This is a genomic window from Cupriavidus sp. GW821-FHT07C08 (genome assembly GCF_059419025.1).
Genome location: NZ_JBWKQZ010000020.1, coordinates 111,823 through 153,768 on the forward strand (window position 1 = coordinate 111,823; position 41,946 = coordinate 153,768).

Sequence of the window (41,946 nt, forward strand, 5' to 3'; positions counted from 1 at the left end):
CGAGTGCAGCGCCATCGGCACCCAGCCGTGGAAGGCTTCCTCCAGCTCGGCCATGGCGTGGTGGTTCTCGCCGACGAAGATCACGTCCTTGAAGGCGATGCCGTGCTTGAAGAATTCGCCGAACAGCATCGGCTCGATCGCGATCGCACCGATGATCACCGACGGGATCGCCAGCAGCACCAGCGGCAGGGTCACCACCCACGGCGACTCGTGCGGCTTCTCGCCGGCGGCCAGGCCATGGTGGTGGTCAGGCGTGACTTCCTCGTCCTCGTGGTCGCCCTCATGGTGCTGGTGGGCATGGTTCTGGCCCCAGCGCTCCTTGCCGTGGAAGACCATGAAGTACATGCGGAACGAGTAGAACGCGGTCACGAACACGCCGGCCAGCACGGCGTAGTAGGCAAAGCTCGAACCGGCGATATGCGATTCGGCCACGGCCTCGATGATCGAGTCCTTGGAGTAGAAGCCCGCGAAGAACGGCGTACCGATCAGCGCCAGCGAACCCACCAGCGAGGTGATCCAGGTGATCGGCATGTACTTGCGCAGGCCGCCCATGTTGCGAATGTCCTGGTCGTGGTGCATGCCGATGATGACCGAGCCCGCGCCCAGGAACAGCAGTGCCTTGAAGAATGCGTGCGTCATCAGGTGGAACACGGCCACCGAGTAGGCCGAAGCGCCCAGCGCCACGGTCATGTAGCCCAGCTGCGACAGGGTCGAATACGCGACCACGCGCTTGATGTCGTTCTGGATGATGCCCAGGAAGCCCATGAACAGCGCCGTGATGGCACCGATCACCAGCACGAAGGACAGTGCGGTATCCGACAGCTCGAACAGCGGCGACATGCGCGCGACCATGAAGATGCCTGCGGTCACCATGGTTGCCGCGTGGATCAGTGCCGAGATCGGGGTCGGGCCTTCCATCGAGTCAGGCAGCCAGACGTGCAACGGGAACTGCGCCGACTTGCCCATCGCGCCGATGAACAGGCAGATGCAGGCCACGGTGATCATCAGCCAGTCGGTGCCCGGGAAGATCACGGTCGCCAGCTGGTCGCGCGCGGCGAACACTTCGGTGTAGTTCATGCTGCCGGCGTAGGCCAGCAGCAGGCCGATGCCCAGGATAAAGCCGAAGTCGCCAACGCGGTTGACCAGGAACGCCTTCAGGTTGGCGAAGATGGCCGTCGGGCGGGTGTACCAGAAGCCGATCAGCAGGTACGACACCAGGCCCACCGCTTCCCAGCCGAAGAACAGCTGCAGGAAGTTGTTGCTCATCACCAGCATCAGCATCGAGAAGGTGAACAGCGAGATGTAGGCGAAGAAGCGGTTGTAGCCGGGGTCCCCGTCCATGTAGCCGACGGTGTAGATGTGCACCATCAGCGAGACGAAGGTCACCACGACCATCATCATCGCGGTCAGAGAGTCGACCAGGAAGCCGACTTCCATCTTCAGGCTGCCGATGGCCATCCACTCGTAGACGGTGCCGTTGTAGCCGGCGCCGTTCATCACGTCGAGCAGCACCATCACCGACAGCACGAAGGAAATGGCAACGCCCAGGATCGTGGCGGTATGCGCCACGATCCGGCCGCCGCGCGACTCCGAGGAAAACAGGTCGAAGAACTTGGTACCGAACAGGCCGGCGATCGCGGAGCCGACTAGCGGCGCCAGCGCAATCGCAAGCAGCAGGTTGGGGTTGAGCGTGGTTGCCATAGGACGCTTAGTGGTGTGCGGTCGGTGAGTCTTGGGTATCTGCGTAGTGCGCCACGGATCAGCCCTTGAGGGTATCCATGTCGTCCACGTTGATCGTATCCAGATTGCGGAACAGCACAACCAGGATAGCGAGACCGATTGCCGACTCGGCGGCGGCCACCGTGAGGATGAAGAAAACGAAAACCTGACCAGCCAGGTCGCCCAGGTAATGCGAGAAGGCGACGAAGTTGATGTTCACCGCAAGCAGCATCAGTTCGATCGCCATCAGCAGCACGATCACGTTCTTGCGGTTCAGGAAGATGCCGACGATGCTGATCGCGAACAGGATCGCAGCGAGGACGAGGTAGTGAGCGAGAGAGAGCACAGCGTTTCTCCGGGCTTTAGTTCTTATTGGCGGCAGCCGCGGCTTCCGTCTGCTGGGTCTGGCCTTCGGACTGCATCGGCACCAGGCGCACGCGGTCGTCGCGGCGGGTGCGCAGCTGCGCCGATACGTCCTGGGCCTTGACGTCCTTGCGGCGGCGCAGGGTCAGCGCCACGGCGGCGATGATCGCCACCAGCAGGATGATGCCGGCCACTTCGAAGGCGTAGATATAGTCGGTGTAGATCAGCTTGCCGAGCGCGGCGGAGTTCGAGTAGCCCGGGTCCTGCGAACCGCTGGCGACCACCGGCGTGGTGGTGCCGATGAAATTGCGCACCAGCACGATCGCCATCTCGGCGATGATCAGCGCGCCCACCACCGAGGCCATCGGCACGTAGGTCCAGAAGTCCCGCCGCAGGTGCTCGATGTCGATATCGATCATCATCACCACGAACAGGAACAGCACCATCACCGCGCCGACATAGACCAGCACCAGCAGGATGGCGAGGAATTCCGCCTTGAGCAGCATCCAGATCGCCGCGGCCGTGAAAAACGACAGCACGAGGAACAGTGCGGAATGCACCGGGTTCTTCGCAGTGATGACTTTCAGTGCGGAGAGCACCAGCACCAGCGCAAAGACGTAGAAGATGGTGGTCGTGAGTTCCATGGTCCCTATCGGATCCTCTCTGGGCCGTCCGGCACAAGCCATCCCCTCGGGTGGCCCGCTCCTGCGGCATCCTTGCATTGGCCCCTTGCATTGCAGGGACCGCATTCAAATTCGGTGGCGGCGGCTGCCAGGTCTGCTGCTTGCGGCAGCCGCCAACCGGCGGTACTTCTGGCCGAGACTTCCGGCCGGTGATTCAGCTTAGCGGTACTTCGCGTCGGCGGCCTTGGCTGCGGCGATCTGCGGCTCGTAGCGGTCGCCCACTGCCAGCAGCATGTCCTTGGTGAAGTACAGGTCGCCGCGCTTCTCGCCGTGGTACTCCAGGATCTGCGTTTCCACGATGGCGTCGACCGGGCAGGCCTCTTCGCAGAAACCGCAGAAGATGCACTTGGTCAGGTCGATGTCATAGCGGGTCGTGCGGCGCGTGCCGTCGGCGCGCGCGTCGGACTCGATCGTGATGGCCAGCGCCGGGCACACCGCCTCGCACAGCTTGCAGGCGATGCAGCGCTCTTCCCCGTTCGGGTAGCGGCGCAGCGCGTGCAGGCCACGGAAGCGCGGCGAGATCGGCGTTTTCTCTTCCGGGAACTGGACGGTGATCTTGCGCGCGAAGAGATAGCGGCCGGTCAGGGCCATGCCCTTGAAGAGTTCCTTCAGGAGCAGGCTGTTGAAGAAGTCCTTGATGGCGAGCAGCATGATGCTTCCTAGTATTTCCACACGGTGCGCGCCACGGCGCGCACCGTCGTTTGGCCGTTCAGTGCCAGATGTTCCAGGGCGACTTGATCCAGATCGCCACGATGATCAGCCACGCCACCGTCAGGGGGATGAACACCTTCCAGCCCAGGCGCATGATCTGGTCATAGCGGTAGCGCGGGAACGAGGCACGGATCCAGATGAAGACTGACAGCAGCAGGAATACCTTGATCACCAGCCAGAAGAAGCCCGGGATCGCATTGGTCAGCACGCTATCGACCGGGGGCGCCCAGCCGCCCAGGAACATCAGCGCGGTCATCGTCGAGATGATGATCATGTTGATGTACTCGGCCAGGAAGAACAGCGCGAAGCCCATGCCCGAATACTCGATCATGTGGCCGGCCACGATTTCCGACTCGCCTTCCACCACGTCGAACGGGTGGCGGTTGGTTTCGGCCACGCCCGAGATGAAATAGACGGCAAACATCGGCAGCAGCGGCAGCCAGTTCCACGACAGGATGTTGATGCCCATGTCGGCAAAGTAGCCGGTGTTCTGGCCGTTGACGATGGCCGACAGGTTCAGGCTGCCGGCAACCATCAGCACCGTCACCAGCGCAAAGCCCATGGCGATTTCATACGACACCATCTGGGCCGCGGCACGCATGGCGCCGATGAAGGCGTACTTGGAGTTCGAGGCCCAGCCGGCCAGGATCACGCCGTACACGCCCACCGAACTGATCGCCATCACGTACAGCAGGCCGGCATTCACATCCGCCAGCACCACTTCGGCCTGGAACGGAATCACGGCCCAGACCGCCACGGCGGGCATCAGCACCATCAGCGGGGCAATCAGGTACATGCCCCGGCTGACCTGCGTGGGCATCATGACTTCCTTGAGCAGCAGCTTCAGCACGTCGGCGATCGGCTGCAGCAGGCCCAGCGGGCCCACGCGGTTCGGGCCGATACGGACGTGCATCCAGCCGATCAGCTTGCGCTCCCACAGGATCAGGTAAGCCACGCACAGCAGCAGCGGCACCACGATGATCACGGCGCGAATCAGGATCCACAGCGGTGTCCAGTAGGCACCCAGCAGGCCCTGTCCTTGCGAGGTAATCCAGTCAATCATGTCTTGTTCTCGCTGTTGTTCTTACGCCGTGGCCACGGTGCCGGTGGCCGGCGCCAGGTCAATGGCCTTCTCTACGGTGACCGTGCCGAACATCGCGCCCAGGCTCATGGCCGCCGGCGTTGCCGCCGGCACGCGCACGGTGTTGGCCGGCAGCGTGGCTTCGAGCACGGCCGGCAGCACCACGCTGCCCTGCCCTTGCGTGACCCGCACCGGATCGCCGGACTGGATGCCAAGGCTGGCGAACAGGTCTGCCGGCAGCGCGATCTGCATGGCGCGGCGCGCGGCAGCGCTCAGCTGCAGCGACTCGGCGCGGCGCACGATCGGATCGGCGTGGTAGATCGGCACATCGGCAATGCGTTCGATGCCGTTGGCGGCAGCGGCGGCCACGCGGATCGGCGCATCGGTGGCGTTGTCCAGCTGCGCGTCGACCGGGGCCGACAGCACTTCGGCACGCACCGACTCGGCGGTCTCGTAGTCGAAGCCGGCCACCTCCAGCAGGTTGCCCAGCACGCGCAGCACCTTCCAGCCCGGACGCGATTCGCCCAGCGCGCGCACCACGCCATTGAAGCTCTGCGGCTTGCCTTCGCAGTTGACAAAGGTGCCGGAGGTTTCCGTGAACGGCGTCACCGGCAGGATCACGTCGGCGTACTGCATGGCCGCTTCCGAACGGAACGGCGACAGCACCACCACCGTGCCGGCCTGGGCCAGCGCGGCCAGCGCCTTGCGCGGGTCGGCAGCGTCGAACTCGGGTTCGGTGTTCAGCAGGATGTAGGCCTTGCGCGGCGTGTCCAGCATCGCCTGCGCATTGGCGCCGCCCTGCTTGGGCAGCGCGCCGGCGACATAGCCGCCGACGGTGTTGGCGGCTTCGGTCAGGAAGCCCAGCGTCGCACCGGTTTCGGTGGCGATCCACTGTGCCAGCGCGTGCAGCGCCGAGAACTGCGGATGGCGCACCGCCTCGTTGCCGAGGAACACCGCACGGCGCTCGCCCGACAGCAGCGCTTCGGCCACCTTGCCGGCGGCTTCGCCGCCGTCGAATCCTTCAGTGCCGGCCGGGGCAGCAACGCCCTTGGCGGCAGCCACGGCACGGGCCACGCCGGCGAGCGCCGCGGTCCAGCCGGACGGCGCCACGTCGATGCGGGCGGCCAGCGGCATCAGCAGGTCTTCACCGCCGGCGCCCAGCACGGCCACGCGGGCACCCTTCTTGGTGGCCTGGCGCAGGCGCGAGGCCAGCAGCGGATGATCCTTGCGCAGCGACGAGCCGATCACCAGCACGCGTTGCAGGGTGGTCACGTCGGCCACCGGCATGCCCAGCCACGGCGCGCCCTTCAGTGCGGCCGAGAAATCGGTCTGGCGCAGGCGGAAGTCGACGTTGTCGCTGCCCAGGCCGCGCATCAGCTTGCCCAGCAGGAACAGTTCTTCCAGCGTGCTGTGCGGGCTGGCCAGCGCGGCGATCTGGTCGGCGCCATGATCGCGCTTGATGCTGGCGAGGCCGTTGGCCACGTATTCCAGCGCCGTCTGCCAGTCGGTTTCCATCCATTCGCCGCCCTGCTTCAGCAGCGGGCGGGTCAGGCGGTCGGCGCTGTTCAGGCCTTCATACGAGAAGCGGTCCTTGTCGGAGATCCAGCACTCGTTGATGTCTTCGTTTTCCAGCGGCAGCACGCGCATCACGCGCTGGTTCTTGGTCTGTACCACCAGGTTCGCGCCCAGGCCGTCGTGCGGCGACACCGACTTGCGGCGTGCCAGCTCCCAGGTACGGGCCGAGTAACGGAACGGCTTGCTGGTCAGCGCGCCGACCGGGCACAGGTCGATCATGTTGCCCGACAGTTCCGAATCGACGGTCTTGCCGACGAAGGTGGTGATTTCCGAATGCTCGCCGCGGCCCAGCATGCCCAGCTCCATCACGCCGGCCACTTCCTGGCCGAAGCGCACGCAGCGGGTGCAGTGGATGCAGCGGGTCATCTCCTCCATGGAGATCAGCGGGCCCACGTTCTTGTGGAACACCACGCGCTTCTCTTCCTTGTAGCGCGACTCCGAGGCACCGTAGCCCACGGCCAGATCCTGCAGCTGGCATTCGCCGCCCTGATCGCAGATCGGGCAGTCGAGCGGGTGGTTGATCAGCAGGAATTCCATCACGGACTTCTGCGCCTTGACCGCCTTCTCCGAATTGGTGAAGACCTTCATGCCAGGGGTCACGGGCGTGGCGCAGGCGGGCAGCGCCTTGGGCGCCTTCTCGACCTCGACCAGGCACATGCGGCAGTTGGCCGCGATGGACAGTTTGCGGTGGTAGCAGAAGTGCGGGATGTAGGTGCCCAGCTTGCGGGCTGCTTCCATCACCAGGCTGCCTTCAGCAACCTCAACCTTCTTGCCGTCGATCTCTAGTTCAACCATGTTCTGCCACGCTTAGATGTAGGCCGGAACCATGCACTGCTTGTGTTCGACGTGATACTCGAACTCTTTCCAGTAGTGCTTGAGCATGCCGCGGACCGGCATCGCCGCGGCATCGCCGAGCGCGCAGATGGTGCGGCCCATGATGTTTTCCGCGACGTTGTTGAGCAGGTCCAGGTCTTCCTGGCGCCCCTCTCCGTGTTCGATGCGATTGACCATGCGATAGAGCCAGCCGGTGCCTTCGCGGCACGGCGTGCACTGGCCGCACGATTCCTCAAAATAGAAGTACGACAGGCGCAGCAGCGAGCGGACCATGCAGCGCGTCTCGTCCATCACGATCACCGCGCCCGAGCCCAGCATCGAGCCGGCCTTGGCGATCGAGTCGTAGTCCATGTCGGACGCCATCATCAGGTCGCCCGGCACCACCGGCGCGGACGAGCCGCCCGGGATCACCGCCTTGATGCGCTTGCCGCCGCGCATGCCGCCGGCGAGTTCCAGCAGCTTGGCGAACGGCGTGCCCAGCGGGATCTCGTAGTTGCCGGGACGCTCGACGTCGCCCGAGATCGAGAAGATCTTGGTGCCGCCGTTGTTCGGCTTGCCCAGCTTCAGGTAGTTCTCGGGGCCGACGGCCAGCAGGAACGGCACCGCGGCGAAGGTCTCGGTGTTGTTGATGGTGGTCGGCTTGCCGTACAGGCCAAAGCTGGCCGGGAACGGCGGCTTGAAGCGTGGCTGGCCTTTCTTGCCTTCCAGCGATTCGAGCAGCGCGGTTTCCTCGCCGCAGATATAGGCGCCGTAGCCGTGGTGGGCGTGCAGCTGGAAATCAAAGCCCGAACCCAGGATGTTGTCACCCAGAAAGCCGGCCGCGCGCGCCTCTTCGAGGGCTTCCTCGAAGATCTTGTATTCGTTCCAGATCTCGCCGTGGATGTAGTTGTAGCCCACGGTGATGCCCATCGCATACGCGCCGATGGCCATGCCCTCGATCAGCGAATGCGGGTTGTAGCGGATGATGTCGCGGTCCTTGAACGTGCCGGGCTCGCCTTCATCGGTGTTGCAGACCAGGTACTTCTGCCCCGGGAAGGTGCGCGGCATGAAGCTCCACTTCAGGCCGGTCGGGAAGCCCGCACCGCCACGGCCGCGCAGGCCGGAGGCCTTGACGTCGGCGATCACCTGCTCGGGCGGGATCTTCTCGGTCAGGATGCGCTTGAGTTGCTGGTAGCCGCCACGCTTGACGTAGTCTTCCAGGTGCCAGTTCTTGCCGTCCAGGCCGGCCAGGATCAGCGGCTGGATATGGCGGTCGTGCAGACAGGTCATGTTACTTGCCCCCCTTGGCAGCCTCGGCCTTGAGCTCGTCGACCAGTGCGTCGAGCTTGTCGTCGCTCATCCAGCTGCACATGCGGGTATTGTTGACGATCATCACCGGCGCATCGCCGCAAGCGCCCATGCACTCGCCCTCTTTCAGGGTGAAGCAGCCGTCAGCGGTGGTCTCGTTGTAGTCGATCCCGAGCTTGCGCTTCAGGTACTCGCCGGCCCGCTCGCCGCCCGACAGGGCGCACGGCAGGTTGGTGCAGACGGCGAGCTTGAATTTGCCCACCGGCTTGGTGTCATACATGTTGTAGAAGGTCGCCACCTCTTCCACCCACACGGGCGGCATCTCGAGGTAGTTGGCGACGAACTGCATGACTTCGGGTGAAACCCAGCCCACCTCGCCCTGCGCCACGGCAAGCGCCGCCATCACGGCCGACTGCTTCTGGTCGGCCGGATACTTCGCGATCGCGCGATCGATTTCCTTGAGAGCTTCTGCTGATAGCATGGTCATTGCAGTAAAACGGCGTCAGGCAGCGCCACTGGGCGTTCCCTTCCGCAGGTTTGCAGCCGTCGCTGCCCGTTCCGCCGGCAGGCCTGAGGCCCTGCCGGTCCGCCGCGGGTTTTCCGCCCGCTCCCCTGGGGAGCTCCGCGGAAAGCGCCCGGATCGTCGTCCGGGCCGGCGGTCCGTGATTAACGGTCGATCTCGCCGAAGACGATGTCTTGCGTGCCGATGATCGTTACCGCGTCAGCAATCATGTGTCCCTTGGCCATTTCGTCGAGCGCGGCCAGGTGGGGGAAGCCAGGTGCACGGATCTTCAGGCGGTACGGCTTGTTCGCGCCGTCCGAGATCGCGTAGATGCCGAACTCGCCCTTCGGGTGTTCCACCGCTGCATACGCTTCGCCTTCGGGCACGTGCATGCCTTCGGTGAAGAGCTTGAAGTGGTGGATCAGTTCTTCCATGTTGGACTTCATGTCCACGCGCGAGGGCGGTGCCACCTTGTGGTTCTCGGTGATCACCGGGCCCGGGTTGCGGCGCAGCCATTCCACGCACTGTTTGATGATGCGGTTGGACTGGCGCATCTCTTCCACGCGCACCAGGTAGCGTGCGTAGCAGTCGCCGCCCACGCCCACCGGGATGTCGAAGTCCAGCTTGTCGTACACCTCGTACGGCTGCTTCTTGCGCAGGTCCCACTCGATGCCGGAGCCGCGCAGCATGGGGCCGGTAAAGCCCATCTGCAGTGCACGTTCCGGGCTGACCACGCCGATGTCAACCAGGCGCTGCTTCCAGATCCGGTTGTCGGTCAGCAGCGTCTCGTATTCGTCGACGTACTTCGGGAACCGGTTGGTGAAGTCCTCGATGAAGTCCAGCAGCGAGCCCGAACGCGCCTCGTTCATCGCCTTGATGGCGCGCTCGTTGTGTACCTTGGACGCACGATATTGCGGCATCGTGTCAGGCAGGTCACGATACACGCCGCCCGGACGATAGTAGGCCGCGTGCATGCGCGCGCCCGACACCGCCTCGTACATGTCGAACATGTCCTCGCGCTCGCGGAAGGCATACAGGAACACCGCCATCGCGCCCACGTCCAGCGCGTGCGAGCCGATCCACATCAGGTGGTTCAGCAGGCGGGTGATCTCGTCGAACATCACGCGGATGTACTGCGCGCGCACCGGCACCTCGAGGCCCAGCAGGCGCTCGATTGCCATCACGTAGGCGTGCTCGTTGACCATCATCGACACATAGTCGAGGCGGTCCATGTAGGGCACGTTCTGGATCCAGGTCTTCTGCTCGGCCAGCTTTTCAGTGGCACGGTGCAGCAGGCCGATATGGGGGTCGGCGCGCTGGATGACTTCGCCGTCCAGCTCCAGCACCAGGCGCAGCACGCCGTGCGCTGCCGGGTGTTGCGGGCCGAAGTTCAGGGTGTAGTTCTTGATGTCTGCCATGGCGCGTTATCAGTGCAAGCCGCCGTAGTTGTCCTCGCGGATCACGCGCGGGGTGATTTCGCGCGGCTCGATCGTGACCGGCTGGTAGATGACCCGCTTCTGCTCCGGGTCGTAGCGCATCTCGACGAAGCCCGAAACCGGGAAATCCTTGCGGAACGGATGGCCGACGAAACCGTAGTCGGTCAGGATGCGGCGCAGGTCCGGATGGCCGTCGAAGACGATGCCATAGAAATCGAAAGCTTCACGCTCGAACCAGTTGACGCCGTTCCACACGTCGATCACCGACGGCAGCACCGGGAAATCATCGTCCGGGGCGAACACGCGCACACGCAGGCGCCAGTTGTGGGTAATCGACAGCAGCTGCGAGACCGCGGCAAAGCGCAGGCCGTCCCAGGCACCGTCGCCGTACTCGGAATAGTCCACGCCGCACAAGTCGATCAGCTGCTCGAAGCGCAGCGACGGATCGTCGCGCAGGATGCGGGCAACTTCGAGGTAGTCGTCGGCCTTGACGATCAGCGTCAGTTCGCCGGTCGCCTCGATCAGATTCTGCACGCGCTTGCCGAGAGCTTTCTCGAGCGCGGCCTTGAGGATGTCGAGCTTCGCCATTTCAGCCCTTGCGCGCGATGGTGTTGGTACGCTTGATCTTGTTCTGCAGCTGGATCACGCCGTAGATCAGCGCTTCGGCCGTCGGCGGGCAGCCCGGCACGTAGATATCCACCGGCACGATGCGGTCGCAGCCACGCACCACCGAATACGAGTAGTGGTAGTAGCCGCCGCCATTGGCGCACGATCCCATCGAGATCACCCAGCGCGGTTCCGCCATCTGGTCGTAGACCTTGCGCAGCGCGGGGGCCATCTTGTTGCACAGCGTGCCGGCCACGATCATCACGTCCGACTGGCGCGGCGACGGGCGGAAGATCACGCCGAAGCGGTCCATGTCGTAGCGCGCGGCGCCGGCATGCATCATTTCCACGGCACAGCAGGCCAGGCCGAAAGTCATCGGCCACAGCGACCCGGTGCGGGTCCAGTTGATCAGCTTGTCAGCGGTAGTCGTGACGAAGCCTTCATTGAGAACGCCTTCGATTGCCATTTCACATCACTCCCAATCGAGCGCGCCCTTTTTCCAGATGTAGACGAAGCCCACGATGAATTCCAGCAGAAACACGCCCATGGCGATGAACCCCGGCCAGCCGATATCGCGCAGGGCGACACCCCACGGAAACAGGAAGGCGGTTTCGAGATCGAACAGGATAAACAGGATGGCGATGAGGTAGTAGCGCACATCGAACTTCATGCGCGCGTCCTCGAACGCTTCGAAGCCGCACTCGTACGGCGACAGCTTCGCGGGATCGGGCTTGTTCGGACCGAGGATCCGACCGATCGACATCAGTGCCACGCCAAGCACGACACCGAAGATGATGAAGATGAGAACGGGGAAGTAGGCTTCGAGATTCAAGGTACGGCCAGCCTTATCTGGAATGTTGTCAACAGCACCAGCTGAAGCGGCGTCCTGTTGCCCACCCCAGGCGCTAAGCCATAAGCCTCATGGCGCGCCGCCTTGCGGACTGCCGGAGCCCCACGCTCGGGTGCATTGCCCGGCCAGGGACTCCGATCAAGTTGTTTGGTGCCGACGGCGAGACTCGAACTCGCACAGCTTTCGCCACTACCCCCTCAAGATAGCGTGTCTACCAATTTCACCACGTCGGCTGGGGGAGAAACAATATTGCCTGGCGCCGGGTTTTCAGGCCCTTCAGGTCCGTTGCAGAGGCTTTCGTCTTTGCTCGGAACCCATCGCTGGGGAATCGTTTCAAGCCTTGCATTCTAACCTAGATTTCTTGCTTTGTTCAACGCACAACTGCAAAAAAACTCAGGAATCCGCCGCAAGGCTTACGGATTATTTCGGAACAGCGGGGGCTGCCGGCGCCGACGCGTCAGCGGCCGCGGCTGCAGCGGGAGCCGATGCACCTGCCACTGCGGGCGCCGAAGCCGGCGCCGCGCCCATCACGCCCAGCGACGCAGCCGGCTTGTAGTTGCCCAGCAGCGTCAGTGCCAGCGTGCAGACGAAGAACAGCGTGGCCAGCACGGCGGTGGTGCGCGACAGGAAGTTTGCGGAGCCAGTGGCACCGAACAGGCTGCCCGAGGCGCCCGAACCGAATGCCGCGCCGACATCGGCGCCCTTGCCATGCTGGATCAGCACCAGGCCAATCACGCCCAGCGCCGACAACACCTGCAGCACCACCAACAAAGTCTTGAAGATTGCCATTTGATTTAAATAAGCCTTACTGGCTGGTTACTTGCCTGATCGGTCGATCGGAACGGCCGGCATTCAGGCGTTGCCGATCGCGAGAAAATCTTCCGACTTCAGCGAGGCGCCGCCAATCAGGCCCCCGTCGATATCGGTCATGGAAAACAGTTCGGCCGCATTGTCCGGCTTGACGCTGCCGCCGTACAGGATGGCCATGCGCTCGGCCACGCCCGCATCGCGCGCAACAACCTGGCCGCGCAGGAACGCGTGCACCGCCTGCGCCTGCTCGCTGGTGGCGGTCTTGCCGGTGCCGATCGCCCAGACCGGCTCATAGGCCAGCACCACGCGGCTCAGCTGCTCCACCGTCAGCGCGTCCAGCACGGCCTGCAGTTGCCTGCCGACCACCGCCTCGGTTTCGCCCGCCTCGCGCTGGGCCAGCGTTTCACCCACGCAGACCACCGGGACGATACCGAATTCCAGCGCGCGCAGCGCCTTGGCCGCGACGGTCTGGTCGGTTTCGCCATGATAGGTGCGGCGCTCCGAGTGGCCGACCAGCACGTAAGTGCAGCCAAACTCGCCCACCATCGATGCCGCGACTTCACCGGTGAAGGCGCCGCGCGCCTCCGCCGACACATCTTGTGCGCCCCAGGCCACCTGCGAGCCATTCAGCAACGCCTGGCATTGTGCAAGATAGGGGAACGGCGCGCAGACCGCCAGCGTCGCCTTGGCGGTGCCAGCCTTGATGCCCTCCAGCAGCGCCGCGTTTGCAGCCAGGCTGCCGTGCATCTTCCAATTGCCGATGACGAGCTTTTGTCTCACGAAGTGCCCCTCCCAAATCAAACCCGCTATTGTAGCTTGTGGCGGGGGCACGGCGCTACCGCCGCCCGATGGCGGGGGGCGGCAGCATTGCCACATGCAACGGTCGATGTGACTTACCAGGTCAGCACGATCTTGCCGATATGCTCGCTCGACTCCATCAGGCGATGCGCATCGGCCGCCTGCGCGGCCGGGAACACCTCGTGGATCACCGGCTTGATCTTGCCGGCGGCCAGCAGCGGCCACACCTGCTCATGCAGTGCCGCGGCGATCTTGCCCTTGAACGATGCCGGGCGCGGACGCAGCGTGGAGCCGGTCACGGTGATGCGCCGGCGCAGGATATCGCCCAGCGGGATCTCGGCCTTGGCGCCGCCCAGCAGCGCAATGATGACGATGCGGCCATCGTCGGCAATGCACTTCAGCTCGCGCGCCAGGTACGGGCCGGCAACCATGTCGAGAATCACGTCGACACCCTTGCCGCCGGTCAGCGCGGCCACCTCGGCGACGAAGTCCTGCGTCTTGTAGTTGATCGCGCGATCGGCGCCCAGGTCTTCGCAGGCCTTGCATTTCTCATCGGTGCCGGCAGTGACGAACACCTTGTAGCCCAGCGCCTTGGCGATCTGGATCGCGGTCGTGCCGATGCCGCTGGAGCCGCCCTGGATCAGCAGGGTCTCATCCTTGCCGCGCGGGCCCTGGCCCAGGTAGCCGCGGTCGAACACATTGCTCCAGACGGTGAAGAAGGTCTCCGGCAGCGCGGCGGCCTCGATATCGCTCAAGCCTTGCGGCGCGGGCAGGACCTGCGCCAGCGGCGCCGTGCACAGCTGTGCGTATCCGCCGCCCTGCACCAGCGCGCAGACGCGGTCGCCCACCTTCAACCCGAAGCGGTTGTCGGCGTGCGACAGGTCGCCGCCCACCACCACGCCCGCCACTTCCAGGCCGGGCAGGTCCGAAGCGCCCGGCGGCACCGGGTAGTTGCCGGTGCGCTGGAAGACGTCCGGACGGTTGACGCCGGCCGCAGCCACGCGGATCAGGACCTCGCCCGCACCCGCGACCGGGTCGGGACGCTCGGCCAGCTGGAGGACTTCGGGGGCACCGTATTCGCGGATCTCGATGGCTTGCATGCTGCTCTGCTCCTTGTACTTGTCTTGGCGCGGCTCGACGGTGCGTCGCGCCAGGGTCGGTGTGAGCCGTGGCTCGATAGGGTTGCCGGCAGTGTAAACAAAAAAACGGCTGGACATCGTCCAGCCGTTCTTTCGGCGGCGCCACCTTGCGGCGGCACCTGCGGGCAATCCTGCCCCGCTGACTTTACTGCTGTTCCGAGCCTTCGGCCGGAGCGGCCGGCGCGGCGGCTTCGCCAGCGTTGATCGGGCTGATGCTGCCGCCCTCTTCGGCCAGCGCGGCCTTCAGCGACAGGCGCAGGCGGCCCTTCTCGTCAGCCTGGATCAGCTTGACGCGGACATGCTGGCCTTCCTTCAGCCAGTCCTTGATGTCCTTCACACGCTCGTTGACGATTTCCGAGATGTGCAGCAGGCCATCCTTGCCCGGCAGGATGTTGACGATGGCACCGAAGTCCAGCAGCTTCAGCACGGTACCGGCGTAGATCTTGCCCACTTCGGCTTCCGCGGTGATGCCCTCGATGCGGCGCTTGGCTTCGGCCATGCCGTCGGTCGAGGTCGACGCGATCGTGATCGTGCCGTCTTCCTGGATGTCGATGGTGGTGCCGGTTTCCTTGGTCAGCGCCTGGATGGTCGAGCCGCCCTTGCCGATCACTTCGCGGATCTTGTCCGGATGGATCTTCATGGTGATCATGCGCGGTGCGTGTGCCGACAGTTCGGTGCGGGCGTGGCCCATCGCTTCCTGCATCTTGTGCAGGATGTGCAGGCGGCCTTCACGGGCCTGCGCCAGCGCGACCTGCATGATCTCCTTGGTGATGCCCTGGACCTTGATGTCCATCTGCAGCGCGGTGATGCCGTTGTCGGTACCCGCCACCTTGAAGTCCATGTCGCCCAGGTGATCTTCATCGCCCAGGATGTCGGTCAGCACGGCGAACTTGTTGCCTTCCAGGATCAGGCCCATGGCCACGCCGGCCACGTGCGCCTTGACCGGAACGCCGGCGTCCATCAGTGCCAGGCAGCCGCCGCAGACCGAGGCCATCGACGACGAGCCGTTGGATTCGGTGATTTCCGAAACCAGGCGGATGGTGTAGGCGAATTCATCGTCCTTCGGCAGCACCGGGATCAGTGCGCGCTTGGCCAGGCGGCCGTGGCCGATTTCGCGGCGCTTCGGGCTGCCCACGCGGCCGGTTTCACCGGTGGCGAACGGGGGCATGTTGTAGTGGAGCATGAAGCGGTCGCGGTATTCGCCGGCCAGCGCGTCGATGATCTGCTCGTCGCTCTTGGTGCCGAGCGTAGCCACCACCAGCGCCTGCGTTTCACCACGGGTGAACAGCGCCGAGCCGTGCGCGCGCGGCAGCACCGACGAACGGATCTCGATCGGGCGCACCGTGCGGGTGTCGCGGCCGTCGATACGCGGCTCGCCAGCCAGCACCTGACCGCGCACGATCTTGGCTTCCAGGTCGAACATGATGTTGCCGACTTCCACCTTGTCGGCTTCCACGCCGGCGGCTGCCAGTGCGGCCGCCACGTTGGCGTTCACTTCCTTCAGCTTCTGGCTGCGGGCCGACTTCTGGCGCAGCTGATAGGCTTCCTGCAGCAGCGGCAGTGCCACTTCGGTGACCTTGGCGATCAGCGGCTCGTTCTTGGCGGCCGGGGCCCAGTCCCACTCGGGCTTGCCGCCTTCGCGCACCAGCTCATGGATGGCGTTGATCGCGATCTGCATTTGCTCGTGGCCATAGACCACGGCGCCCAGCATCACTTCTTCCGACAGCTGGTTGGCTTCCGATTCCACCATCAGCACGGCGCGCTCGGTGCCGGCGACCACCAGGTCCAGGTCCGAGGTGGCGAGCTGCGAGCGGGTCGGGTTCAGCAGGTACTGGCCGTCCTTGTAGCCCACGCGCGCGGCGCCAACCGGGCCGTTGAACGGGATGCCCGACACGGCCAGCGCGGCCGACGCGCCGATCAGCGCGGGAATGTCAGCGGGCACTTCCGGGTTCAGCGACACCACGTGGATCACCACCTGGACGTCGTTGTAGAAGCCTTCCGGGAACAGCGGGCGCAGCGGACGGTCGATCAGGCGCGAGGTCAGGGTCTCGTTTTCCGACGGACGGCCTTCACGCTTGAAGAAACCGCCGGGGATCTTGCCGGCCGCGTAGGTCTTCTCGATGTAGTCGACGGTCAGCGGGAAGAAATCCTGGCCGGGCTTCGGGCTCTTGGCGGCGACCACGGTCGCCAGCACCACGGTGTCTTCCACATCGACCAGCACGGCACCGCCGGCCTGGCGGGCGATTTCGCCGGTTTCCATGCGGACCGTGTGCTGGCCCCACTGGAATTCCTTGACGATCTTGTTGAACATGGACATGTGCATTCCTTGGCTTGCGTGCAGGCCGCGCCATCACGCAATAACACGCGCACGGCCTGCGACGCCTGCGTTCTCAGCCGCAGGCAAACTGCCGGGTTGCCGGTCGCAGTCGCAGGGAAGTGCTATGCCATTCCAGCGCGGCACTGGCGTTGCCGATGCCGCGCTGGAATGACACAAAGCCCTGTTTCCTTGGCCGGTCCGGGGTATTGAAAACAGAAAAAAGAACAACTTACTCCGTTGCGCAGCTTGCTGCAACGGGCGCCCGGGGAATCAGAATGTCCGCCGGGCGGCGTGAAGCGAAAATCACTCCATCAACTGCCTGCATCCCTGGGCAAAGCGGATTCACCCCGTCAGAAATGCAAAATGCCTGCCCCAGCATTGCTGAAGCAGGCATCGAGGCCTCACGCGAAACCGTGCAAACCCTGGAATCGCGCTGCCATCGGGCGCAACCTTACTTGCGCAGGCCCAGCTTTTCGATCAGGGCGCGGTAACGGTCGGCGTCGTTGGACTTGAGGTAGTCCAGCAGGCGGCGACGGCGGCTCACCATGCGCAGCAGACCGCGGCGGCTGTGGTGATCCTTCATGTTGGCCTTGAAGTGCGGGGTCAGTTCGTTGATGCGGGTGGTCAGCAGGGCCACTTGCACTTCGGGGCTGCCAGTGTCGTTGGCGCCACGTGCGAACTGCTTGATGACTTCGGACTTGTTGATATCGGCAACTGCCATGATGATTTCCTTTCACTTGCGAACGCTACAGCGCGGGATGCGCCGCATGCGTCGTGCCATGTTTTGACTGGCTACTGTCCCACCCGGCCAACGGCCAGGCAACGACAGCCGCGGATTATAGCCGAAAAGCTGCAGCAGGAGTACCGCGGCGCCTGTGCGAGCGCGCTGGCGCTCAGGGGCGCTCCATCCGGCACGTGGTCGGCAGCGTGGTCTGCGCGGCCTTGAGCTTGCGCACGGTACGGAAGCCATAACCCGAGCCCTCGTTGTCGAAGCGCACTGCCCCGCCCTGGCGCTCCATCACCGACACGTACAGCGGCTGCAGCACCTGGTGGTCGTCGGCACGCACGGTGGCCTCATGGAACGGGCTGACGTAGCGCATGTTCTCCAGCGCGCGCGCCACCTTGACCGCATCGGTGGAGCCGGCCTGCTCGATCGCGCGCGCCAGCATTTCCACCATCATCTGCATGCGCAGGTGCACATAGTCGTCCTTCGGCTCCGGATAGCGCGCGCGGAACTGCTGGTAGAAGGCGTCCGATGCCGCCCCGCCCACGTTCGGGTGCCACTCGGCCACCGCCAGCACGCGGCCCACGCCGGCATCGCCCATCGCCGCAGGCGCGCCCAGGCCATTGCCGTAGAAGGTGTAGAACTTGGCCTGCAAGCCGCCTTCGCGCGCGGCCTTGACCATCAGCGTCAGGTCGTTGCCCCAGTTGCCGGTAATGACCGCGTCCGCCCCGCTCGCCTTGATCTTGGCGATATAGGGCGCAAAGTCCTTGATCTTGCCGATCGGGTGGAACTCGTCGCCCACGATCTGGATATCCGGCCGGCGTGCCGCCAGCATCTCGCGCGCCGAGCGCGACACCTGGTGGCCGAAGCTGTAGTCCTGGTCGATCAGGTAGACACGGCGCACCGCCTGGTCCTGGCGGATCACCTCGGTCAGCGCCTGCATGCGCATGTCGGCGCTGGCGTCGAAGCGGAAATGCCAGAAGCTGCAGTTCTCGTTGGTCAGGCTGGGATCGACCGCCGAGTAGTTCAGGAACAGCACGCGCGCGTCGGGCTGGCGCGCGTTGTGGCGGTTGATGGCCGACACCAGCGCGCCGGCCACGGCCGAACTGTTGCCCTGCAGGACAAAGGGAATGTGCTTGTCGGTCAGGGCCCGCAACTGGATCAGGCTCTCGTCGACATTGCCTTTGCTGTCGAAGGTGACCAACTCCATGGGCCGTGCACCCTCTGCGGTCTTCACGCCGCCGCGCGCGTTGATGCGCTCGATCGCCAGGCGCAGGTTGCGCGTCACGGCTTCGCCCGCGTTGGCAAACGGGCCGGACAGCCCGTCGATCATGCCCAGCCGGATCGGCTCTTGCGCCGACGCGCCCGCCGCAGCCGCCAGCAACAACCCGCCCAGCCATCCACGCCACCGTGCCGCAACCTTCATGTTCTCTCCCGGAAAGCGCTGGATAGTACGGCAGCGACCGGTTGCGGGCAAATGCCACCGGGGCACGATCATTGGCCGCCGGTTCCGCGAGGAAACCGCCAGGTTGCGGGAAGATCCGTCAATAAGCAGCGCCCGGCGCACACAAGGCCGGAGGCCGCACTACACTTGCGGTATCCACTATCCACGCATCGACCCGAGGTTTGCCATGAATCCTGTCATCGCCAACGGCGCGCGCCGGCTCATGCTGGCGCTCGGCGTCGCCATGCTGTCTGCCTGCACCACGCTGATGCCAGTACAGGAAGGCACCAAGCTGGTGGGCCAGCCGCAGGCCGCGGTACAGGCCGCGTTCGGGCCGCCCACCGATGTGTTCCAGCTGCGCGACGGCACCTCGCGCTGGATCTACACCAAGCAGCCGCTGGGCCAGTATGCCTATGGCGCCGACTTCGACCGCAACGGCAACCTGACCCGCTTCAGCAATGTGCTGTCTACGCCGGAACTGTACAAGGCACAGGTCGGCACCTGGACCAGGCAGGATGTGGCCGAGCATTTCGGCAGGACGCGCCTGCCGGTCGAGTACTACCCGCTGATGCGACGCGAGGTCTGGTCCTACCGCTTCCGCCATGAAGACGTGTGGCCGTCGCTGTACAACTTCTATTTCGACGACGCCGGCATCCTGCGCCAGACCCAGATCACGCCCGACCCGATATACGATCCGGACGATCGCCGCCACTGAGCCATGAAAAAGCCCGCCATCCCCGGGTCGGGAATGGCGGGCTTGGTCCGTACGCTCAGGCCGGGTAAGCCTTCCGCCGTCTACGCAGAGGCCTGGGTCAGATCTGCGGATTGATCTTTTGCACAGCCTTGTCGTGCAGCTTGTTCAGCGCGGCCAGGTAGGCCTTGGCCGAGGCGGCGACGATATCCGGGTCGGTGCCCACGCCGTTGACGATGCGGCCGGCCTTGGACAGGCGCACGGTGACTTCGCCCTGGGCCTCGGTGCCGCCGGTGATGGCGTTCACCGAATAGAGCACCATCTCGGCGCCGCTGGACACGCGTGATTCAATCGCATGCAGGGTGGCGTCGACCGGGCCGTTGCCCTCGCCCTCGCCGCTCTGCTCCTGGCCGTCCATGCTGAACACCACGCGCGCGTGCGGGCGCTCGCCGGTCTCGGAGCGCTGCGACAGCGAGATAAAGCGGAAGTGCTCGTTGGCATCGTGCTGGGCTTCGTTCGAGACGATGGCGACGATGTCCTCATCGAAGATCTCGGCCTTCTGGTCGGCCAGTTCCTTGAAGCGGGTGAAGGCGGCATTGACTTCGGTCTCGCTCTCGAGCTCGATGCCCAGTTCCTGCAGGCGCTGCTTGAAGGCATTGCGGCCCGACAGCTTGCCCAGCACGATCTTGTTGGCGCTCCAGCCCACATCTTCCGCACGCATGATCTCGTAGGTGTCGCGCGCCTTGAGCACGCCATCCTGGTGGATGCCCGAGGCATGTGCGAAGGCGTTGGCGCCCACCACGGCCTTGTTCGGCTGCACCACGAAACCGGTGATCTGCGACACCAGCTTCGAAGCCGGCACGATCTGCGTGGTATCCACGCCGACATCCAGGTCGAAATAGTCGCGACGGGTCTTCACCGCCATCACCACTTCTTCCAGGCTGGTGTTGCCGGCGCGCTCGCCCAGGCCATTGATGGTGCATTCGATCTGGCGCGCGCCGGCCATCTTGACGGCGGCGAGCGAGTTGGCCACGGCCATGCCCAGGTCGTTGTGGCAGTGCACCGACCAGATCGCCTTGTCCGAGTTGGGAATGCGCTCGCGCACCGAGCGGATCAGCGCGGCGTAGCCTTCCGGCACCGCATAGCCCACGGTATCCGGCAGGTTGATGGTGGTCGCGCCCTCGGCGATCACGCCTTCCAGCACGCGGCACAGGAAGTCCATGTCCGAGCGGCTGCCGTCTTCCGGCGAGAACTCGATATCGTCGGTGAACTGGCGCGCAAAGCGCACTGCCAGGCGCGCCTGCTGGTACACCTCGTCCGGCGTCATGCGCAGCTTCTTCTCCATGTGCAGCGCGGACGTGGCGATGAAGGTGTGGATGCGGAACGAATTGGCGGGCTTGAGCGCCTCGGCGGCGCGGGCAATGTCCTTGTCATTGGCACGAGCCAGCGAGCAGATGGTCGAGTCCTTGACCACCTGCGCGATCGAGCGGATCGCCTCGAAGTCGCCGTTGGAGCTCGCCGCGAAACCGGCCTCGATCACATCGACCTTCAGGCGTTCCAGCTGGCGTGCGATGCGGATCTTTTCCTCGCGGGTCATCGAGGCGCCGGGCGACTGCTCGCCGTCACGCAAGGTGGTGTCGAAAATGATGAGTTTGTCAGACATTTTGTGGAGCTCCTGATTGCTTATCGTGTGCTGTCCCCGGCATGCTGCGTCCGGGGCCTACCGCCTGTTCCGCGCTCCACGGCTGTGGAATGCAAAACGCCCCGGCGTGCATGGAGCAGGCCGGGGCGTTGGAAAAATTCCTTGCGGATTTCGCGCTAAGGGGTGAGTCCGTCCTTAGCGCGCGCGCGTCCCGACCTGATGGCCTAGTAGGCCACCTAGGGTGGTGCGGGCGATTAGGACTTGGCGCGAAATCATGGCACCGACTATAGCCGAGTTGGCGCGCCCATGCAATACAGGGTTTAGCCCATTTTGCCCGGACGCGCCAGCGGCGGATCAGCCCTTGGGCGGAATGCGCAGCTTCTGGCCCGGGTAGATCTTGTCCGGGTGGCTCAGCATCGGCTTGTTGGCCTCGAAGATCTTGTTGTACTCGGCGCCGTTGCCGTAGGCAGCCTGGGAGATCGCCCACAGCGTGTCGCCCTTGACCACGGTATGCCAGCTCGATTCCGCGGACTCGACGTTGACGGACATCTTGTCCTCGACCTTGTCCACGCCCTCGACGTTGCCGGCGCACAGGATGATCTTCTCGCGCGTGGCCTGGTCCGGCGCCACGCCGAACACGGTGACCAGCCCCTGCGAGCCGTCCACCTGCACCATCAGCCCGGTGGCATCCAGGCCCATCTTCCTGATGTAGCCCTCGATCGCATCGCCCGCGGCGCGATTGGCGGCATCGACCTTCTCCGCCGACGCATCCGCGGCGGCGGCCTCTTGCGCGGCCTTCGCCTCGCCCGTGCCGAACAGCTTTTCTCCCGCTTCCTTGATGAAGTCGAACATGCCCATGACATCCTCCTGACGGTGAGTGGAAAACACTGCAGAGTGCCACGGCTTGATGGCCGCGGCATGAAAACAATTGTGAATCCGCAAAAAGCATGAAGGGCGCCTGAGCGCCCTTCTGCCTGAAACGTCTACGAAGCCTTGCCGCCGTTCTCGCGCTGCTTCTTCTCGATGGCCGGCTTGCCGTGCATCGCCCGCCAGGCCCATAGCACATAGCCCGAGATCGCATAGGCCACGAACAGGCCGAACAGCGCCACCGGCGGATCGGTGGACACCACCACGAACAGCACCAGGACCAGCACCATCATGCCGAACGGCACGCGGTAGCGCACGTCCAGCGCCTTGCCGCTGTAGAACGGCGCGTTGGACACCATCGACAGGCCGGCGTACAGCGTAATGCCGAACGCCACCCACGGCATCCACAGCTCCTTGACCGGCAGCTTGTTGTCGATCACCAGCCAGACGAAGCCTGCGACCAGCGCAGCGGCGGCCGGGCTGGGCAGGCCCTGGAAGAAGCGTTTGTCGACAACGCCAATATTGGCGTTGAAGCGCGCCAGGCGCAGCGCCGCGCAGGTGCAGTAGACAAAGGCTGCTATCCAGCCCCACTTGCCCAGGTCATGCAGGATCCACTCGTACATCACCAGCGCCGGCGCAACCCCGAAAGAGGTCATGTCCGACAGCGAGTCATACTGCTCGCCAAACGCACTCTGCGTATTGGTGATGCGCGCCACGCGCCCGTCCATGCCGTCCAGCACCATCGCCGCGAAGATGGCGATGGCCGCCGCGTCGAAGCGCATGTTCATGGCCTGGACGATGGCGAAGAAACCCGCGAACAGCGCCGCGGTGGTGAATGCGTTGGGCAGCAGGTAGATGCCGCGCCGGCGCGGACGCTGGTAGACGATATCGTGGTCGTCGGCGGCTTCGTCGTCGAAGTCGTCGTCGGCGCCGCGCAGCTGGTTATGGCGGAACGGCCGCAGGTGGGTCACGTTGCCGTTGCTGCTGCGCTTGTTACGTCGATGGAAGGCAACCATCACAGTCCTCCGGTCAGGCTGTCGCTCACTTCACGTCGAGTTCGGCGAGGATGGTCGACGAGGCCGATACCTTCTCGCCGATGGTCACGCGCGGGCGCGCATCGAGCGGCAGGTAGACGTCCACGCGCGAGCCGAAGCGGATAAAGCCGTAGCGCTGGCCGCGCGAGAGGTTGTCGCCCACCTTGGTGTAGCACAGGATGCGGCGGGCCACCAGGCCGGCCACCTGCACCAGCGTGACCAGCTGGCCGTCCGCAGCACGCCGGATCAGCACGGCGTTGCGCTCGTTCTCGACCGAGGCCTTGTCCAGGTCGGCGTTGACGAACTTGCCGGGGAAATATTCGACCTTCTCGACCGCGCCGTCGACCGAGACACGGTTCGAGTGCACGTTGAAGACGTTCATGAAGACGCTGATCTTCAGCGCCTCGCGGCCGGCGAACGGATCCTGGGTTTTTTCGACCACGACGATGCGGCCGTCCGCGGGGGCCAGCACCGCGTTGGGCTGCGACGGGATCAGGCGCGGCGGATCGCGGAAGAACTGGAGCACGAATACCGTGATGATCCACAACGGCAACGCCCACCAGAAGCCCGCGCTGGCGTGCACCAGCAGCGAGATGACAAAGGCGCCGGCCAGGAACGGCCAGCCTTCACGGGCGATCAGCGGATGAGGATAGTTCATGCAGTACAGGTGTCGGTGGATACAAGACCATGGCAAGGCGGCGCGGCGGCGGCGATAGCCACCATCGGGCGGCGCCCCGTGGGCGCGGAGCAGGATAATGCACGCCTTGCCCAAAGTCTGACAAGCATAACAAAAAGCCGTTCAGGTCCCGCGCCTCGCCTCTGATGATAGAAGGGCCTGGCACGGAACGCTGAACGGCTTCGGCCCGCCGCCGTGCGGCGCGGGCCATCAGACAGCGATGCAGCTTAGTTCTTCGACTGGTCGACCATCTTGTTCTTGGCGATCCAAGGCATCATCGCGCGCAGCTTGGCACCCACTTCCTCGATCTGGTGCTCGGCCGTCAGGCGGCGGCGCGAGATCAGCGTCGGGGCGCCGGCCTTGTTCTCCAGCAGGAAGCTCTTGGCATACTCGCCGGTCTGGATGTCGGTCAGGCACTGCTTCATCGCCTTCTTGGTCTCTTCGGTCACCACGCGCGGGCCGGTGACGTACTCACCATATTCCGCGTTGTTGGAGATCGAGTAGTTCATGTTGGCGATGCCGCCTTCGTAGATCAGGTCGACGATCAGCTTCAGTTCGTGCAGGCACTCGAAGTAGGCCATTTCCGGCGCGTAGCCGGCTTCCACCAGGGTTTCGAAGCCAGCCTTGATCAGCTCGACGGTACCGCCGCACAGCACGGCCTGTTCGCCGAACAGGTCGGTTTCGGTTTCTTCGCGGAAGTTGGTCTCGATGATGCCGGCACGGCCGCCGCCGTTGGCGGTGGCGTACGACAGCGCGATGTCACGGGCAGCGCCGGACTTGTTCTGGTGCACGGCGATCAGGTGCGGCACGCCGCCGCCTTGTGCGTACGTGGCGCGCACGGTGTGGCCCGGGGCCTTCGGCGCGATCATGATCACGTCCAGGTCGGCGCGCGGGATCACGGCACCGTAGTGCACGTTGAAGCCGTGGGCGAAGGCCAGCGCTGCGCCTTCCTTGATGTTGGCGTGCACTTCGTTGTTGTACACGTCGGCGATCTGCTCGTCCGGCAGCAGGATCATGACCACGTCGGCACCCTTGACGGCCTCGGCCACTTCCTTCACTTGCAGGCCGGCGTTGACGGCCTTGTTCCACGACGCGCCACTCTTGCGCAGGCCGACCGTCACATTGACGCCCGAATCCTTCAGGTTCAGCGCGTGGGCATGGCCCTGCGAGCCATAGCCGATGATGGTGACGTTCTTGCCCTTGATCAGGGAGAGGTCGGCGTCCTTGTCGTAAAACACTTTCATGATGATTCCTTCAATCTCTGTCTTTTGTATGAGGGGGCGGCATCCTCGGACGCATCGTGTGCGCCCGGATCGCGCCGCCCCGGGGATACTGCGTGAAGCCGCGTGGGTGAACCGGGGCCCGGTCAGACCTTCAGGATGCGCTCGCCGCGGCCGATGCCCGAGCCGCCGGTACGGACGGTCTCCAGGATGGCGGTGCGGTCGATAGCGTCCAGGAACGCATCGAGCTTGACGCCGTTGCCGGTCAGCTCGATGGTGTAGGTCTTCTCGGTGACATCGATGATGCGGCCGCGGAAGATGTCGGCGGTGCGCTTCATTTCCTCGCGCTCCTTGCCCACCGCGCGCACCTTGACGAGCATCAGCTCGCGTTCGATGTGCGCGCCTTCGGTCAGGTCGACCACCTTGACCACTTCCACCAGGCGGTTCAGGTGCTTGGTGATCTGTTCGATCACGTCATCCGAGCCGGAGGTGACAATGGTCATGCGCGACAGCGAGGCATCCTCGGTGGGTGCCACGGTCAGCGTCTCGATGTTATAGCCGCGGGCCGAGAACAGGCCCACCACGCGCGACAGCGCGCCCGGTTCGTTTTCCAGCAGGACCGAAATGATGTGTCGCATTACAGGTCCTCCGCGCCGAGCAGCATTTCCGAAATGCCCTTGCCCGCCTGGACCATCGGCCAGACGTTTTCGGTGGGATCGGTCTGGAAGTCCAGGAACACGGTACGGTCCTTCAGGCGGAACGCCTCGCGCAGCGCCGGCTCGACGTCGGCCGTCTTCTCGACGCGCATGCCGATGTGCCCGTAGGCCTCGGCCAGCTTGACGAAATCGGGCAGCGCATCCATGTAGGAGTGCGAGTAGCGGTTGTCGTACTCGATCTCCTGCCACTGGCGCACCATGCCCAGGTAGCCATTGTTCAGCGAGCAGATCTTCACCGGGGTGTCGTACTGCAGGCAGGTCGACAGTTCCTGGATGCACATCTGGATCGAGCCTTCACCGGTGATGGTGACGACTTCCTTCTCCGGGAACGCCTTCTTGATGCCCATTGCATACGGCAGGCCCACGCCCATCGTGCCCAGGCCGCCGGAGTTGATCCAGCGGCGCGGCTCGTCGAACTTGTAGAACTGCGCGGCCCACATCTGGTGCTGGCCGACATCGGAGCAGATGAAGGCATCGCCCTTGGTCAGTTCCCAGATCTTTTCCACAACGTACTGCGGCTTGATGATCTCGGAGCTGCGGTCGTACTTCAGGCAGTCCACCGAGCGCCATTGCTCGATCTGCTCCCACCATTTGGCAAGCGCCTCGCGCTTGGGCTTGACGTCGCTGGCCTTGATCTGGGCGATCAGTTCCTGCAGCACGTCCTTGACGTTGCCGACGATGGGGATGTCGACCTTGACGCGCTTGGAAATCGACGACGGGTCGATATCGATATGGATGATCTTGCGCGCCTGCGAGGTGAAGTGCGCCGGGTTGCCGATCACGCGGTCGTCGAAACGGGCACCGATGGCGATCAGCACGTCGCAGTTCTGCATGGCCATGTTGGCTTCATACGTGCCGTGCATGCCAAGCATGCCGACGAACTGCTTGCTGGTGCCGGGGAACGCGCCCAGGCCCATCAGCGTGTTGGTCACCGGGTGGCCGGTCAGCGCCGCCAGCTGGCGCAGCTCATCGCTGGCATTGGCCAGCACCACGCCGCCGCCGCTGTAGATGTACGGACGCTCGGCGCCCTGCAGCAGCGCCACGGCCTTGCGGATCTGGCCCGAGTGACCCTTGTTCACCGGGTTGTACGAGCGCATGTCGATCGACTTGGGGTACTCGTACTTGCAGGCATTGCGCGAGACATCCTTGGGGATGTCCACCACCACCGGGCCCGGACGGCCGGTCGAGGCAATGAAGAACGCCTTCTTGATGGTCGCAGCGAGGTCGCGCACGTCCTTCACCAGGAAGTTGTGCTTGACGATCGGGCGGGTAATACCGACGGTGTCGCACTCCTGGAAGGCGTCCTGGCCGATGGCGTGGGTCGGCACGTTGCCAGTGATCACCACCATCGGGATCGAGTCAAGGTACGCGGTGGCAATGCCGGTGACGGCATTGGTCACGCCGGGACCGGAGGTCACCAGCGCCACGCCCACCTTGCCGGTTGCCCGTGCATAGCCGTCTGCGGCATGGACCGCGGCCTGCTCGTGGCGCACCAGGATGTGCTCGAACTTGGTTTGCTTGTGGAGCTCGTCGTAGATATACAGCACTGCGCCGCCGGGGTAGCCCCAGACGTACTCGACGCCTTCTTCGGCAAGTGCGTGAACGAGAATCTCCGCCCCGATCATTTCGGGTGCGGCAGATGAATTGCTGTCTGCGTGGGAGAATTCCGCGCTGGGCATGTTCATTTCAGTCCTTTGCAATTTTCGGCAAAAAATTGTTTGGATGCTCTCTGCCGGGCTTGTGGCACGGGTTCAAGCGTTGCGCGTCTGCATGGAAGACCGCCTCATAAGCGGCCGGATGAGACAACCACTGATGTCGTGTGAACCGGCGATGATACTGCAATGCACCAGCGCGGTCTACGGTTGTTTTTGGCCTGCGCGTAAGGGATTTTCCGGAGTTGCGGCGGGTCTTTTGTGCGCCTCAATGTATTTGTAGCAATACAAAGTGGTACAGGGGATCGTTTTTTTGCTAGCATCGCAGCACCTTGAATGCGCCACGGGCCGTACGCAGCACATTCACCAGAACCGGGCATTTGTCCCGCAGCAACGAGCCGCAACCGCCTGAATGGCCACCGACCAGGAACTGTCCGATTTTCTTACCAGCGTCGAGCGCCGCGCCTTCAAGCAGGCCGTATTTGCGGTCCGCGACGACGAGGCCGCGCTGGATATTGTCCAGGACGCCATGATCAAGCTGGCCGAGAAGTACGGCGACAAAGGCGCCGCCGAGCTGGCGCCACTGTTCCAGCGCATCCTGCAGAACACCATCCACGACTGGTTCCGCCGCCAGAAGGTGCGCAACACCTGGGTCTCGCTGTTCTCCAGCCTGCGCACCGACCGCGACGGCGACGACAATGACCTGCTGGAGACGCTGGAGGCACAGGCCGGCTCTGAATCGGCCGAAAGCAGCGCCGACAAGGTCGAGCGCGCCCAGGTCATGCACATCATCGAGCAGGAAATCCAGCGCCTGCCGACGCGTCAACGCGAGGCGTTCCTGATGCGTTACTGGGAAGATATGGACGTCGCCGAAACCGCCGCCGTAATGGGCTGCTCCGAAGGCAGCGTCAAGACGCACTGTTCCCGTGCCACGCATACCCTTGCGCAGGCCCTGCGCGCACGGGGGGTCCGACTATGAGCAGAAACGACAAAGAAATCCACGAACGCCGGTTTGCCCATGAGATTCGGGCGGCACTTGATGCCGGCACCGACGACCTGCCGGCCGACATCACCGAACGGCTCGCCGCTGCGCGCCGGATGGCGGTCGCCCGCAAGAAGGCCGAGGCGCCCGTGCTGGTCCCGCAGCTGGCCATGCCTGGCATGCACGCCCCGCTGTTTGATGAAGACAGCTCGCCGCTGCACCGTGCCGGCGCCTGGCTGCGCCGCCTTAGCCTGATCTGGACGCTGGTGGCGCTGGCCGCCGGCCTGATGGGCATCTATCACTGGCAGGAGCAGAAGCGCATCGAGGAACTGGCCGATATCGACGCCGCCATGCTGCTCGACGACCTGCCGCCCACGGCCTACGCCGACGAGGGCTTCCACGTATTCCTGAAGCGCGGGCAATAGCATGGCGCGCGCAAAGTTCCACCCCGACGCCTTGCGCCGCCGGCTGGCAGCGCTGCTGGCCAGCGCCGGCGCGGCCGCCTGCTGGGGCCTGCTGCCGCCCGCGGCGCATGCGCAGGGGGCTTCCGCGGTGACAGCGCCTGCCGCCGCGCAGGCAACCAATGCCCGGCCGGCCTGGGCCGACCTGAGCCCGGTCAACCAGCGCATCCTGGCCCCACTGCAGCCGCTGTGGGACACCCTGCCGGAGCTGAACCGCCACAAATGGCTGCGCATCGCCGAGCGCTACCCGAAGTTCTCCCCGGCCGAGCAGGCCCGGCTGCAGGCGCGCATGGCGGAATGGGTCAAGATGACCCCGCAGCAACGCCGGCTGGCGCGCGAGAACTACCAGATCACCCGCTCGCTGCCGGCCGAGAAAAAGGCCGAGGCCTGGGACAAGTACCAGCAGCTGCCTGAAGAGCAGAAAAAGAAGCTGGCCGCCACCGACCACGTGCCGCGCCGACCCGGCGCTGTCAGTGCGCTGCCCAGCGGCAAGCGCCTGCCCAGCGACACCAGCCGCCAGCTCCACCGCGAGCCGAAAATGGCCAGCGCCGCAGCGGGCCGCAGTGGCCACACTGCCGGCAAGCCCGCCAGCGAAGCCCAGGCGCAACCTGCCTCCACGCCCGCTGCCGTGACCGCCGCCCCGGCGCCGGCCGCCTCGGCGCCTGCAGCGCTCGGCGTGCCGGCCTCCGCGGCCGAGGTCGCCACCGAAGCCGCGGCCGCGGCTTCTGACCCCACCTCGCGCCAGTAATCCCCAAGTCATTTGGCATAATGGCCGTCTCACGCCGGCCACCGAAGCAAGGCCGGCCCCGACTGACCCGCGCCGGCACCACCATGCCCCCGTGCGCCAGCCCAGCTTTCTTCGCCTTCCATGCCCGCTGCCACCCTCGATCCCAAGCCCGCCGCAGCCGCCCGCCCCGCCGCCCCGCCCTTGCGCCGCCGCATCGCCTGCATGCTCTATGAAGGCGTGCTGCTGTTCGGCGTGCTGAGCGCCTCGACCGCGGCCTACCTGCTGGTGCGGCCGCTGCTGCAGAAGCTTGGCGTGGACGGGCCGCTCGTGATCCAGGTGTGGAGCTTCCTGGTGATGGGCCTGTATTTCACCTGGTTCTGGCAACGCAACGGCCAGACCCTGGCCATGCAGACCTGGCGCATGCGCGTCGAGAACGCCGCCGGCGTGCCGCCGCGCTGGCCGCAGGCGGCGCTGCGCTACGTGCTGGCATGGCTGTGGCTGCCGCCATCGGCGGCGGTCGGCCATCTGCTGGGGCTGGTCAAGGGGCCGTTCGTAGGGGTGCTGTGCGCCGGCCTGCTGGTCTGGATCCTGCTGGCGTGGCTGGATCCGCGCCGCCAGTTCCTGCACGACCGCCTGGCCGGCACGCGGCTGACCGACCTGCGCCCGCCCAAGCCATGAGCCTGTCGGCTGCCGGCATCCGCCGCCTTGCGGTGACCTTGCAGGCAGCCGCCGCGCTGGGCATCGCCGCCGGGCTGGTGCGGCTGGGCGGCTGGCCATGGCCCGGCGCGCTCGCCGCCGGCGTGGCGACCATCCTCGGCAGCTTCGCCAGCGGCATTGCCTTCGCTTTCGCCCTGAGCGGGCGCGGCCTGTGGGTCGGGCGCGGCAATCACCCGCCCGCACCACCCGTTGAACTCGCCGCCACGCGCCGGCCGCTGCGCCTGCCTGAGGCGTTGCGCTGCTTTACGGCCGAGTGCGTGGCCGTGCTGCGCATGTTCGACTGGCTGCAGCCATTCCGCGCGCACGCTCCCTTTGCCGCACCGCTTGACGCCCTGCCCGGCCGCGACGCCCCGCCGGTGCTGCTGGTGCACGGCTACGCCTGCGGGCAGGCCATCTGGCTCGACATGCAGCCGGCACTGGCCGCCGCCGGCTACCGCTGCGAGGGGATCGAGCTCAAGCCGGTGTTCGGCGACATCGACGACTACGCACGCACGCTGCTGGCCGCCATGCGGCGCATCACAGCCGAGGCCGGACGCCCGCCGCTGCTGGTCTGCCACAGCATGGGTGGGCTGGCCGCGCGCGCCGCGCTGCAGCTGGCGGGCGACGAAGACGTCTGCGCCGGCGTGGTGACGCTGGGCAGCCCCCACCACGGCAGCGCGCTGGCGCGCTTTGGCGGCGGCCCCAATGCGCGCCAGATGCGTTGCGGCAGCCCCTGGCTGCGCGCGCTGGCCGCCGCGGAAACCCCGCGCCGCCGCGCGCGCATGATCTCGATCTTCAGCTGGCATGACTCGATCGCCGGGCCGCCCTGCACCGGCTGGCTCGATGGCGCCGGGCATATCCCGCTGGCCGGCATCGGCCACGTCACGCTGCTGCGCCATCCCGCCGCCGTGCGTGCGGTACTCGACGCCCTTGCGGAGCTGTCCGCTCGCGGGCACTGACACCGGCGCCAGCCCGGGCTGTTCCACTTCCGCCACGATTCATATGTCAGTCATTTCTCCGTCACGGCACCGTCATCGCGGGCTGGCTGAATGCAGCCATCGCCGCAACCGGGACTGCCATGGTGCAAGCAATCCGATCTGCCCGCGGGTATCTGTCGAAGACCGCGCAACTGACGCAATGGCTGCGCCGCAGCCCTGAGAGCGACAGCGCCGCGCCGCTGACCGCCTTCATGGCGCCGGCCCTGGATGCCGCCGCGCTGGCGCCCCAGCGCGAACAGCAGCAGACCTACCCGCCCGAGCCGCACCCGATCCAGCGCTACCGCGCCATCTGGCTGTCGGACATCCACCTGGGCACGCCCGGATGCCAGGCCAACTACCTGCTGGATTTCCTCAAGCACAACGAGTCCGACCAGCTCTACCTGGTCGGCGACATCATCGACGGCTGGCAACTGCGCCGCGGCTGGTACTGGCCGCAAAGCCACAACGACGTGGTGCAGAAGCTGCTGCGCAAGGCGCGCAAGGGCACTGAAGTGATCTACGTGCCCGGCAACCACGACGAGGCCGCGCGCCAGTTCGACGGCATGGCCTTCGGCGACATCACGGTGCGCGAAGAGGCGGTGCACGTCACCGCCACCGGGCGCCGGCTGTGGGTGGTGCACGGCGACCTGTTCGACGGCGTGGTGCAGCACGCGCGCTGGCTGGCCTACCTGGGCGATTCGCTGTACACGGTGATCCTGGCGCTGAACCGCCACTTCAACCGGCTGCGCGCGCGCCTGGGCTTCCCGTACTGGTCGCTGTCGCAGTTCCTCAAGCACCAGGTCAAGAACGCGGTCAACTACATCGGCGCCTTCGAGAGCGCGATGGTCGATGAAGCGCGCCGCCGCGGCTGCGATGGCGTGGTCTGCGGCCATATCCACAAGGCCGAGATCCGCGAGGTCAACGGCCAGCTCTACTGCAACGACGGCGACTGGGTCGAAAGCCTGTCGGCGCTGGTCGAGACCATCGAAGGCGAGCTGAAGATCGTCTACTGGACCACGCTGCTGGACGCGCCGGCCCCAGCCACGCGCCGCCGTCGCCGCGCCGCCATGGCGGGCTGATCCCGGACTGCCACCCTTTGCCCCATCCGCATTGCCCTTCCACCGCGCCCGAGGAGGCTGCATGAAGATCCTGATCGTCACCGATGCCTGGGAACCGCAGGTCAACGGCGTGGTGCGCACGCTCAAGTCCACGCGCCGCGAACTGGAGGCCATGGGCCACACGGTCGACATGATCACGCCGCTGGAATTCCGCACCGTGCCGTGCCCGACCTACCCGGAGATCCGCCTGTCGCTGTTCCCGGCGGCGCGCGTGCAGCGCCGCATCGAGGCCTTCGCTCCGGACGCCCTGCATATCGCCACCGAAGGGCCGCTGGGCCTGGCCGCGCGGCGCCACGCGATCCGCCGCCGGCTGCCCTTCACCACGGCCTACCACACGCGCTTTCCGGAATACGTGCAGGCACGCTTCGGCATCCCGCTGGCATGGACGTACCGCTTCCTGCGCTGGTTCCACGGCCCGGCGCGGGCGGTGATGGCGCCCACCCCGGTGGTGCTGGACGACCTGCGGCACTATGGCATCACCAACGCCGTGCTGTGGACGCGCGGCGTGGACCTGGACGTGTTCACGCTGCAGCGTCCCAATGTGCTCAACACCGCCCACCCGATTTTCCTCTACGTGGGCCGCGTGGCGGTGGAAAAGAACGTCGAGGCCTTCCTGGCGCTGGACCTGCCCGGCTCCAAGTGGGTGGTCGGCGACGGCCCCGCGCTGTCGGGGCTGCGCGCGCGCTATCCGGGCGCCAACTACCTGGGCGTGCTGAGCCAGCCCGAACTGGCCCGGGTGTATGCTTCGGCTGATGTGTTCGTGTTCCCGAGCCGCACCGACACCTTCGGGCTGGTGCTGCTGGAAGCGCTGGCCAGCGGGCTGCCCGTGGCCGCCTATCCGGTCACCGGCCCGATCGATGTGCTGGGCGACAGCCCCGCCGGCGTGATGCACGAAGACTTGCGCGAAGCCTGCCTGGAAGCGCTGCGCATCGACCGGGCCACGGCCCGTGCCCACGCCGAGCGGTTCTCCTGGCGCGCCGCCTCCGAGCAGTTCCTGGCCCATCTCCGGCCGTTCGCTGCCGGCAAGCCAGGCCGGGACAGCGCAGCGGCCCAATCCGCCCCGCAAAACCATGTCCAAACCCCATCCGGAACTGCCATCCGACCCGGCTCTGCAGAGGCCGCCGCAGGCAGCGCAGAGCGCTGAATATTCGATCGAGCAGAATCCCCACAAGGGCAATCGCGGCCTGACGCGCGCCTGGCATGCGGCCATCAATTCGCTGTCGGGCCTGCGCTATGCGGTGCTCGAGGAAAGCGCATTCCGCCAGGAGCTGACGCTGGGGGCAATCCTGGCGCCGTGGGCGTTCCTGCTGCCGGTGGGGGTGGTCGAGCGCATCCTGCTGCTGGCCACGCTGCTGGTGGTGCTGATCGTGGAGTTGCTCAACTCCAGCGTCGAGGCGGCGATCGACCGCATTTCGCTGGAGCGGCACAGCCTGTCCAAGCGCGCCAAGGATTTCGGCAGCGCCGCGGTGATGCTGGCGCTGGTGCTGTGCGGCGGCACCTGGGCCGCCATCGCCGGGCCGCACGTGGTGCACTGGGTGCGGACGCTGGCGGGCTGATCCGTCACTCGCCGGGGATGCCGGACGGGGTGGCCGGGCCGATTGCTTATAATCGCTACCCTGCCCCCCGACTTACCGATCGCACCGATCGCCCGGACGCCCATGGAACCGAAACCGCAAACCGGCCCCCGCCGCACCAGGGACCGCATCCTCGACGTCTCGCTGCGCCTGTTCAACGAAGTCGGCGAACCCAACGTCACCACCACGACGATTGCGGAAGCCATGGAGATCAGCCCCGGCAATCTCTACTACCACTTCCGCAACAAGGACGACATCATCAACTCCATCTTCGTGCGCTTCGAGCAGGAGATGGAGCGGCGCCTGAAGATGCCGGACGACCACAAGGCCACGCTGGACGAAAGCTGGGGCTACCTGCAATACATGTCCGAGTTCCTGTGGAACTACCGCTTCCTGTACCGCGACATCAACGACCTGCTGGCGCGCAACCGGATGCTGGAAACCAACTTCAAGCGCATCGTCGAGCAGAAGAAGCGCTTTGCGCACGAGATCTGCCGGCAGTTCATCGAAGACGGCGAGATGGAAGCCACGCCCGATCAGGTCGAGGCCATTTGCACCAACATGGTGGTGATCGCCACCTACTGGCTGTCGTTCCAGTTCGTGCAGCATCCGCGCCAGTACAACGACCCCGAGCAGATCCGCGGCTACCTGCACGGATCGAGCTACCACATCTTCTCGATCCTGGCGCCCTACCTGCGCGGCCGGGCCCGGGATGCATTCGACCAGCTGGCGCGCGACTACGCGGCAGCCAAGGCCGCAGCCGACGCGGCAAAGGAAGCAAAGTGAAATCGGTCTGCGTGTATTGCGGGTCCAGCCCCGGCAACCGTCCTGAATACGCCGAAGGCGCGCGCCTGCTCGGCCGCACCCTGGCCGAAAGCGGCCTGGCGCTGGTGTACGGCGGCGGCAAGGTGGGCCTGATGGGCATCGTCGCCGACGCCGTGATGGAACACGGCGGCAGCGCCATCGGCATCATCCCCGACGCGCTGATGCAGAAGGAAGTCGGCCACCGCGGCCTGACCGAGCTGCACGTGGTGCGCAACATGCACGAGCGCAAGCAGATGATGGCCGACCGTGCCGATGCCTTTATCGCCATGCCGGGCGGCGTAGGCACCTTCGAAGAGCTGTTCGAGACCTTCACCTGGCTGCAGCTGGGCTACCACGACAAGCCGGTGGGCCTGCTGAATGTCGCTGGTTTCTACGACGGCCTGCTGGGTTTCCTTGCGCATGCGGTGCAGGAAGGCTTCATGAAGCAGGTGCATGCCGACCTGCTGCATGTGGCAGACACGCCCGCCGGCCTGCTGGGCCAGCTGGCGGCCGCGCCGCGCGTTCGCGTCGACAAGTGGCAAGAGGCGCGCGACAAGACCTGAGCGTGCCCCTGCTTCCGGCTTGGTTCAGAACGACGAGCCCGGCTGCCGCAGGAACGCCAGTTCCTGCTCAGTGCTCTGCCTGCCCAGCACCGCATTGCGGTGCGGGAAGCGGCCGAAGCGCGCGATGATCGCGCGGTGCTTCCCGGCCCACTCCACCACATCCACCACCCCGCCGCTGGCCTCGCGCAGCTGCGTCATCAGGCGCACCGCCTCGTCCTGGTCCTCCAGCGCCTCCGAATGCTCGAACGGCATGTAGCAGAACATGCGGTGGTAGTCCGTGGGCAGCTTGCGGTCCAGGCCGGTGGCGACGATGCGCTTTGCCAGCGCGAGCGCCAGCGCATCGCTGCCGAAGCTGCGCGGATCGTTGCGGAACATGTTGCGCGGGAACTGGTCCAGCAGCACCACGCGCGCGCAGGCGCCCTCGGGCGTGACCGACCAGTCGTCCGGTGCCCCGTCGCAGGCGACCTGCCAGTCGGACAGGAAGTTCGTGCGAATCTGCGCATCGAAGGCGTCCGACTTGGTAAACCATTGCGGGCGCTCGGTATTCCAGGCGGCCGAACCGGGCTGGTCGAACCAGAAATCGAGCAAACGCAGGGCGTCTTCAGGCAGTTGGTCTGTCATGGGCCGGGAAACCTTTCGGTGGAAAGTAGGAAGCGGCGGCGCCTCAGCGCGCCACGTTGCGCATCCAGTCGGCGGTCTGGAAGAAGGCCTGCATCAGGCGCAGCTGCAGGTCTTCGGACAGGCCGATGTCCTGCATCGCCAGCGCCATGCAGCGCATCCACTGGTCGCGCTCGCTCACGCCGATCTCGAACGGCATATGGCGCGCGCGCAGGCGCGGATGGCCGAAGCGCTCGATAAAGTGGTTGGGGCCACCCAGCCAGCCGCACAGGAACCAGAACAGCTTGTCGCGCGAGCCCTCCAGCGAGGGCGGGTGCAGCGCGCGCAGCCCGGCGAACTGGGTCTCCAGGTCCATCAGGTCGTAGAAGCGGTCGACCAGCTCGCGCACGCGCGCTTCGCCGCCCACCAGCTCAAATGCAGTCACCTCGGCCGTGCCGGGCTTGTCGTTGGATTCAGTACTCATCACACACTCAAACAGCGCAGCCACTCAGGCATCACGCAAGGTCGCCAGCGCGGGCTGGCGCAGCACTTCGCGCAGGCCCAGCCAGCCGCCGGCAAAAGCGCACAGCATGCCAGAAACCACGCCCACCGGCACGATCCAGGCATTGAAGCGGTACGGGAAATCGAAGACGAACTGCGACAGGCCCCAGCCCACCGCGATCGCGCCCAGGCTGGCCAGGAATCCGGCCAGGCCGCCCACCACCAGGAACTCGGCGTACTGGGTCTGGCGCACCAGCGCGGCCGAGGCGCCCAGCGCCTTGAGCAGGCCCGCGTCGCGCATTCGCTCGTCACGCGCGCCGGACAGCGCCGCGTACAGCACGGTCACGCCGGCGGCCAGCGTGAACACGAAGAGGAACTCCACCGCCGCGATCACCTGGTCCAGGATGTCCTGGATCTGGCGCAGGATCAGGTCGGTATTGACCACGGTGATGTTGGGGAAGGCCGCGATCAGCCGGTTGCCCAGCGCCGCGCTGGCGGGCGGCAGGTGGAACGACGTGATGTAGGTCTCCGGCAGCCCCTGCATCGCCTGCGGCGGCAGGATCACGAAGAAATTGACGCGCATCGAACCCCAGTCGAGCTTGCGCAGCGAGGTCACGCGGGCCTGCACCGCCTGGCCGGCCACGTCAAAGCGCAGCGTGTCGCCAAGCCGGATGCCCAGCGTCTTGGCGATGCCCTCTTCCACCGAGGCACCCGCGTCCGAGCCGTTGGACCAGCGCCCGGCAATCACGCGGTTGCCCTCGGGCAGCGCATCGGTATAGGACAGGTTGAACTCGCGCTCGACCAGGTTGCGCGCGCGCCCGTCCTCGAAGCTGTCGCCACGGATGGCGCGCTCGCCGATATGGGTCAGGCGCCCGCGCACCATCGGGTAGAGCAGGTCGTTGATGCCGGCGCCGGCCAGCATCTGGCGCAGCGGCTCGCGCTGGTCCGGCTGGATATTGATGATGAAGCGGTTGGGCGCGTCAGCCGGCGTGGCCTGGCGCCAGGAATCGACCAGGTCGTTGCGGGTCATGCCGAGCAGCAGCAGCGCCATCAGCCCCACCGCCAGCGCCACGGTCTGCAGCACCGTGACCGCCCGGCGGCGTTCCAGCACCGCCAGCGCAAAGCGCCAGCCCATCGCCGCGCGCCCGCGCAGGCGCCCCCGCAGCAGCCGCGACAGCAGCGTCAGCAGTCCCAGCGCCAGCACCGCGAAGACCACGCCCGCGGCGACAAAGCCGCCCGCGGTGGTCAGCCCCAGCCGCAGGTCGCGCGCCGCCACCAGCAGCAGCGCGACAAAGGCGCCCAGGCCCAGCGCATAGGCCACCCAGGCCGACACCGGCGGCAGCCCGATATCGCGGCGCAGCACCCGCAGCGGCGCCACCCGTGTCAGCGCCAGCAGCGGCGGCAGCGCAAACCCGGCCAGCAGCACCAGCCCGGCCAGCACGCCCACCAGTGCCGGCAGCAGTGACGGCTGCGGCAGCGACACCCGCAGCAGCCCGCCCAGCGACAGCAGCAGGCCATAGTGCGCCAGGTACCCGAGCAGCACCCCGGCGAGCGCGCCCGCCGCCCCCACCAGCAGGAACTCCAGGCCGAAGGCGCGCAGGATCTGCCCGCGCGACAGCCCCAGGCACTTGTAGACCGCGCAGGCATCGGTGTGGCGCTGCATATAGCGGCGCGCCGACATGGCGATGGCCACCGCCGCGATCATCGACGACAGCACCGCCACCAGCGACAGGAAGCGCTCGGCGCGGTCCAGCGTGGCGCGCATCTGCGGCTGGCCCGATTCCAGCGACTCGACCCGGGTATTGCGCAGCTTGCGGCGTCCGATCTCGTCCTGCGCCCATTTCTGGAAAGCAGCGCCGGCGGCGTCGGGGCCGGCCACCAGCAGCCGGTAGGTCACGCGGCTGCCCCAGCCGATCAGCCCGGTGCTGTCCAGGTCTGACAGCGGCATCAGCACGCGCGGCGCGAAGTTCATGAAACCGGTGCCGCGATCAAGCTCCTGCGTGATGATGCGGTCGATGCGGAAGCTGCGGCTGCCCAGTTGCAGGGTGTCGCCCACGGCAACGCCCAGGGCGCCCAGCAGCGCCTCGTCGACCCACACAGTGCCCGGCGCGGGAATGCCTTCGGCGGGCGCATCCGGCGCCCCCGCCGCACTGGCCACCCTGAGCTTGCCCCGCAGCGGGTAGCCGTCGGTCACGGCCTTGAGCGCGGCCAGCTGGCTGGGGGCGTCACCGCCGGCCGGCGCCTTGCCATTGGCGGTAGCCATGCTCGGGAAGGTGACGGTCTGCGCCACAGCCAGCCCGGCCGCTTGCGCACGCTGCGCAAAGGCGGCATCGAAAGGCTGGTCAGCCACCAGCAGCACGTCGGACGCGATCATCTGGCGCGCGTCGCGCTCTAGGCCCAGCCGCATGCGGTCGGCCATGAAGCCCACGCTGGTCAGCGCGGCGACGGCCAGCACCAGCGCAAACAGCAGCAGGTAGAGCTCGCCGGCCAGCCAGTCGCGCCGCGCCATGCGCAACGCCTGGCGCCAGGCGGAGAAGCGGCCGCCATGCGCGGGGCGCGTGCCGGCGGGGTTGGCGGCCGTGGCCGGGGCTTCTATCGCAGACTCGGGAGGCATCGGTTGGTTTGGTTCTTGGTTTCTGGCGGCGGCGCGCCTCGGGTCAGTCGAAGAAATAGCGGGAATGGCCGCGAAGCTAGCGGGGTGTGCCAGGCCGCTCAGTCCTGCCGCGCAGGCTTGCATGCAGCCGGCGCACGCCGCGCCACAATTTCGGCAGCAGCCACGCCGACGCCAGCAGGAAGACCACCAGCAGCACCAGGAACACCACTGGCAGGAAAAACGCCAGCAGCAGGCTGCCGGTCGCGGTCACGTCTTCCGTGAATGAGGCCGTCCAATTGGAGAACGGTTCCGGCGAGACATTGATCAGCGCGCGCGTGCCGGCCTTGACCGCATGCGCGGTGCCGGCCAGCGTGCCGCCGATCAGCCCTGCCGCCACGATCCACTGCGGATCCAGCTGGCCGAAGGCGGCGGCGGCCAGGATCGCGCCGGCGGGGATGCGGATGAAGGTATGGATGCCGTCCCAGAAGGTATCGAACGCTGGCACCTTGTCGGCGACGAATTCGGCCACGGCCAGCACGGCTGCCACGCCGATGACCCACCAGGATTCCAGCGGCTGCAGCCCGGGCGGCAGGTCCAGCCAGCCCAGGCGCGCCAGCACGCCGGCGGCCAGCACCGCAAGGTAGAGGCGAAATCCGCTGGCCCAGGACATGCCCGCGGCCAGCGCGGCGGTTTCCAGCATGGCGCTCCTTGCAAGGGTCCGGCGCAAGCCGATACAAACCACGGCGCGCCTGGCAGCCAGTGTAATACGGACCGGGCCGCGCAGCCGCGCGCCCGTCGGCGTCATGCCGCCCGGCTCGGCCTCAGCTGTCTTCCTTGCCGCCCGGGCCGAACCACGGCAACGCCTCCTGCGGCGTCAGGATGCCGGCCGGCTCGGCCATGGTGTAGCCGGGCAGCGCCTCGATGCGCCGGGCAAAGGCCGGGTCGGCCAGCAGGCCCAGCAGTGCTGCCATCCAGCCGGCGGTCTGGTCGTTCTTGCGCAGCGCCAGGTAGTAGGCCTCGCGCGTCAGCGGCACGAAGGCCAGCCCGTGGGCTTCGGCATTCATGCGCAGCCCGAAGCCCACCTGCGCGCGGCCGCCGTGCACGGCCTCGGCCACCTTCTCGTTGCTGAACTCGGTTTCGTCGTAGCCGGCGATCTGGTCCGGGTACAGGCCCTGCGCGGCCAGCAGCTGGTCGAACAGCATGCGCGTGCCCGAACTGCGCTGCCGGTTGACGAAGCGCGCCTGGGTGCGCGCCAGGTCGCGCAGGTCATGCACCTCGCGCGCCACCTCCGGCGCCAGGATCAGTCCCTGCTCGCGCCAGGCCAGCCGCAGCAGCCGCACCGCGGCCGGCCGCAGCCACTTGCGCAGCGTCACATGCGCGACCGAGCCCGCGGTCTGCACCGGCGAGACATAGAAGCCGGCCAGTTCCGACTGCCGCTCCTGCAGGCAGATCAGCCCCTCCACGCTGCCGCAGAACACCGTATCGAGCTGCAGCGGGGCTCTTGCCACGCCCAGCGCGGCGGCCAGCACCTCCACCGCGGGGTCATGGCTGCCGGTGAAATGCACCTGCGACTGCGGCTGCTGGGCATCGTCCAGCTCGGCAATGAAATCCGCCATGGCCTTCTGCACCACCGGCTCGATCGATTCGCGCAGGCGCAGTTCGGCGCGCAGCAGGCGTTCGCCAAAGCGCGTCAGCGAGGCGCCGCGGCCGCGCTCCATATCGAGCATGCTGCGCCCGAGCATTTCCTCCCAGGTCCGCATCACGCCCCAGGCATGGCGGTACGACACGCCGATCTCGCGCGCGGCGCGATGCAGCGACCCGGTTTCGCGCACGGCCTTGAGCAGCTGGAACACCTTGCCATTCGCGCGCGGATTGTCGTCTGGCGCAATCACCGGAAACAGGTCAAAGCGGAAGGTCATATGTCCTCCGCAGCATATTTACTTGTCGATCTCGGCTGGACCACAATGAATACCCCATTCTTATGTTCTTTTGCCGCATTCTCCATGAGATCCCAAGGCAAAAGCAATTATGTCCGACAGAACATAATACAAAGGAGCCCACTGCATGTCGCCTCGCCTTTCCCAACGCCTGCGCCGCCCTGTGCGCCATCTCGTCGCGATTGCCTGCGTGGGCCTGCTGTCGGCGGCCCATGGCGGCGAACTGAAGCTGGCTACCACCACCAGCACCGAGAACTCTGGCCTGCTGAAGTACCTGCTGCCGCGCTTCGAGCAAAAGGCGGGCGTCACCGTGAAGGTGATCGCGGTCGGCTCGGGCAAGGCCATGAAGATGGGCGAGATGGGCGACGTCGACGTGCTGCTGGTGCACGCGCGCAAGATGGAAGACGCCTTTGTCGCGGCCGGCTACGGCGTGAACCGCCGCGACGTGATGTACAACGACTTCATCGTGGTCGGCCCGGCCACCGACCCGGCAGGTGTCAAAGGCGGCAAGGACGTGCTGGCGGGGTTTCGCAAGCTTGCCGGCAGCGGCAGCAAGTTCATCTCGCGCGGCGACAACTCCGGCACCGACGTGATGGAGAAGGACTACTGGAAGCAGCTCGGCATCGAGCCCAAGGGCCAGCCGTGGTACGTCAACGCCGGCCTGGGCATGGGCGAGGTGCTGACCATGGCCGCGCAGATGCCGGCCTATACGCTGTCGGACCGGGCCACCTACGGCGCCTATCGCGCCAAGACCGGCCTGGCCATCGCCATCGAAGGCGATCAGAAGATGTTCAACCCGTATGGGATCATCGCGGTCAATCCCGCCAGGCATGCGGGCATCAACCATGCGGATGCGATGAAGCTGGTGGAGTGGATCACGTCAAAGGAAGGACAGGACGCGATTGCCGGGTACAAGGTGGAAGGCGAGCAGCTGTTCTTCCCAAGCTACAAGGCAAAGTAAGCCGTTCCGTCAGACTTGCTCATTCCTGCTCAAGCAGGAACAAAGCTGACTTCCTGTTTCGCCGAGGCCGGTTTCACT

At 66.0% G+C, this 41,946-nt stretch carries 42 protein-coding genes and 1 tRNA gene (1 of these 43 only partly in view); 12 read left to right on the forward strand and 31 right to left on the reverse strand.

The genetic code is table 11. From position 1 onward, the window contains the following. The 19 genes from nuoL to AC07UK_RS23875 all read right to left on the reverse strand — a co-directional run. Nucleotides 1-1,701 carry the 5' portion of an NADH-quinone oxidoreductase subunit L gene (nuoL, locus tag AC07UK_RS23785; protein WP_436221142.1) on the reverse strand. The gene continues 387 nt to the left of window position 1, outside the view, so the window shows 1,701 of its 2,088 coding nt (coding positions 1-1,701); the start codon lies at nt 1,699-1,701; its stop codon lies off the left edge, out of view. Between the two features lie 58 nt (nt 1,702-1,759). Next, the gene (nuoK, locus tag AC07UK_RS23790; protein WP_013956021.1) at nt 1,760-2,065 is read right to left on the reverse strand and encodes an NADH-quinone oxidoreductase subunit NuoK; all 306 of its coding nucleotides are present in this window, start codon (nt 2,063-2,065) and stop codon (nt 1,760-1,762) included. A 16-nt stretch (nt 2,066-2,081) separates the two neighbouring features. Next, nucleotides 2,082-2,726: an NADH-quinone oxidoreductase subunit J gene (locus AC07UK_RS23795; RefSeq protein WP_114134040.1), complete on the reverse strand. Its 645-nt coding sequence runs from the start codon at nt 2,724-2,726 to the stop codon at nt 2,082-2,084. Between the two features lie 198 nt (nt 2,727-2,924). Further along, nucleotides 2,925-3,416, reverse strand: coding sequence for an NADH-quinone oxidoreductase subunit NuoI (nuoI, locus tag AC07UK_RS23800; RefSeq protein ID WP_010809124.1), 492 nt, complete (start codon nt 3,414-3,416; stop codon nt 2,925-2,927). Between the two features lie 58 nt (nt 3,417-3,474). After that, entirely contained in the window at nt 3,475-4,539 is a 1,065-nt protein-coding gene (gene nuoH / locus AC07UK_RS23805) for an NADH-quinone oxidoreductase subunit NuoH (protein ID WP_013956018.1), read from the reverse strand. 21 nt (nt 4,540-4,560) lie between these two features. After that, nucleotides 4,561-6,927: an NADH-quinone oxidoreductase subunit NuoG gene (gene nuoG / locus AC07UK_RS23810; protein ID WP_436221141.1), complete on the reverse strand. Its 2,367-nt coding sequence runs from the start codon at nt 6,925-6,927 to the stop codon at nt 4,561-4,563. Between the two features lie 12 nt (nt 6,928-6,939). After that, nucleotides 6,940-8,235: an NADH-quinone oxidoreductase subunit NuoF gene (nuoF, locus tag AC07UK_RS23815; RefSeq protein WP_013956016.1), complete on the reverse strand. Its 1,296-nt coding sequence runs from the start codon at nt 8,233-8,235 to the stop codon at nt 6,940-6,942. A 1-nt stretch (nt 8,236) separates the two neighbouring features. After that, a complete protein-coding gene (nuoE, locus tag AC07UK_RS23820) occupies nt 8,237-8,734 on the reverse strand; it encodes an NADH-quinone oxidoreductase subunit NuoE (RefSeq protein ID WP_041228324.1) in 498 nt (165 codons plus the stop codon). A 185-nt stretch (nt 8,735-8,919) separates the two neighbouring features. Beyond that, a complete protein-coding gene (locus tag AC07UK_RS23825; RefSeq protein ID WP_013956014.1) occupies nt 8,920-10,173 on the reverse strand; it encodes an NADH-quinone oxidoreductase subunit D in 1,254 nt (417 codons plus the stop codon). A gap of 9 nt (nt 10,174-10,182) precedes the next feature. Next, a complete protein-coding gene (locus AC07UK_RS23830; protein ID WP_013956013.1) occupies nt 10,183-10,779 on the reverse strand; it encodes an NADH-quinone oxidoreductase subunit C in 597 nt (198 codons plus the stop codon). Nucleotide 10,780: 1 nt separating this feature from the next. Next, nucleotides 10,781-11,263 (reverse strand): NuoB/complex I 20 kDa subunit family protein, encoded by a 483-nt coding sequence (locus AC07UK_RS23835; protein ID WP_008643342.1) that lies wholly within the window; start codon nt 11,261-11,263, stop codon nt 10,781-10,783. 6 nt (nt 11,264-11,269) lie between these two features. Continuing rightward, complete coding sequence (locus AC07UK_RS23840) at nt 11,270-11,629, reverse strand: NADH-quinone oxidoreductase subunit A (RefSeq protein ID WP_010809131.1); 360 nt, start codon at nt 11,627-11,629, stop codon at nt 11,270-11,272. Between the two features lie 166 nt (nt 11,630-11,795). Then, a tRNA-Leu gene (locus tag AC07UK_RS23845) sits at nt 11,796-11,880 on the reverse strand. A 187-nt stretch (nt 11,881-12,067) separates the two neighbouring features. Continuing rightward, nucleotides 12,068-12,436, reverse strand: coding sequence for a preprotein translocase subunit SecG (gene secG, locus AC07UK_RS23850; RefSeq protein WP_013956012.1), 369 nt, complete (start codon nt 12,434-12,436; stop codon nt 12,068-12,070). Nucleotides 12,437-12,499: 63 nt separating this feature from the next. Beyond that, a complete protein-coding gene (gene tpiA, locus AC07UK_RS23855; RefSeq protein WP_114134045.1) occupies nt 12,500-13,237 on the reverse strand; it encodes a triose-phosphate isomerase in 738 nt (245 codons plus the stop codon). A 113-nt stretch (nt 13,238-13,350) separates the two neighbouring features. Next, on the reverse strand, nt 13,351-14,355 hold the full coding sequence (locus AC07UK_RS23860; protein ID WP_436221138.1) for an NAD(P)H-quinone oxidoreductase: 1,005 nt from the start codon (nt 14,353-14,355) through the stop codon (nt 13,351-13,353). A 184-nt stretch (nt 14,356-14,539) separates the two neighbouring features. Further along, nucleotides 14,540-16,711, reverse strand: a complete 2,172-nt coding sequence (gene pnp, locus AC07UK_RS23865) for a polyribonucleotide nucleotidyltransferase (RefSeq protein ID WP_436221137.1) — start codon at nt 16,709-16,711, stop codon at nt 14,540-14,542. 451 nt (nt 16,712-17,162) lie between these two features. Next, nucleotides 17,163-17,432, reverse strand: coding sequence for a 30S ribosomal protein S15 (rpsO, locus tag AC07UK_RS23870; protein WP_010809136.1), 270 nt, complete (start codon nt 17,430-17,432; stop codon nt 17,163-17,165). A 172-nt stretch (nt 17,433-17,604) separates the two neighbouring features. Next, nucleotides 17,605-18,861: a branched-chain amino acid ABC transporter substrate-binding protein gene (locus AC07UK_RS23875; RefSeq protein WP_494686338.1), complete on the reverse strand. Its 1,257-nt coding sequence runs from the start codon at nt 18,859-18,861 to the stop codon at nt 17,605-17,607. A 205-nt stretch (nt 18,862-19,066) separates the two neighbouring features. Here AC07UK_RS23875 and AC07UK_RS23880 point away from each other — a divergent pair, with 205 nt between their 5' ends. Beyond that, nucleotides 19,067-19,594, forward strand: coding sequence for a hypothetical protein (locus tag AC07UK_RS23880; protein WP_436221135.1), 528 nt, complete (start codon nt 19,067-19,069; stop codon nt 19,592-19,594). Nucleotides 19,595-19,691: 97 nt separating this feature from the next. Here the strand turns inward: AC07UK_RS23880 and AC07UK_RS23885 are convergent, their stop codons facing one another. From AC07UK_RS23885 to AC07UK_RS23915, 7 genes are all read right to left on the reverse strand, one after another. Beyond that, entirely contained in the window at nt 19,692-21,233 is a 1,542-nt protein-coding gene (locus tag AC07UK_RS23885) for a 2-isopropylmalate synthase (RefSeq protein WP_013956006.1), read from the reverse strand. 333 nt (nt 21,234-21,566) lie between these two features. Continuing rightward, nucleotides 21,567-22,070 (reverse strand): peptidoglycan-binding protein LysM, encoded by a 504-nt coding sequence (gene lysM, locus AC07UK_RS23890; RefSeq protein ID WP_010809140.1) that lies wholly within the window; start codon nt 22,068-22,070, stop codon nt 21,567-21,569. A 125-nt stretch (nt 22,071-22,195) separates the two neighbouring features. Further along, entirely contained in the window at nt 22,196-23,095 is a 900-nt protein-coding gene (gene pssA, locus AC07UK_RS23895; protein ID WP_018313189.1) for a CDP-diacylglycerol--serine O-phosphatidyltransferase, read from the reverse strand. A gap of 25 nt (nt 23,096-23,120) precedes the next feature. Continuing rightward, nucleotides 23,121-23,771, reverse strand: coding sequence for a phosphatidylserine decarboxylase (locus AC07UK_RS23900; RefSeq protein WP_494686339.1), 651 nt, complete (start codon nt 23,769-23,771; stop codon nt 23,121-23,123). A gap of 245 nt (nt 23,772-24,016) precedes the next feature. Further along, complete coding sequence (ilvC, locus tag AC07UK_RS23905; protein ID WP_013956003.1) at nt 24,017-25,033, reverse strand: ketol-acid reductoisomerase; 1,017 nt, start codon at nt 25,031-25,033, stop codon at nt 24,017-24,019. 122 nt (nt 25,034-25,155) lie between these two features. Beyond that, nucleotides 25,156-25,647 carry an acetolactate synthase small subunit gene (gene ilvN, locus AC07UK_RS23910; RefSeq protein ID WP_010809144.1) on the reverse strand — a complete coding sequence of 164 codons (492 nt, stop codon included), beginning with the start codon at nt 25,645-25,647 and terminating at the stop codon, nt 25,156-25,158. Continuing rightward, nucleotides 25,647-27,410, reverse strand: a complete 1,764-nt coding sequence (locus AC07UK_RS23915; RefSeq protein ID WP_436221133.1) for an acetolactate synthase 3 catalytic subunit — start codon at nt 27,408-27,410, stop codon at nt 25,647-25,649. Before AC07UK_RS23915 ends, ilvN begins: the two co-directional genes overlap by 1 nt. Nucleotides 27,411-27,789: 379 nt before the next feature. Here AC07UK_RS23915 and AC07UK_RS23920 point away from each other — a divergent pair, with 379 nt between their 5' ends. The 10 genes from AC07UK_RS23920 to AC07UK_RS23965 all read left to right on the forward strand — a co-directional run bounded on the left by AC07UK_RS23920 (nt 27,790) and on the right by AC07UK_RS23965 (nt 35,279). Continuing rightward, complete coding sequence (locus AC07UK_RS23920; protein WP_013956001.1) at nt 27,790-28,356, forward strand: RNA polymerase sigma factor; 567 nt, start codon at nt 27,790-27,792, stop codon at nt 28,354-28,356. Further along, entirely contained in the window at nt 28,353-28,784 is a 432-nt protein-coding gene (locus tag AC07UK_RS23925; protein WP_436221132.1) for a DUF3619 family protein, read from the forward strand. Before AC07UK_RS23920 ends, AC07UK_RS23925 begins: the two co-directional genes overlap by 4 nt. 1 nt (nt 28,785) lies before the next feature. Continuing rightward, complete coding sequence (locus tag AC07UK_RS23930) at nt 28,786-29,568, forward strand: DUF3106 domain-containing protein (RefSeq protein ID WP_436221131.1); 783 nt, start codon at nt 28,786-28,788, stop codon at nt 29,566-29,568. 120 nt (nt 29,569-29,688) lie between these two features. Further along, nucleotides 29,689-30,225 (forward strand): RDD family protein, encoded by a 537-nt coding sequence (locus AC07UK_RS23935; protein ID WP_436221130.1) that lies wholly within the window; start codon nt 29,689-29,691, stop codon nt 30,223-30,225. Beyond that, entirely contained in the window at nt 30,222-31,202 is a 981-nt protein-coding gene (locus AC07UK_RS23940) for an esterase/lipase family protein (protein ID WP_436221129.1), read from the forward strand. Before AC07UK_RS23935 ends, AC07UK_RS23940 begins: the two co-directional genes overlap by 4 nt. A gap of 119 nt (nt 31,203-31,321) precedes the next feature. Then, a complete protein-coding gene (locus AC07UK_RS23945) occupies nt 31,322-32,299 on the forward strand; it encodes a UDP-2,3-diacylglucosamine diphosphatase (protein ID WP_436221128.1) in 978 nt (325 codons plus the stop codon). Nucleotides 32,300-32,360: 61 nt separating this feature from the next. After that, nucleotides 32,361-33,482, forward strand: a complete 1,122-nt coding sequence (locus AC07UK_RS23950; protein ID WP_436221127.1) for a glycosyltransferase family 4 protein — start codon at nt 32,361-32,363, stop codon at nt 33,480-33,482. After that, nucleotides 33,409-33,894 carry a diacylglycerol kinase gene (locus tag AC07UK_RS23955; protein WP_436221126.1) on the forward strand — a complete coding sequence of 162 codons (486 nt, stop codon included), beginning with the start codon at nt 33,409-33,411 and terminating at the stop codon, nt 33,892-33,894. Before AC07UK_RS23950 ends, AC07UK_RS23955 begins: the two co-directional genes overlap by 74 nt. Before the next feature lie 102 nt (nt 33,895-33,996). Then, nucleotides 33,997-34,698 carry a TetR/AcrR family transcriptional regulator gene (locus AC07UK_RS23960; protein ID WP_013955993.1) on the forward strand — a complete coding sequence of 234 codons (702 nt, stop codon included), beginning with the start codon at nt 33,997-33,999 and terminating at the stop codon, nt 34,696-34,698. Beyond that, nucleotides 34,695-35,279, forward strand: coding sequence for an LOG family protein (locus AC07UK_RS23965; protein WP_211980867.1), 585 nt, complete (start codon nt 34,695-34,697; stop codon nt 35,277-35,279). The genes AC07UK_RS23960 and AC07UK_RS23965 overlap by 4 nt, the downstream gene beginning before the upstream one ends. Nucleotides 35,280-35,303: 24 nt before the next feature. On the opposite strand, the gene AC07UK_RS23970 is transcribed toward AC07UK_RS23965, so the two are convergent. From AC07UK_RS23970 to AC07UK_RS23990, 5 genes are all read right to left on the reverse strand, one after another. Next, on the reverse strand, nt 35,304-35,900 hold the full coding sequence (locus tag AC07UK_RS23970; protein WP_436221124.1) for a DUF924 family protein: 597 nt from the start codon (nt 35,898-35,900) through the stop codon (nt 35,304-35,306). A gap of 43 nt (nt 35,901-35,943) precedes the next feature. Then, the gene (locus tag AC07UK_RS23975; RefSeq protein ID WP_010809157.1) at nt 35,944-36,360 is read right to left on the reverse strand and encodes a group II truncated hemoglobin; all 417 of its coding nucleotides are present in this window, start codon (nt 36,358-36,360) and stop codon (nt 35,944-35,946) included. A gap of 24 nt (nt 36,361-36,384) precedes the next feature. Continuing rightward, complete coding sequence (locus AC07UK_RS23980) at nt 36,385-38,991, reverse strand: ABC transporter permease (protein ID WP_436221123.1); 2,607 nt, start codon at nt 38,989-38,991, stop codon at nt 36,385-36,387. Between the two features lie 76 nt (nt 38,992-39,067). Then, nucleotides 39,068-39,670 carry a DUF4126 domain-containing protein gene (locus tag AC07UK_RS23985; protein WP_436221122.1) on the reverse strand — a complete coding sequence of 201 codons (603 nt, stop codon included), beginning with the start codon at nt 39,668-39,670 and terminating at the stop codon, nt 39,068-39,070. A 121-nt stretch (nt 39,671-39,791) separates the two neighbouring features. Then, nucleotides 39,792-40,889: a substrate-binding domain-containing protein gene (locus AC07UK_RS23990; protein WP_494686340.1), complete on the reverse strand. Its 1,098-nt coding sequence runs from the start codon at nt 40,887-40,889 to the stop codon at nt 39,792-39,794. A gap of 145 nt (nt 40,890-41,034) precedes the next feature. Between AC07UK_RS23990 and AC07UK_RS23995 the strand changes: the two genes are divergently transcribed. Further along, on the forward strand, nt 41,035-41,868 hold the full coding sequence (locus AC07UK_RS23995) for an ABC transporter substrate-binding protein (RefSeq protein WP_436221120.1): 834 nt from the start codon (nt 41,035-41,037) through the stop codon (nt 41,866-41,868). The last annotated feature ends 78 nt before the right edge of the window (nt 41,869-41,946 follow it).

Excerpts from the sequence above, each read along its gene's own strand:
- AC07UK_RS23795 (WP_114134040.1), bottom strand. The coding sequence starts at position 2,726 with ATGGAACTCACGACCACCATCTTCTACGTCTTTGCGCTGGTGCTGGTG.
- nuoI (WP_010809124.1), bottom strand. The coding sequence starts at position 3,416 with ATGCTGCTCGCCATCAAGGACTTCTTCAACAGCCTGCTCCTGAAGGAA.
- nuoH (WP_013956018.1), bottom strand. The coding sequence starts at position 4,539 with ATGATTGACTGGATTACCTCGCAAGGACAGGGCCTGCTGGGTGCCTAC.
- nuoG (WP_436221141.1), bottom strand. The coding sequence starts at position 6,927 with ATGGTTGAACTAGAGATCGACGGCAAGAAGGTTGAGGTTGCTGAAGGC.
- nuoF (WP_013956016.1), bottom strand. The coding sequence starts at position 8,235 with ATGACCTGTCTGCACGACCGCCATATCCAGCCGCTGATCCTGGCCGGC.
- nuoE (WP_041228324.1), bottom strand. The coding sequence starts at position 8,734 with ATGCTATCAGCAGAAGCTCTCAAGGAAATCGATCGCGCGATCGCGAAG.
- AC07UK_RS23825 (WP_013956014.1), bottom strand. The coding sequence starts at position 10,173 with ATGGCAGACATCAAGAACTACACCCTGAACTTCGGCCCGCAACACCCG.
- AC07UK_RS23830 (WP_013956013.1), bottom strand. The coding sequence starts at position 10,779 with ATGGCGAAGCTCGACATCCTCAAGGCCGCGCTCGAGAAAGCTCTCGGC.
- AC07UK_RS23835 (WP_008643342.1), bottom strand. The coding sequence starts at position 11,263 with ATGGCAATCGAAGGCGTTCTCAATGAAGGCTTCGTCACGACTACCGCT.
- secG (WP_013956012.1), bottom strand. The coding sequence starts at position 12,436 with ATGGCAATCTTCAAGACTTTGTTGGTGGTGCTGCAGGTGTTGTCGGCG.
- AC07UK_RS23860 (WP_436221138.1), bottom strand. The coding sequence starts at position 14,355 with ATGCAAGCCATCGAGATCCGCGAATACGGTGCCCCCGAAGTCCTCCAG.
- pnp (WP_436221137.1), bottom strand. The coding sequence starts at position 16,711 with ATGTCCATGTTCAACAAGATCGTCAAGGAATTCCAGTGGGGCCAGCAC.
- rpsO (WP_010809136.1), bottom strand. The coding sequence starts at position 17,432 with ATGGCAGTTGCCGATATCAACAAGTCCGAAGTCATCAAGCAGTTCGCA.
- AC07UK_RS23875 (WP_494686338.1), bottom strand. The coding sequence starts at position 18,861 with ATGAAGGTTGCGGCACGGTGGCGTGGATGGCTGGGCGGGTTGTTGCTG.
- AC07UK_RS23880 (WP_436221135.1), top strand. The coding sequence starts at position 19,067 with ATGAATCCTGTCATCGCCAACGGCGCGCGCCGGCTCATGCTGGCGCTC.
- AC07UK_RS23885 (WP_013956006.1), bottom strand. The coding sequence starts at position 21,233 with ATGTCTGACAAACTCATCATTTTCGACACCACCTTGCGTGACGGCGAG.
- lysM (WP_010809140.1), bottom strand. The coding sequence starts at position 22,070 with ATGGGCATGTTCGACTTCATCAAGGAAGCGGGAGAAAAGCTGTTCGGC.
- pssA (WP_018313189.1), bottom strand. The coding sequence starts at position 23,095 with ATGGTTGCCTTCCATCGACGTAACAAGCGCAGCAGCAACGGCAACGTG.
- AC07UK_RS23900 (WP_494686339.1), bottom strand. The coding sequence starts at position 23,771 with ATGAACTATCCTCATCCGCTGATCGCCCGTGAAGGCTGGCCGTTCCTG.
- ilvC (WP_013956003.1), bottom strand. The coding sequence starts at position 25,033 with ATGAAAGTGTTTTACGACAAGGACGCCGACCTCTCCCTGATCAAGGGC.
- ilvN (WP_010809144.1), bottom strand. The coding sequence starts at position 25,647 with ATGCGACACATCATTTCGGTCCTGCTGGAAAACGAACCGGGCGCGCTG.
- AC07UK_RS23915 (WP_436221133.1), bottom strand. The coding sequence starts at position 27,410 with ATGAACATGCCCAGCGCGGAATTCTCCCACGCAGACAGCAATTCATCT.
- AC07UK_RS23920 (WP_013956001.1), top strand. The coding sequence starts at position 27,790 with ATGGCCACCGACCAGGAACTGTCCGATTTTCTTACCAGCGTCGAGCGC.
- AC07UK_RS23925 (WP_436221132.1), top strand. The coding sequence starts at position 28,353 with ATGAGCAGAAACGACAAAGAAATCCACGAACGCCGGTTTGCCCATGAG.
- AC07UK_RS23930 (WP_436221131.1), top strand. The coding sequence starts at position 28,786 with ATGGCGCGCGCAAAGTTCCACCCCGACGCCTTGCGCCGCCGGCTGGCA.
- AC07UK_RS23935 (WP_436221130.1), top strand. The coding sequence starts at position 29,689 with ATGCCCGCTGCCACCCTCGATCCCAAGCCCGCCGCAGCCGCCCGCCCC.
- AC07UK_RS23940 (WP_436221129.1), top strand. The coding sequence starts at position 30,222 with ATGAGCCTGTCGGCTGCCGGCATCCGCCGCCTTGCGGTGACCTTGCAG.
- AC07UK_RS23945 (WP_436221128.1), top strand. The coding sequence starts at position 31,322 with ATGGTGCAAGCAATCCGATCTGCCCGCGGGTATCTGTCGAAGACCGCG.
- AC07UK_RS23950 (WP_436221127.1), top strand. The coding sequence starts at position 32,361 with ATGAAGATCCTGATCGTCACCGATGCCTGGGAACCGCAGGTCAACGGC.
- AC07UK_RS23955 (WP_436221126.1), top strand. The coding sequence starts at position 33,409 with ATGTCCAAACCCCATCCGGAACTGCCATCCGACCCGGCTCTGCAGAGG.
- AC07UK_RS23960 (WP_013955993.1), top strand. The coding sequence starts at position 33,997 with ATGGAACCGAAACCGCAAACCGGCCCCCGCCGCACCAGGGACCGCATC.
- AC07UK_RS23970 (WP_436221124.1), bottom strand. The coding sequence starts at position 35,900 with ATGACAGACCAACTGCCTGAAGACGCCCTGCGTTTGCTCGATTTCTGG.
- AC07UK_RS23975 (WP_010809157.1), bottom strand. The coding sequence starts at position 36,360 with ATGAGTACTGAATCCAACGACAAGCCCGGCACGGCCGAGGTGACTGCA.
- AC07UK_RS23980 (WP_436221123.1), bottom strand. The coding sequence starts at position 38,991 with ATGCCTCCCGAGTCTGCGATAGAAGCCCCGGCCACGGCCGCCAACCCC.
- AC07UK_RS23985 (WP_436221122.1), bottom strand. The coding sequence starts at position 39,670 with ATGCTGGAAACCGCCGCGCTGGCCGCGGGCATGTCCTGGGCCAGCGGA.
- AC07UK_RS23990 (WP_494686340.1), bottom strand. The coding sequence starts at position 40,889 with ATGACCTTCCGCTTTGACCTGTTTCCGGTGATTGCGCCAGACGACAAT.
- AC07UK_RS23995 (WP_436221120.1), top strand. The coding sequence starts at position 41,035 with ATGTCGCCTCGCCTTTCCCAACGCCTGCGCCGCCCTGTGCGCCATCTC.